The 51,421-nt window shown below is 33.9% G+C and carries 48 protein-coding genes; 21 read left to right on the top strand and 27 right to left on the bottom strand.

Annotated elements, in window-relative coordinates; genetic code table 11:
• Nucleotides 1-573 precede the first annotated feature (573 nt).
• Nucleotides 574-1,365: an enhanced serine sensitivity protein SseB C-terminal domain-containing protein gene (locus tag ACYSNX_RS06880; RefSeq protein WP_461753943.1), complete on the top strand. Its 792-nt coding sequence runs from the start codon at nt 574-576 to the stop codon at nt 1,363-1,365.
• Nucleotides 1,366-1,457: 92 nt separating this feature from the next.
• On the opposite strand, the gene ACYSNX_RS06875 is transcribed toward ACYSNX_RS06880, so the two are convergent.
• From ACYSNX_RS06875 to corA, 5 genes are all read right to left on the bottom strand, one after another.
• Nucleotides 1,458-2,141 carry a phosphoribosylaminoimidazolesuccinocarboxamide synthase gene (locus ACYSNX_RS06875; RefSeq protein ID WP_461753942.1) on the bottom strand — a complete coding sequence of 228 codons (684 nt, stop codon included), beginning with the start codon at nt 2,139-2,141 and terminating at the stop codon, nt 1,458-1,460.
• A gap of 139 nt (nt 2,142-2,280) precedes the next feature.
• Complete coding sequence (locus ACYSNX_RS06870) at nt 2,281-3,528, bottom strand: carboxypeptidase regulatory-like domain-containing protein (protein ID WP_461753941.1); 1,248 nt, start codon at nt 3,526-3,528, stop codon at nt 2,281-2,283.
• Nucleotides 3,529-3,716: 188 nt separating this feature from the next.
• The gene (locus ACYSNX_RS06865; protein WP_461753940.1) at nt 3,717-4,463 is read right to left on the bottom strand and encodes an RDD family protein; all 747 of its coding nucleotides are present in this window, start codon (nt 4,461-4,463) and stop codon (nt 3,717-3,719) included.
• A 239-nt stretch (nt 4,464-4,702) separates the two neighbouring features.
• Entirely contained in the window at nt 4,703-5,227 is a 525-nt protein-coding gene (locus ACYSNX_RS06860) for a tetratricopeptide repeat protein (RefSeq protein WP_461753939.1), read from the bottom strand.
• A gap of 216 nt (nt 5,228-5,443) precedes the next feature.
• A complete protein-coding gene (gene corA / locus ACYSNX_RS06855; protein ID WP_461753938.1) occupies nt 5,444-6,529 on the bottom strand; it encodes a magnesium/cobalt transporter CorA in 1,086 nt (361 codons plus the stop codon).
• Nucleotides 6,530-6,602: 73 nt separating this feature from the next.
• Here corA and hutI point away from each other — a divergent pair, with 73 nt between their 5' ends.
• The 4 genes from hutI to ACYSNX_RS06835 are packed head-to-tail and all read left to right on the top strand — an operon-like array spanning nt 6,603 to nt 10,929.
• Nucleotides 6,603-7,850, top strand: a complete 1,248-nt coding sequence (gene hutI, locus ACYSNX_RS06850) for an imidazolonepropionase (RefSeq protein WP_461753937.1) — start codon at nt 6,603-6,605, stop codon at nt 7,848-7,850.
• 17 nt (nt 7,851-7,867) lie between these two features.
• Nucleotides 7,868-8,905 carry a formimidoylglutamase gene (locus tag ACYSNX_RS06845; RefSeq protein WP_461753936.1) on the top strand — a complete coding sequence of 346 codons (1,038 nt, stop codon included), beginning with the start codon at nt 7,868-7,870 and terminating at the stop codon, nt 8,903-8,905.
• 6 nt (nt 8,906-8,911) lie between these two features.
• Nucleotides 8,912-9,592 carry a response regulator transcription factor gene (locus ACYSNX_RS06840; RefSeq protein WP_461753935.1) on the top strand — a complete coding sequence of 227 codons (681 nt, stop codon included), beginning with the start codon at nt 8,912-8,914 and terminating at the stop codon, nt 9,590-9,592.
• Complete coding sequence (locus ACYSNX_RS06835; RefSeq protein WP_461753934.1) at nt 9,589-10,929, top strand: HAMP domain-containing sensor histidine kinase; 1,341 nt, start codon at nt 9,589-9,591, stop codon at nt 10,927-10,929. Before ACYSNX_RS06840 ends, ACYSNX_RS06835 begins: the two co-directional genes overlap by 4 nt.
• On the opposite strand, the gene aroC is transcribed toward ACYSNX_RS06835, so the two are convergent.
• The 7 genes from aroC to ACYSNX_RS06800 form a co-directional block, all read right to left on the bottom strand.
• On the bottom strand, nt 10,913-11,983 hold the full coding sequence (gene aroC / locus ACYSNX_RS06830; protein WP_461753933.1) for a chorismate synthase: 1,071 nt from the start codon (nt 11,981-11,983) through the stop codon (nt 10,913-10,915). The genes ACYSNX_RS06835 and aroC overlap by 17 nt on opposite strands.
• Nucleotides 11,984-12,276: 293 nt before the next feature.
• Complete coding sequence (locus ACYSNX_RS06825; RefSeq protein ID WP_461753932.1) at nt 12,277-12,678, bottom strand: hypothetical protein; 402 nt, start codon at nt 12,676-12,678, stop codon at nt 12,277-12,279.
• 240 nt (nt 12,679-12,918) lie between these two features.
• On the bottom strand, nt 12,919-14,421 hold the full coding sequence (gene mqo, locus ACYSNX_RS06820) for a malate dehydrogenase (quinone) (protein WP_461753931.1): 1,503 nt from the start codon (nt 14,419-14,421) through the stop codon (nt 12,919-12,921).
• Between the two features lie 88 nt (nt 14,422-14,509).
• Nucleotides 14,510-14,917 (bottom strand): Holliday junction resolvase RuvX, encoded by a 408-nt coding sequence (gene ruvX, locus ACYSNX_RS06815; RefSeq protein WP_461753930.1) that lies wholly within the window; start codon nt 14,915-14,917, stop codon nt 14,510-14,512.
• A gap of 24 nt (nt 14,918-14,941) precedes the next feature.
• Nucleotides 14,942-16,114, bottom strand: a complete 1,173-nt coding sequence (locus ACYSNX_RS06810; RefSeq protein ID WP_461753929.1) for an AIR synthase related protein — start codon at nt 16,112-16,114, stop codon at nt 14,942-14,944.
• Nucleotides 16,115-16,259: 145 nt separating this feature from the next.
• A complete protein-coding gene (locus ACYSNX_RS06805; protein ID WP_461753928.1) occupies nt 16,260-17,387 on the bottom strand; it encodes a cysteine desulfurase family protein in 1,128 nt (375 codons plus the stop codon).
• Between the two features lie 137 nt (nt 17,388-17,524).
• Nucleotides 17,525-19,255, bottom strand: coding sequence for an MFS transporter (locus ACYSNX_RS06800; RefSeq protein WP_461753927.1), 1,731 nt, complete (start codon nt 19,253-19,255; stop codon nt 17,525-17,527).
• A gap of 127 nt (nt 19,256-19,382) precedes the next feature.
• On the opposite strand from ACYSNX_RS06800, the gene ACYSNX_RS06795 reads away from it, so the two are divergent.
• Nucleotides 19,383-20,384, top strand: a complete 1,002-nt coding sequence (locus tag ACYSNX_RS06795) for a hypothetical protein (protein WP_461753926.1) — start codon at nt 19,383-19,385, stop codon at nt 20,382-20,384.
• 207 nt (nt 20,385-20,591) lie between these two features.
• On the opposite strand, the gene ACYSNX_RS06790 is transcribed toward ACYSNX_RS06795, so the two are convergent.
• Nucleotides 20,592-20,996, bottom strand: a complete 405-nt coding sequence (locus ACYSNX_RS06790; protein ID WP_461753925.1) for a hypothetical protein — start codon at nt 20,994-20,996, stop codon at nt 20,592-20,594.
• A 271-nt stretch (nt 20,997-21,267) separates the two neighbouring features.
• Complete coding sequence (gene ggt, locus ACYSNX_RS06785) at nt 21,268-22,944, bottom strand: gamma-glutamyltransferase (RefSeq protein WP_461753924.1); 1,677 nt, start codon at nt 22,942-22,944, stop codon at nt 21,268-21,270.
• 171 nt (nt 22,945-23,115) lie between these two features.
• Here ggt and rlmH point away from each other — a divergent pair, with 171 nt between their 5' ends.
• Nucleotides 23,116-23,589 (top strand): 23S rRNA (pseudouridine(1915)-N(3))-methyltransferase RlmH, encoded by a 474-nt coding sequence (rlmH, locus tag ACYSNX_RS06780; RefSeq protein ID WP_461753923.1) that lies wholly within the window; start codon nt 23,116-23,118, stop codon nt 23,587-23,589.
• Nucleotides 23,590-23,603: 14 nt separating this feature from the next.
• Here the strand turns inward: rlmH and ACYSNX_RS06775 are convergent, their stop codons facing one another.
• Both ACYSNX_RS06775 and folP read right to left on the bottom strand, forming a co-directional pair.
• The gene (locus ACYSNX_RS06775) at nt 23,604-24,212 is read right to left on the bottom strand and encodes a hypothetical protein (protein WP_461753922.1); all 609 of its coding nucleotides are present in this window, start codon (nt 24,210-24,212) and stop codon (nt 23,604-23,606) included.
• Entirely contained in the window at nt 24,209-25,033 is an 825-nt protein-coding gene (gene folP, locus ACYSNX_RS06770) for a dihydropteroate synthase (protein WP_461753921.1), read from the bottom strand. Before folP ends, ACYSNX_RS06775 begins: the two co-directional genes overlap by 4 nt.
• Before the next feature lie 124 nt (nt 25,034-25,157).
• Between folP and ACYSNX_RS06765 the strand changes: the two genes are divergently transcribed.
• The 6 genes from ACYSNX_RS06765 (at nt 25,158) to ACYSNX_RS06740 (ending at nt 29,637) form a co-directional block, all read left to right on the top strand.
• Nucleotides 25,158-25,700, top strand: coding sequence for a DUF1599 domain-containing protein (locus tag ACYSNX_RS06765; RefSeq protein WP_461753920.1), 543 nt, complete (start codon nt 25,158-25,160; stop codon nt 25,698-25,700).
• A gap of 33 nt (nt 25,701-25,733) precedes the next feature.
• Nucleotides 25,734-26,831: a BT_3928 family protein gene (locus ACYSNX_RS06760; protein WP_461753919.1), complete on the top strand. Its 1,098-nt coding sequence runs from the start codon at nt 25,734-25,736 to the stop codon at nt 26,829-26,831.
• A gap of 4 nt (nt 26,832-26,835) precedes the next feature.
• Nucleotides 26,836-27,909, top strand: coding sequence for an ABC transporter permease (locus tag ACYSNX_RS06755; protein ID WP_461753918.1), 1,074 nt, complete (start codon nt 26,836-26,838; stop codon nt 27,907-27,909).
• 14 nt (nt 27,910-27,923) lie between these two features.
• Nucleotides 27,924-28,511: a TlpA family protein disulfide reductase gene (locus ACYSNX_RS06750; protein WP_461753917.1), complete on the top strand. Its 588-nt coding sequence runs from the start codon at nt 27,924-27,926 to the stop codon at nt 28,509-28,511.
• 1 nt (nt 28,512) lies between these two features.
• On the top strand, nt 28,513-29,268 hold the full coding sequence (gene tpiA, locus ACYSNX_RS06745; protein ID WP_461753916.1) for a triose-phosphate isomerase: 756 nt from the start codon (nt 28,513-28,515) through the stop codon (nt 29,266-29,268).
• A gap of 144 nt (nt 29,269-29,412) precedes the next feature.
• Nucleotides 29,413-29,637 (top strand): hypothetical protein, encoded by a 225-nt coding sequence (locus ACYSNX_RS06740; protein WP_461753915.1) that lies wholly within the window; start codon nt 29,413-29,415, stop codon nt 29,635-29,637.
• A 45-nt stretch (nt 29,638-29,682) separates the two neighbouring features.
• On the opposite strand, the gene ACYSNX_RS06735 is transcribed toward ACYSNX_RS06740, so the two are convergent.
• The 7 genes from ACYSNX_RS06735 to pyrR form a co-directional block, all read right to left on the bottom strand.
• Nucleotides 29,683-30,240 (bottom strand): Smr/MutS family protein, encoded by a 558-nt coding sequence (locus ACYSNX_RS06735; protein WP_461753914.1) that lies wholly within the window; start codon nt 30,238-30,240, stop codon nt 29,683-29,685.
• Nucleotides 30,221-30,511 (bottom strand): hypothetical protein, encoded by a 291-nt coding sequence (locus ACYSNX_RS06730; protein ID WP_461753913.1) that lies wholly within the window; start codon nt 30,509-30,511, stop codon nt 30,221-30,223. Before ACYSNX_RS06730 ends, ACYSNX_RS06735 begins: the two co-directional genes overlap by 20 nt.
• Nucleotides 30,512-30,522: 11 nt before the next feature.
• Nucleotides 30,523-31,167, bottom strand: a complete 645-nt coding sequence (gene pdxH, locus ACYSNX_RS06725; protein WP_461753912.1) for a pyridoxamine 5'-phosphate oxidase — start codon at nt 31,165-31,167, stop codon at nt 30,523-30,525.
• Nucleotides 31,168-31,178: 11 nt separating this feature from the next.
• On the bottom strand, nt 31,179-32,087 hold the full coding sequence (locus ACYSNX_RS06720) for a ribonuclease Z (RefSeq protein ID WP_461753911.1): 909 nt from the start codon (nt 32,085-32,087) through the stop codon (nt 31,179-31,181).
• Nucleotides 32,088-32,190: 103 nt separating this feature from the next.
• Complete coding sequence (locus ACYSNX_RS06715) at nt 32,191-32,532, bottom strand: ribonuclease Z (RefSeq protein ID WP_461753910.1); 342 nt, start codon at nt 32,530-32,532, stop codon at nt 32,191-32,193.
• A gap of 41 nt (nt 32,533-32,573) precedes the next feature.
• Nucleotides 32,574-33,500, bottom strand: a complete 927-nt coding sequence (locus ACYSNX_RS06710; protein WP_461753909.1) for an aspartate carbamoyltransferase catalytic subunit — start codon at nt 33,498-33,500, stop codon at nt 32,574-32,576.
• A 22-nt stretch (nt 33,501-33,522) separates the two neighbouring features.
• A complete protein-coding gene (gene pyrR / locus ACYSNX_RS06705) occupies nt 33,523-34,077 on the bottom strand; it encodes a bifunctional pyr operon transcriptional regulator/uracil phosphoribosyltransferase PyrR (RefSeq protein WP_461753908.1) in 555 nt (184 codons plus the stop codon).
• Nucleotides 34,078-34,345: 268 nt separating this feature from the next.
• Between pyrR and ACYSNX_RS06700 the strand changes: the two genes are divergently transcribed.
• Entirely contained in the window at nt 34,346-35,125 is a 780-nt protein-coding gene (locus tag ACYSNX_RS06700; RefSeq protein ID WP_461753907.1) for a hypothetical protein, read from the top strand.
• Nucleotides 35,126-35,256: 131 nt separating this feature from the next.
• Here the strand turns inward: ACYSNX_RS06700 and ACYSNX_RS06695 are convergent, their stop codons facing one another.
• The 3 genes from ACYSNX_RS06695 to ACYSNX_RS06685 all read right to left on the bottom strand — a co-directional run bounded on the left by ACYSNX_RS06695 (nt 35,257) and on the right by ACYSNX_RS06685 (nt 38,909).
• Entirely contained in the window at nt 35,257-37,197 is a 1,941-nt protein-coding gene (locus tag ACYSNX_RS06695) for an OmpA family protein (protein ID WP_461753906.1), read from the bottom strand.
• 116 nt (nt 37,198-37,313) lie between these two features.
• Nucleotides 37,314-37,673 (bottom strand): hypothetical protein, encoded by a 360-nt coding sequence (locus ACYSNX_RS06690; RefSeq protein WP_461753905.1) that lies wholly within the window; start codon nt 37,671-37,673, stop codon nt 37,314-37,316.
• 123 nt (nt 37,674-37,796) lie between these two features.
• Complete coding sequence (locus ACYSNX_RS06685; RefSeq protein WP_461753904.1) at nt 37,797-38,909, bottom strand: porin; 1,113 nt, start codon at nt 38,907-38,909, stop codon at nt 37,797-37,799.
• A 301-nt stretch (nt 38,910-39,210) separates the two neighbouring features.
• Between ACYSNX_RS06685 and ACYSNX_RS06680 the strand changes: the two genes are divergently transcribed.
• The 4 genes from ACYSNX_RS06680 (at nt 39,211) to ACYSNX_RS06665 (ending at nt 47,226) form a co-directional block, all read left to right on the top strand.
• Nucleotides 39,211-39,627, top strand: coding sequence for a hypothetical protein (locus ACYSNX_RS06680; protein ID WP_461753903.1), 417 nt, complete (start codon nt 39,211-39,213; stop codon nt 39,625-39,627).
• 319 nt (nt 39,628-39,946) lie between these two features.
• Nucleotides 39,947-43,795: an efflux RND transporter permease subunit gene (locus tag ACYSNX_RS06675; RefSeq protein WP_461753902.1), complete on the top strand. Its 3,849-nt coding sequence runs from the start codon at nt 39,947-39,949 to the stop codon at nt 43,793-43,795.
• Nucleotides 43,785-45,104, top strand: coding sequence for a TolC family protein (locus ACYSNX_RS06670; protein WP_461753901.1), 1,320 nt, complete (start codon nt 43,785-43,787; stop codon nt 45,102-45,104). Before ACYSNX_RS06675 ends, ACYSNX_RS06670 begins: the two co-directional genes overlap by 11 nt.
• Nucleotides 45,097-47,226: an efflux RND transporter periplasmic adaptor subunit gene (locus ACYSNX_RS06665; protein ID WP_461753900.1), complete on the top strand. Its 2,130-nt coding sequence runs from the start codon at nt 45,097-45,099 to the stop codon at nt 47,224-47,226. The genes ACYSNX_RS06670 and ACYSNX_RS06665 overlap by 8 nt, the downstream gene beginning before the upstream one ends.
• A gap of 76 nt (nt 47,227-47,302) precedes the next feature.
• On the opposite strand, the gene ACYSNX_RS06660 is transcribed toward ACYSNX_RS06665, so the two are convergent.
• On the bottom strand, nt 47,303-48,178 hold the full coding sequence (locus tag ACYSNX_RS06660) for a prephenate dehydratase (protein ID WP_461753899.1): 876 nt from the start codon (nt 48,176-48,178) through the stop codon (nt 47,303-47,305).
• 454 nt (nt 48,179-48,632) lie between these two features.
• Between ACYSNX_RS06660 and ACYSNX_RS06655 the strand changes: the two genes are divergently transcribed.
• The 3 genes from ACYSNX_RS06655 (at nt 48,633) to ACYSNX_RS06645 (ending at nt 51,283) form a co-directional block, all read left to right on the top strand.
• Complete coding sequence (locus ACYSNX_RS06655; RefSeq protein ID WP_461753944.1) at nt 48,633-49,130, top strand: glutathione peroxidase; 498 nt, start codon at nt 48,633-48,635, stop codon at nt 49,128-49,130.
• Nucleotides 49,131-49,213: 83 nt separating this feature from the next.
• The gene (gene menD / locus ACYSNX_RS06650; protein WP_461753898.1) at nt 49,214-50,869 is read left to right on the top strand and encodes a 2-succinyl-5-enolpyruvyl-6-hydroxy-3-cyclohexene-1-carboxylic-acid synthase; all 1,656 of its coding nucleotides are present in this window, start codon (nt 49,214-49,216) and stop codon (nt 50,867-50,869) included.
• Nucleotides 50,870-50,938: 69 nt separating this feature from the next.
• Nucleotides 50,939-51,283: a DUF2853 family protein gene (locus ACYSNX_RS06645; RefSeq protein WP_461753897.1), complete on the top strand. Its 345-nt coding sequence runs from the start codon at nt 50,939-50,941 to the stop codon at nt 51,281-51,283.
• The last annotated feature ends 138 nt before the right edge of the window (nt 51,284-51,421 follow it).

Here is a 51,421-nt window from a genome sequence, read left to right as displayed (position 1 = left end):
TAAATTAAGTTCAGTCCTTCAGTATTACGTAAGACTTCTTGGTATTGCCAAGCTTGTATCCATACCTACTATGACCTCTGCTGACTTCTTACAGCAATTGTTATCCATAGTTCTGTAAAAAAAAAAAACTTTCCTATGTCTGTAAGACCTCCCCAGGTAAGAACAGTAACTTTCCCCTCATATACCTGCTATATTTACCCTAAATATCTCCGTACAACTTTGGACTTTAGTTTGTTATGCAACCTTATCCGATATTATTGGGCCTGATATAGTTTCTGTTCGTCAGGTCAAGGGTTTGCCTAGCGCTTCCTTCAGATTCCACCTCACGATGGACACCCTTGCATTTGGCTAACACTTCCCGTTGTAAAGGCGTGTTCGGGACTTGCACCCTAGAGTTACTGTCCATGCTGGGCACACATAAAATGAAAGGCCAACTACTCTTTAGTTGGCCTTTTCTAAACCCTGATTATCCTGGGTTTTTCAAAGGATATACTTATATTTTTTCTTAGAATAAGTGGCTTTAAACTTAATAATAATTAGTAATTTTGAAATAAAACAAATCCCAATAGAACAATGTCTTTTTATAATAGAAACAAAAATACAAACACGGCAGTTAAATTAAATAAGAACCTTGCTATTTCTAAATTGATTGAACTAAGTGCAGATCAACCAGAATATAGAGCTGTATTTTACAAGCGTCTTTTAAACGATAAGATATTTATCCTTGTAGACAGTAACTACTCCCCTGATGCACAATTCAATCAAGGTATAGATCCCAATATTCCTATTTTAACTTTTGACAATCAGGTTATCCCTATTTTTACCGAACAAGCTAGAATATATGACTCTGGAGCTATCACTAAAGAAGTAGAATATTTACAAGTAGATGCCAGAGCCTTTTTAGAACTATCTATAGGCTCACCAATTATTGTTAATCCTTTCTCTACTTTCTATAAAGAATTAGTACCAAATGAGATAGCGCAGATGTTAAATGGAAGTATTTTCACTCCTAATTCAGCTCCAATTATCAATGTAAAAATGAATGCTATCATTGGTAAGCCATCTAGTGAGCCTAAAGAGCTATTAGAAGACTTAAGCGATATCTTTATGAGTAATCCTTTGGTAGAAGCGGCACATTTAGGTTGGACAACCTCAGAAGAACAATTAATAGAGCCTCATTACATTATTGCTATTGAATCTAATGAGAATTCTGGTGAATTTAAACAGATCGCTAAAGAGGTTTCTGACATTGCACAAAAACATTTAAAAGGTGATCAAGTAATTGATATTATTAAATTACAATTTGGTGGAAACTTCAGTGATTATTTCTACAAGCATTCTACTGCTTTTTATCAAAAGCAATAATCTTGCATGAAAAAATTCTATTATAAAGTAATATATTATAATAATTCATAAAAAAAGGCGCTTCAAGTCGAAGCGCCTTTTTTTATGAATTATTATAAGAAAAATTCTTGTTCTAATTTTAATGGCTCGATATATTGATCGTTTTTGTATACTCTCATATTACCTGCTGATATTTCATCTATTAGAATAATTTCATTGGTAATGCTATCTCTACCAAACTCCAATTTAATATCGTATAATTCTAAAGATTTCTGAGCTAACTCTTCTTTGATTATTAAACAGATTCTTTGAGTAAGATCTTTTAAAATATCGTATTCTTTATTACTTAAGATTCCTAACATATCTAAAGCATCCTTAGAAATAGTTGGATCTTGTCTTTGGTCATCTTTAATAGTTACCTCTACAAAGCTATCTAAAGGTTGCCCTAATTCTACATAAGCCCCGTAGCGTTTGTAAAAACTTCCTACTGCTTTATAGCGACAAATAACCTCTAAACCTTTTCCAAAAGGATTAGCCTCGCGAACCACCATAGAAACATCTTCTAAGTCAGCACTCACAAAATGAGTTGGAATTCCTTTACTAGCGATTAATTCAAAGAAATGTTTAGTCATTGTAAGACCACTTCTTCCCATTCCATCAATAGTAAGACCTACTGTATTAGCTCCTGGATCAAAAACTCCATTTTCCCCTGTTACATCATCCTTAAACTTAAGAAGAACTTGTCCTTTTGAATGCTCATATACATCCTTGGTTTTACCCTTGTATTTTAAAATCATATCTGTTGTGTTGTTATTAAAGCCCAAAAATACTACAAATACCTATAATTAATAATAAAAAATGGTAATTTTATTTTATAAAAAACCCACTCCTGTATTTCAACAAGAATGGGCTAATAAAAGAAACTCAAACATTAAATTAAGCGGATATTTCAAAACTACACTGTCTCAGCATTCTTTGCATAGAAGTATTACTTAGTGGATTTGAAGATAAGTCTTGAATTTTCAGATTAATGCGATTTCTATGAATACCATTAGCAACTAAATAATCATATATTCTTTGTCCTCTTCGTTGATTTAACCAGTATTGGTATTCAAAATTCGGCGAATTTTTATCCACATACACTGTTAAATCTATATTGTATTGGTTATTTTCCAGTAAATGGTTAACAATTTGCATTAACTCGAAATCATGAGTAGAGTTAAAGTAAGAGCTATTAAAATCAAAATAAATAAAATCTACTGCTTTGTTTGCTCTTTTATAATACACCTCATTATCCGTTTGTTTTGCAGACGGCACTAGCTTAGTAGCTGGTATAACTTTTGCATTTGTGTTACTTCCACTATTCTTTGCAGAAGCATCTTGATAACTTTGATTAGATTGCATATCTCTTGAAACAACCTCATTAGATTCCTTCTGTAAACCATGATAGCTTTTTTGATTAACAGTAGCGTTAGTAGTATAGTTACCTTGTGGAGTTTGGATAGTAGTGAAATTATCTTTTTCCTGTATAACGTCTTGTCTTTTGTTTTTAGTAGACATAGTATAACCTACAGATGCATTGGCCCTTGAACTTGATGAATGGCTAACCACCACATTTGGTGATTGGCTTGTAACAGCATTAGTTTTATATACTCCTTGAGGCATTGCTGCAGAAGTATTTGCTGCCTGTACAGCTGGTACATTATAGGGAAAATCATTTTGATGCTTTTGGTTTAAAGCAGCGATTTCTTGAGCTGTTTGTTCTTGTTTTTGTTTTGATATCTCATTACTCTCAAAAGCCTTAGGAGCGATATTTAATCCCTGAGCAGAGCTGCTCACAGAATTAGAATAAGGAGCGCTGTCTCCATTTTGCACTAATCCAAAAATAACCAAAGTACCGTTTGCACCTGAGTTTACATTTACTTCTGCAGTGGTATACCCTTGAGCACTACCAACTACCTTATACACTTCTTGAGCATCTGGTCCTTGATAATAATAATTACCATTGAAGTCAGTATAAACGCTTTGTAACTTTTTACCTGTACGAGAAAAAAGATCGATTTGAGCGTTGTTAAGGGGTTGGTTATTTTGTTTATCAAAGATTCTTCCTTCTATGCGTTGGGCAACAACAAGGTTACAAAACAATACTAGGAGGGCTATCAACAACCAATGTGTTTTTTTCATAATTATTAATTTACACTGTAATATTCTAATTTGTAATAAGATGTAATTTATCATAAAAAAAACAAATACACAACAGATATTAACATTTATTAGTAGATTATACTTTAAATAACCAAGTATAAAATAAAATACCTCAATAGTATACTAGAGTATTTTTCTATCAGCTGTACTGTACAAGGCCATCTAGTCTATTTTTCTACTAAATCCACATTGGCTACTTCCCACTGATTGCTATCCATTTTAATCAGATATACGTATAGCTTATAATTGTGGTCCGTCTTATTTGCAGTTAATACAAATCTAGCTTCACTAATTCCAGCAAAACCTTTAAGTAACCTAAAATCTTCAAGATTACCAGCCTTTAAATAAATTTCTTTATCCTTAGATAACTCTTGTAGGGCAAAGTGAAAAGGTTCACTTTGTTTTAAAGCTTCCACATTTAGAATTCTTCCACAATACAACATCGAAACTATAAGAATACTTAAGGCAATAAATCCTGGCAATGAACTTGAACTAGGAGCTTCTTGAACTACTCTAGTTTGGGTCTTTATTCCGCCAATCTTGGCTTTATTGGGATTAAAACTCCAAAACACAAGTTCTAAAGGCCATACCAAAGTACCTATATTTCGCAGGATCAAATATTTTTTAGCTACTTTACTAGAGGACTCCACATGTACTATATGTAAACCAGTAAGCGCCTTGCCAATACTTCTTCCCAAAAAAATATCTTTAAAAACCAAAAACACAAAAATCAAAAAAGTAGAAGCAAAAAACACTACGATATTTTGTAAGAGAAATTGCACCATGCCCTTATCAGCGTAAGCGATGAAGCAATAAACCAACAAAAGATAAATACAAAAACAGATTAAAAAATCGATTGTAAAAGCCAGTAGGCGCTTCCAAGCATTAACAGTGGTAAAGGTGTAACTTCTCATAATAAGCATTTTCGTTTTATAGTAAAACAGTATAAATGATAAATAATTACTATTCTATAATATGTTTAAAACCAAATATATTCACTATAATGTTAAAGTAATGCAATTACTCTAATAATATTATGCCAATAATAGAAAACTTTTTTTAAAAAAAAAGGACACCATGTAGCATTGATGTCCTTCCTAATGAAAAATAAACATGAACAAATTATTAAAAGCTAACAAATAATAGTTTTTCCTTAGTCCTCATGGGGTTTAGTTTGAGCATATCTTTGAAGTAATTTTTGAACAAAAGAAATCTTGTGCTGTCCAAAAAAACTAGTCCCTATTTGATCTATATCCTCCCACATCTCGAGGTGCTCCATACATAGAAGAATGTTACATGCCAAATATAATTTAGTCATATCGGCAAACCTTGTTACATAATGAGGGCCAATACCAGCCATAGAGAAATGCTCTATTTCAAAAAGCTGCTTATTGTGTAAATATTTTTCTATTAGGGCAATATTTGTTTTTCCACTCTGAGCAGGTAATTGTTTATTTAAAAAGCTTAAACTAGTTTTAAAACACTGTAAAGCCTTGTCGTATTGTTTTAAATAATAGTAGCAAATCCCTGTATTGAATAAATTCTCAATATCATTTCTTTGGGACTCACAAAGAATTAACGCTTCAAAGTAGCGCTTTTGTAAAAGAAGAAGTATAATAAAATCGGATTGGTCTTCTTCTAGATTAGCCACAGCATAGGCCTTATCCTGTATTTTCATAATAATAACATTTTGTTCTTTTAGTAGTCAAGCCTCTTTATTCATACAACAATAGTTAATCTAAAGAGAAGCATTGTCCTAATTTACAAAATAATCTGTTAATTTCAAAAATAAAATATAATTAAATACCACTACAAAAAACAACCTTTCCCACAAAAGAACTCATTAATGCTACTAAAACCTAGCCAATCGCTAGGAGAAATTCATAGTGAAAAACTAAAACCATTTTTTGTATTTAAAGTAATACAACATTCCTAGTAAAAGAATAAACATGCCAAGTAAGGTATAGTAATAACCATTAGAGAATCCTAATTCAGGCATATTTTCAAAGTTCATTCCATAAATACCTGCAATAAAAGTCAGGGGAATAAACACCACAGATACAATGGTCAGAACCTTCATTATTTCGTTCATGCGATTACTCTGAGAGGCAAAATAATAATTGGTAGCACTATCGAGCTTATTTAAACTATACTCTATTTGATCTAGGACCTCACTACACTTATATTGTAAGCGATTAAAAAACACTCCACTCTCTTTACTTATTCCAGATACTTCCTGTCTTTCTAAGGGATAAACTTGAAGATTGTGTAAGACTTCTCTAAAGGGAATACTCGCTCTTTTAATATCTTGTAACTCTTGGGTTAATTCCTCTACTTTTATAAGCACACTTCTATGATAATTACTTTTAGCTTCTAATAAAACAAATTCTACTTTGTCCTCTACTGAGTCAAGAGCTATTAAGTAACTATCCATTAAAACATCTAATAGGGCATACAATAAAAAGCTAGCATCTTTTTTTCGTATTTGTCCTATCTTTTGTCGAATCCTCTCTCTGATAATATCGAAAAAAGAATCTGGCCTTTCTTGAAAACACAATAAAATATCTTTCTTTAAAATGAAACTTATTTGCTCCACATTCAAACTTTGGTCCTCTTTACTAACTGGAACGATTGCCTTTACAGAGAAAAATAACACCTCATCTACCTCCTCTACCCTTGTTCGTCTAGAGAAATTTAATATTTCACTGATTATATAGGATTCTACTTGAAAATACTTTCCTATTTCCTGTAAGAGCTCTATATTATGCAAACCATGTAAATCAAACCATTTAACCTGCTGTTGATCATTATGTTGTAAAGCATTCTTTATATCATTGAAATCAGTAGTGGTATATTCCTTATATTGTTGTTGATCAAATAAAAACAGCTGCATCGATATAGGGGTCTTAGCAAAAGCACCATTATACTCCAATTGATTTGGTTGAAGTTTCCTATTTTTCTTATATTTAATCCGTTTCACATTTGTAAATTTGTTTAAATATAATTTTTTTTTGTAAATTTTACTAATAACCTAGTACTACTACCAGCTACATATGACTATACTAATTAAAAATATTAAAGAACTTCTTCAAGTTAGACCCGAAAATGTTGAAATTTTAAAGGGGAAACAAATGAACAAATTACCAATTTTACAAGATGCTTACCTGATTATAAAAGATGAAATCATAGAGGATTTTGGACCTATGCAAGAGCTAGATCCTATCTTAGAGTTTGATCAAATAATAGATGCCGATCAAAAAAGTGTATTACCTACTTGGATAGATAGCCACACACATCTAGTTTACGCGGGTAATAGAGAATTAGAGTTTGTAGATAGAATAAATGGCCTTTCTTATGACGAGATCTTTCAACGAGGAGGAGGAATTTTAAATTCTGCAAAAAAACTACAGCAAACGAGCTTTGAGGAGCTTTATGAGCAATCCGCTAAGCGTTTAGAGCAAATTATTTCTCAGGGAACCGGGGCTGTAGAAATAAAATCAGGTTATGGTTTAACCCTTGAGAGTGAATTAAAAATGCTTAGGGTAATAAAACAATTAAAACAGAATTACCCAATTGAAATAAAAAGTACGTTTTTAGGAGCACATGCTTTCCCTTTAGAATATAAAGATAATCAACAAGCTTATGTGGATCTTATTACTCAAGAGATGATTCCTGCTGTTGCAAAGGAAAATCTAGCAGATTTTGTGGATGCCTTTTTAGAAACAGGCTACTTCAATAACCAACAGACTAAGCAAATTATGCAGCAAGCCAAAAAATATGGTTTAAAATCTAAAATCCATGTAAATCAATTTACCTCCATTGGTGGTATTAAGACATGTGTGGAAAATAACGCCTTATCGGTAGATCACTTAGAGGTATTGACCAAGGAGGATATAGAAATACTAAAAACAGGAAATACCATGCCTGTGGCACTTCCTACTTGCTCCTATTTTATTTCTATCCCTTATACACCTGCTAGAGAAATAATAGAAAATGGGCTACCTCTGGCTATAGCTTCCGATTATAATCCAGGTACAACTCCATCGGGTAATATGAATTTTGTAGTAGCAACTGCTTGTATTAAAATGAGAATGACTCCAGAACAAGCCATTAATGCAGCTACTATAAATGCTGCTTATGCTATGGATGTATCGAAAGATTACGGAAGTATTACAAAGGGCAAAAAAGCAAGCTTGATTATCACAAAACCTTTAAATTCCTTTTATGAATTACCTTATGCTTTTGCAAGCAATAACATTGACACGGTAATCTTAAAAGGTAAAATACAAAACTATAGTTAACGTTTTAAAACAACACAATGAGCGCACAAAGTAAACTTAAAGTCTTAACGCAAACAGATTTATTCCAATACACCAATTATAGAAATGGAGAAATTAAATTTGGTGAACGTGTTTTTGTTGCACAAAACAAAGATAACTGGCAGCAAGAATTCAAGGAAAATCCTTGTAAGTACATTATTGTTGGTATTCCAGAAGACATTGGAATTAAAGCGAACTTTGGAAGAACAGGTAGTAAAGGGGCTTGGCAAAGCTTTCTGAAAACATTTTTAAACCTACAGCACAACCGCTTTTGTAAAGGAACATGGGTGGGAATATTAGGTTGTTTTGATTTTACTACTCTTTTAGAAAAAGCACAAAACCTAGATCCTAATAACAAAGAACAGCGTAAAGATTTATTCGCATTAGTACAATTAATTGACAAGGAAGTATCTCATATTATAGCCAAGATTGTAGGTATGGGTAAAATTCCTATTATAATTGGGGGCGGCCACAATAATTCCTATGGCAATATAAAAGGCACCGCGCTAGCCAAGGGAAAAGCAATTAATGTAATTAATTTTGATGCACATACAGATTTTAGACCTTTAGAAGGACGTCATAGTGGAAATGGTTTTTCTTATGCCTTTGAAGAAGGTTTTTTAAAGAAATATTTTATTTGGGGATTACATGAGAATTACACCTCTAAATCTATCTTTTCTCAGATCAAACAACACCAAGACAGAATAAAATACAACACCTATGAGCAAATAGCCATTCGCAAAGAAAAAAACTTCGCAACTGAAATAATTGAGGCTCAGAACCATATCGAAAAGGATTTCTACGGTTTAGAAATAGACATGGACTCCTTTCCTATGGTGGCAAGTAGCGCTATAACCCCAACAGGCTTTAGTATTGAGCAAGCTAGAGAATTTATCCATCATTTTTCACAAAGCAAAAACGTAGCTTACCTGCACCTTTGTGAGGGAGCTCCAGATTTAGACACACCCCAAAATCAACATTTAGTAGGTAAACTAATGGGGTATTTGGTAACTGATTTTATTAAAGCAAATTATTAGACAAGAGTGAATATATTACTGATAGAAGATGATAAACGCATTAGTGAGTTTATATGCAAGGGCTTAATGGAAAACAATTTTCAAGTAGAATTAGCTCCTAATGGACAAATTGCCAGGGAGTTAATTTTAAAACAGCCCTGGGACATTATACTAATGGATATAATGCTTCCAGATATAGACGGTATTGAGCTTACAAAACTAATACGTTTTAAAAAAATATATACTCCAATACTTATTATAAGCGCCTTAAGTGACACAAGTGACAAAATAGTAGCCTTAGATAGTGGAGCGGATGATTACATCACAAAACCATTTCACTTTAATGAATTACTCTCTCGTATTAACGCTCTAAGTAGAAGAACCAAGTTTAATTATTTAAATCAGGATACTTTCTACCAATGTGGAAGTTTGAAAATAGATCATCAAAAACACCAAGCCTTTCAAGAGGAAGTGCTATTGGACTTGTCTCCTACAGAATATAAATTGCTTTTATTTTTAATGGAAAACAAAAATAAAGTACTTACAAGAACCCAAATTTTACAAACCGTATGGTCTATCTCCTATGATACCAATACCAATGTAGTAGATGTGTATATTTCCTATCTAAGAAACAAACTATCTGCTGAGAATAAGAAACTAATCCATACTGTCAAAGGCAGAGGATATATGCTAGAGGATTTATCATGAACCTAAGAAAACGATTAACCATTTACTCCACCACTATTTTTGGTGTAGTATTCTTTATATGTGCTTTGTTAATTTTAGTGGCTTTTTATAGATCCTCTACCAATATTATTTACAAAGAACTTAAAAACGATGCTTTACTAACAGCCTTTTATTATTTAGAAAAAGATGAACTTCCTTTGAAGGAACATTGGTTAATTAGTAAAGAATTTGAACAAAATATAAAGAGAAATAAAATCGTTATCTACAATAGCAAAGACGCTATTGCTTATGGAAACACAGTAGCTGACCAAAATATTACTCCAAAAATTCTGGAGAGTATTCGTCAAAAAAAATCCTTAGACTTTAAGATTGAAAACAATTTTTACCAAGGAATTTTCTACCCAGATAACCAAGGAGACTTTGTAGTTATCACCACTGCAACTACCACTACTTTTAATGGTCAAATAAACAGCTTACTTCTTATCTTATTGTTTGTTTTTTTAACGGGACTTTTAGCCATTTACTTTGTGAGTATATACATTAGCAATGTAGCGTATAGGCCTTTAAAGCAAATCGTTAAAAAAGTGAATCAAATTAGTTATACTAATTTAGATACTCCTATTGAGGTCCCTAATTCAAAAGATGAATTAGCAAGCTTAATCAGCTCTTATAATGGCCTACTGAATCGGGTAGCCCAAAGTATCAGTAATCAAAAGAACTTCATCAATTATGCCTCTCATGAGTTTAAATCTCCGCTAACAGCCATTAGCGGGAATTTAGAGGTATTTGCCCAGCGTCCTAGAACACAACAGGAATACCAGCAAATGGCAAAAAATGTATTAGATAGTGTATATAAAATAGAAAATATTCTAAATAATCTTTTACTTCTTAGTTCCTTAGAAGTTCGAGAATATACTAAAATCCCAGTAAGGGTGGATGAAATACTTTGGAAGGTACACCACTCTATTGCTAGTAAAACAAAGGCTATAATCTTAGTGGAAATTTTAGTGGAAGACTTTAGTGACTTAAAGCTAATGGCCAATGAAACCTTACTTGAGCTTGCTTTATTTAATTTAGTGGATAATGCTGTAAAATACGGTCAAGACAAGCCCGTAGGACTACGCCTTTTTAAACAAGGAGATCGACTTTGTTTGAAAATAACTGATAAAGGAAAAGGGATTTCAGAGGCTGAAATCCCTTTAATTACAAATATATTTTATCGTAGTACTCAAAACAGTCACCTTCCAGGAAGTGGTATAGGACTTACCCTTACTTGTGCTATTTTAGAACTACATAACATCGACTTTTCCCTAGAATCCACTTTGGATAAGGGCACCGAGATTACATTACTTTTTTAAAGCCAAATTGTTCTATATACATATCTAAAAGTACTATAGCACACATAGCCTCTACAATTGGAACTGCTCTTGGTAAAACACAAGCATCATGCCTGCCTTTACCTTGTACAATAACAGCATTACCTTTGGTATCAATACTATTTTGATCTTTCATCAAAGTTGCAGTTGGTTTAAAGGCAACATTAAAATAAATATCCATACCATTGCTTATACCACCTACAATACCACCTGCATTATTACTCGAGGTTTTACCTCCAGGTAATATTGGATCATTATGCTGACTTCCCTTTAAGTGAGTGGCTGCAAAACCAAGTCCAAACTCTACTCCTTTTACAGCGTTAATACTAAGCATTGCTTTGGCTAGTTCCGCATCTAAGCGATCAAATACTGGTTCTCCTAAACCAATAGGAACATTCTGTACCACACACATAATTGTACCACCAATAGAATCACCGTCCTTTTTAATTACTTTAATTAACTCCTCCATTTCTTGAGCCTTTTGTGGACAAGCACAACGAACTGGATTATTTTCAATGGTAGAAAAATCCAATTCTTCATATGGTTTTTCTACCTTTATATCTCCTACGCTATTTACCATAGCTGTAATACGAATATCTCTTAAAACCTGTTTGGCGATAGCCCCAGCGACAACACGAGAAGCAGTTTCCCTAGCTGAGCTACGCCCTCCTCCTCTATGGTCTCTATGGCCATACTTTTGATCATATACATAATCGGCATGACTTGGACGATATATATCTTTGATATGATCGTAATCCTTACTCTTTGAGTTAGTATTTTCAATAATAAAACCAATAGGGGTACCTGTAGTTTTCCCGTCAAAGATTCCAGATAAAAATCGAACTTTATCTTCTTCCTTACGCTGGGTTACAATTTTACTTTGCCCTGGTTTTCTTCTATCCATCTCTTGTTGGATAGCTTCTAAATCCAAGACAACTCCACTAGGACAACCATCGATAATTCCACCAATAGCCTCTCCGTGAGATTCTCCAAATGTTGTAACTCTAAAGCGATTTCCAAATGTATTGCCTGCCATAAATGTTGTATTTACTACAAGTTTAGCAATTTTTTGAGACTTTAGATAGCATAAATAACAAATTAAAATTGCTAATTACTTAACTAACTCATTATTAGAGGTCAAAAGACAAGAATAAAAACACAACTTTACTTTGGCTCTTAATAAAAACCTAATTCTTATATAATAAAAGCCTATAGGCCTTGACTTATACCGTTATTTGTCCTGCTAAATGAAACTTACAATAAACAAAAAAGGCTAGCAATCCTATTGTAAATTTTGGATTACTAGCCTTTTTTAGGTTCTACAACCTACTATTGCTGGTCGTTTAAATCTTGGTTTATTTGTTTGTCAATAAATTGATCGGATTTTTGTTTTAACTGATCTACTTTGGTTTTTACTTGATCCTGTACAATATCACTTGTATCGTGTAATTGTTGCTTAGCTTGATCTGCTAATAAAGCCGCTCTATCTAATGCCTCTTGACTTGCGCTAGTAGCTTGATCTTTTAACTCACTAGCTACTTGCTGTCCTTGTGCAGCCTTCTCTTGCAGAGTTTCCCCTAAATTCGATGCAGCTTCTTTTGTTTTCTCCCACAAATCTGATGCAGTATCTTTTGCCTTATCTGCTAAGTCAGATACAGCTTGTTGGGTTTGATCGATAGCTTGGTTTACTTTATTTGTTAAATCTTGGTCTGTTGATTTTTGATCACTCATGGTAATATTTACTTTAGCTTGTTAATAGTATACACAAGTTACAACTATTTAAAACAAAAGCAAGAACATACTTACTCTATTATAAAAATAATTATTCTTTTCTAGATAAAATAACACAACACTCCCTTAAAATAATAAAACGATTGTATTTATGAGTAATATAAATACAAACAGCCACCCAATCTTAGATTTTCTAAAAAGGATGGCTGTTTGCATTTAGTCACTAAAATAGGTAGTAACTTATTTGTTGTTAGGGTATAGATTCAATACCACAGAGGTATTTTGTCTAACCTTTTGTACTAACTCTGGGTCTTCATTGAGTTTCTTTCCAAAAGAAGGAATCATCTCAGTAAATTTTTCTTGCCACTCTTCAGAGGCAAATTCCGCTGGAAAACACTTCTTAAGTAATTTAATCATAATAGAAGTAGAAGTAGATGCTCCAGGAGATGCACCCAATAGAGCTGCAATTGATCCGTCTTGAGAATTAACTACTTCTGTACCAAATTGCAATATACCCTTTCCTGTTTTTGGATCTTTTTTAATCACTTGAACTCTTTGTCCAGCTTGCTCTAGAGTCCAATCTTTAGCATCTGCATCAGGGAAGTAATCTTTTAAAGCATTTAAACGAGCATCTTTACTTTGGAGTACCTGTCCAATTAGGTACTTAGTTAAATCTATGTTGCGTAAACCAGCCCCAATCATTGGACCAATATTATTAAGTTCTAAAGATTTAAATAAATCCAGGTAGGATCCATATTTCAAAAACTTAGTGGAAAAACCTGCATATGGTCCAAACAATAAAGATTGTTTTCCATCGATAAAACGAGTATCTAAGTGGGGAACACTCATTGGAGGAGCTCCTACAGATGCTTGTCCATAGACTTTGGCCATATGTTTATTTACAATTTCCGGATTCCTACAAACTAGCCATTGTCCACCTACTGGGAAGCCACCAAATCCTTTACTTTCTGGAATATTCGCTTTTTGCAAAAGCAAAATAGCTCCACCACCTGCGCCTACAAAGACAAATTTTGCATCCACTTGTCTTTTTTGTCCAGTCTTACTACATGATGATACTACTGTCCATTTATCCTTATTGCGTTTAATATCCTTAACCTGTGTAGAGAAATGAATATTAAAATTCTCTTGCGCATTCAAATAAGAAAACATTTGAGTAGTTAGCTCTCCAAAGTTTACATCTGTACCAAGTGGCATAAAAGTGGCAGCATATGGCTGACTCTCCACTCTATTTTGCATTAAAAGTGGTGCCCACTCTTTAATCTTTTTACTGTCTTTTGTAAATTCCATGCCATGGAATAAAGGATATTTCAAAAGTTCTTGGTAACGTTTGTCTAAAAAATCTACATTTTTATCTCCCCATACAAAGCTCATGTGAGGAACAGAGTGAATAAATGAACCTGGTTCTTTCAATGCTCCTTTTTCTACTAAATAAGCCCAAAACTGTCGAGATACCTCAAATTGTTCTACAATATTAATTGCTTTACTAGCATCAATTCTCCCACTTGCCTTTTGGGGTGTGTAGTTTAGCTCGCAAAAAGCAGAATGTCCTGTTCCTGCGTTATTCATAGCATCAGAACTCTCTATTGCAGCTTGTTCTAAACGCTCGATTACTTGTATTTTTAAATTTGGATTTAGTTCTTTTAGTAGTACACCTAGTGTGGCACTCATTATACCAGCACCTACTAAAACAACATCTGCCTCTATTTTTTGTATGGTTGACATTTTATGTGGTTTATTTTTCTACAAAATTAGTTTATTCTTTGTTTGGTAATAGGTAATGTTTTATTAAAAAAACAGTAAATTAAGTAATTTATTTGTTCATATAATCCTGCAAAATAATAGTTGCAGCGATCTGATCAATTAAAGCTTTATTCTGTCTTTGTTTTTTCTTCAGACCCCCATCGATCATCGTTTGGAAAGCCATTTTGGAGGTAAATCGTTCATCCATGCGTTCAATGGGCATACCTGGGAAAGTCTTGGTAAGCTTTTCAACAAAACTATTGATGAGTACACTAATAGTTGATGGCTCGTCATTAAGGCGTTTAGGATCCCCTATAATTATTTTCTCTACTTGCTCTTTGGCTAAATAGTCTTTTAAAAAAGCCATTAATTCCTCAGTGGCTACAGTAGTTAAGCCCGAAGCGATAATCTGCATTGGATCACTAACGGCAATCCCTGTTCTTTTTTGACCGTAATCAATAGCTAACAATCTAGACATCAATAGTTTTGTATTATATTTTTATTAGTAGGTAAAAGTTCCGTAAGTAGAAGAGATAGTTAATTTCTTAGTATCTGACTCCTCTACACGTCCTACAATTTGAGCCTTTACGTTGAAAGATTCAGAAATGGCAATAATATCTTGGGCTACCTCAGGTTTTACGTATAATTCCATACGGTGTCCACAGTTAAATACCTGGTACATTTCTCTCCAATTTGTATTACTTTGCTCTTGGATTAATTTAAATAATGGTGGGATTTCAAACATATTATCCTTAATCACATGCACATTATCCACAAAGTGTAAAATCTTAGTTTGAGCTCCACCACTACAGTGAATCATACCGTGAATTTGCTCTGCTGTATATTTATCCAAAATTGCTTTAATAATTGGAGCATATGTTCTTGTTGGAGAAAGAACTAATTGTCCTGCGTCAATTGGTGAATCTTCTACTTTATCAGTTAGCTGTACTTTTCCAGAGTATACTAGTTCTTGCGGAACAGCACTGTCATAACTCTCTGGGTATTTTGTAGCTAAACTATGATCAAATACATCATGTCTTGCAGAAGTAAGTCCGTTACTTCCCATTCCACCATTGTATTTAGTCTCATAAGAAGCTTGTCCAAAAGATTCTAATCCAACTATTACATCTCCAGGAGCAATATTAGCATTGTCAATTACATCGCTTCTTTTCATACGAGCAGTAACGGTAGAATCTACAATAATTGTTCTAACAATATCACCTACATCGGCTGTTTCTCCTCCAGTAGAATGTATAGTAACCCCGAATTTTTCCAATTCTTGGATTAGCTCCTCTGTTCCATTAATAATGGCAGAGATAACCTCAGCAGGAACTAGATTCTTATTACGTCCAATAGTACTGGATAATAAAATATTATCAGTTGCACCTACACATAATAAGTCATCAATATTCATAATTAAGGCATCTTGAGCAATACCCTTCCAAACAGAAAGATCTCCTGTTTCTTTCCAGTACATATAAGCCAAAGAGGATTTAGTTCCTGCTCCATCGGCATGCATAATTAAACAGTACTCTGGGTCATTGGTTAAGTGATCAGGAATGATCTTACAAAATGCTTTAGGAAATAATCCTTTATCAATGTTTTTAATAGCGTTGTGAACGTCTTCTTTCTCCGCAGAAACCCCGCGAAGCGCGTATCTATTATTCGTATTCATAAAAAGTGTGTTGTTTGCGCAAATTTAATGCTAATGTTTGGCTTAAACAATGAATTTACCCAATAGATTTAGGATTAATTCTTTTATCATTTATTTAGTAATAAAAATAAAAAAATCTACTATTTACATAGTAGATTTTGGTTATTTATATTGTTTGTAGTACAGAAATTAAAACATCTATATCTTGTTTTGTGTTTTCGTGAGAAAAAGATAGTCTCAAGCTAGGTTTTTTCAAATCCTCTTCACATAAGAATTGGCTTAAAACGTGAGATGGCTTCTGACTTCCACTCTGACAGGCACTACCTCTAGACACGGCAATACCTTTCATATCTAATTGAAAAAGCATCATAGCTGCCTTTTCTTGAGAAAGTGGTAAAAGGACATTTACAATATTGTAAAACCCTTTATTATCTCCGTTGAATTTCACCTCTGGATAAACTTCACTTAATTTCTCTTTACAGTATTTTTTTAAGGAAGAAATATGTTCTCTTTCTTTATCTAAAAGATCGTAAGCCATTTCTAAGGCTTTTGCCATTCCAACTACTTGGTGTACTCCTTCAGTTCCTGCTCTTAAACCTTTTTCTTGTTCTCCTCCAAAAATTACTGGACGTAAAACGTTGTTTTTACGAATAAAAGCAAAACCAATGCCTTTTGGTCCGTGGAATTTATGAGCACTAGCTACGATAAAGTCAATTGGCAACTGTTCCAAATTGATTTCTGTTTTACCAACCGATTGTACAGTATCACAATGAAAAAGACAATTATAGTCTTTGCACAAATGTGCTACCTTGTGTAAATCTAATTCTGTACCTACTTCATTGTTAACATGCATAAGACTGATTAAAGTCTTTTTATCTGTGCCACTTATTAATTGCTCTAAGTGATTGTAGTCAATTTGGCTATCCTCTAAAATATTCACGAATTCCACTTCAATTCCATAAGCCTTTTTTAATTGGGCTATGGTATTTAAAACAGCGTGATGCTCTAATTGACTTGTAATAATACGCTCTACTTTTAAATCTCGAACTGCACTAGTTAAAATCCAGTTATTTGCCTCTGTTCCACATGAAGTGAAAATAATCTCGGAAGAGGATACATTAAATGCTTTAGCTATGGATTTTCTAGCATTTTCCATTAAAGCCTTAGCATGACGACCAATTGCATAAGTAGAAGAAGGATTTCCATAATCATTTCTCAAAACCTTTACCATTTCTTCTATAACCTCTGGTCTAACAGAAGTAGTTGCTGCATTGTCTAAATATATATGTTCCATTGTATTGTAAAATTTTATTTTTATTTTTTATAATTTTGGTTAGTTATATCTTTATAGTTGAGGGATTGCAAATGTAACAAATCTTAAAATTAATACAAGTTTTTTACCCTTACATAAATCATTTTCATTAATAACACTTAATTGATTTCATCGATACGTATATTTTGTGATTTTAAAACTCTTTTGGCTAATAAACCAAAAAACAATAGATACACAAAACATAACAAACTAATGACATAGGAGTTATGAATACCAATTATATCGGCTACCTTCCCTTGTATAGGAGGGATAATTCCCCCACCTAAAATCATCATAATTAAAAAAGACGAACCCTGAGCGGTATATTTACCTAATCCCATAATAGCTATATTAAAGATAGCTGGCCATAAAATACTACATGCTAATCCACCTGCTAAAAAGGCATAAATAGCCAGAGTACCACTACTAAGTAAACCTACAATCATAGCCGCGCAGCCCATAAAACTAAATAAGATCATGGTTCTAGCACTTTTATTATTGGCATAAAAACTAAAGGCAATTTGAATTACAATACAAATACTATAATAGTATAAGCCCTGCATGTCATTACCAGCTAATTCATTGGCTAAAAGAATGACAAAATAAGCCACAAAAGGCACTAAAATCAAACAAAATATACGCCAAAAAGGTTTCAAATTAAAAATACTTACCGCACCGGCCCATCTTCCTATCATCAAACTTCCCCAGTACATAGAAATATAAGGTCCAATTTGAGAGGATTGTAATGCGCCGAATTCAGGCAACTTAAGTAATTCTCCTAGATTACTTCCTATGGCAACTTCTACTCCAACATAACAAAAAATGGCAAACATCCCCAAGAGTAATTGAGGGTATTGCATAGCTCCCCATCCTTTAGTACTTTTTTGACTTTCTTTATAAGCATAAAAAATGCACCCAGCTATAACTAACAAGGCCAAAAACAAAAACATAATACGCTGGTTCTCTAAAGGAGCCTGTAAAACATGTAAACTATCTTGTAAAACGCTTAAAGTAGAGCTATCCACAGTAGTACTGCTTTGGATTAACTCATTTATTTGCTTTTCTAAAGCCATAGAGGCATAATGTTCCTTGGTAGTATAGGTATAAAACACATAAGAAAACACTCCTAAAAGCAATAAACTCATCGCTATAAGTAAGATTAAGGCTTTTTTGGCTGGTTCCATCACTGCTTTACTAGTTCCTTTTGGAATACTTTTAGAAAAATAAAACAGCATGGCAGCAATTAAAAAAAGTGCTCCTATCCCCACATATAATAAGGACATACTATCCAAAGAAAGGTGTTTAATATCTTGATCACTTATGTTTTTAGTAGTTCCAAAAAGCCCATAAGCCATAAGTAAAGGACCTATTGTGCCTCCTAAAGAATTTATTCCTCCAGCTAAACTTACCCTTGAAGTCCCTGTCTTAGGGTCTCCTAAGGAAATAGCTAAGGGATTTGCGGCGATTTGTTGTAAGGAAAATCCAAGTGCTACGATAAAAAGCCCTATTAGAAGTGCTAAATAGATACTAACACTCACTGCCCATACCATAGCTACTGCTCCAAGGACAGAGAATAGCAGTCCATATACAATAGAGTTTTTGTATCCCCACTTACTTACCAAGTCTACCTTAGTTATAGAGCTATATAAAAACATACCTAATGCTCCAGTATAATAAGCGGTATAAAAAGAGAAGTCAATCAGCTGGCTTTGAAACTGATCTAAAGAGAAATAATCTTTACAAAAGGGAATAAAAATACTATTACCCGCGGCGAAAAAGCCCCAAAAGAAAAAGACAACTACCAAAGTATAAAGCCCTGAGTAATTGGTTTTAATAGCTTGCTTATGCATATAAAAGAATTAACAATAAAGTTGGATCATAGGGTAAAGATAATTAAATAAGCTTTTATACAAGGATAAATGCGTTTATATACAAAGAAAAAACTATTTTTGTGTCTTTCGAATAAAGACAATCAAAATGAAAAAAATTTTTACGGCTATCCCGCTTCTTGCAGCTCTTTTGTTAAGTTCATGTGATGATGGAGATTTAGTCTATAATGACATTGATTTCTCTGCAAAGAACGTAGTAGATAAGTGCCCTAATCCAGGTGCGGAAAAAATTTTCTATAAAATACAAGATCAAGAGAGTTTAATACTTTTAGTTGATGTTGAAAACTTAATGAAAGACCCTACATTAAGTAAGGTACAAGTTACCATTGATGGACAGCAGACTTCTTTGGAATACCGCAAATATGCCGATAAAATTGCAGCCGATAATATCTGTAAGATTCCAAGCCCAGCTTTCCCAAATGTTATAAAGAGCATTATGGCCTCACCAGGTGGTTCTGTAGATATTAGCAGAAATATTACCATGAATTATGATAGTGCGGATAAAGATGCTAAAGTAAACCTTACGTATCAATATGTATTTTATTTACAAAACATCAATTTCAATGATGGTCAAACCAATATAAAGTACGATAAAATGTTCTTTGGTACTAACAATTACCAAAGTAGAATTTTAGACTTTTCTTTTACCAATAAAGATCAAAGACCAGTTTTTGCAAATTATTCTTGCCAAGATCAATTCTTTGCTTTAAACAATAAAGAAGCTCTTTTAATGGATTTAACTAGAGAAGACCTACCTTTAGATGCTACCTCTAGTCCACTTATACTTAAAATTGACGATCAAAGAAAACTAAGTTTTAAACAATACCAAAGAACTGGTATTAGCTTAAACCAAGTATGTGAAAACCCTGGAGATATTCCCGGAGATTCTACTGCTACTATTAATACTTTAGTAGAACTGTGGAAAGCTAGTGGTGGAGAAATTCATATTAGCGCCTCTTGGACACAACCCATTGAAGGTGAAAGACAGTTAAAATACCAAATTTCTCTTGTCAATATAGTTTTCAACAAAGACCAATATGAGAAATATTCCTTTGTAAAACCTATCATCGAATTAGGAGAGTTTTACTAAAAAATAAAGGGCGTGTTTTTAAAGAAGTATACTTTCTTGCAAGCCAAAGAAAAAGCATGAAAAAAATAACGCTTATAAAGAGTATTAATACTCTTTATAAGCGTTATTTTTTTTTGATTCAGCAGACATTAGGCTAATAAACAAAAAAAAAGCTCCTATGCCTTATTCATAACAGCAATAGCGATTCGTCTTTTGTTCTAAATAGACTTAAAAATCAAATCTAATTAAAGCGCCAATACTTATTGCCATTTTAGTACCTTCTGAATTAACCGTCTTAGTGTTTAGGTAATGCTCATAGCCCATACCAATGAATAGTTCATAATTCATATGTTTATTAAAGTTGCGTTTGACCCCAAAGGTTGGGATAATCGAGATCTTTTCTATATCTCTGTGTTTATAGTCCGATATGATAGCCCAGTTTGGAGTATAGGACATATTTAAAGATACACAGTTAGAGGAGTTATATTTTGTATTTAGATTGTCATATCTTCTTTTATTTAGATTATAATTCCATTTAGAACTTATCTGTACTTTACTAGAAACATAAAAATCTGAATTATCAACTCCTGCTAATAAAGCTACACTTGATTGAAAGGAAAAACTACAAGACAAAGCAAACTCATTATATACTCGAGCTTCAAATATTGCTATTTGTCCCCCAAAAAAGGATTTTTCTTTATTTTGAGACAGACCAATAAATGGTACTAATAAATAAACAAATTAAAAACAGTTCTTTACGCATAATTTAATTCTTTTCAAAATAGTACAAACTCCCAGTACTACTATACATTATAAGATAATATATTCCATGGCCTTAGGTAGAATAAAATTTATGGCCCCTACCAAAAGGAAGGGGCCATAAACTTTACAATTTATTGTTTTTCTAATATCCTGAAACAGTATCATCCCCTCTTGGGTCCGCTCCTCCTTGGTAAGTTTTGTTTGGGTTTACAAGAATTCCTTCTACTCTACCATAATTTTTTCTAGGTGATAACTTATAACCTTTGTCCTCTAATTGCTGCCTTACTTTTTGTGAAATAGCATTTTGCTCCACATCGATTTGATCAGGCAACCACTGATGATGGAAACGAGGTGCACTAACAGCTTGTTGCATATTCATCCCAAAATCCACAACATTTAAAATAGTTTGGAAAACAGAAGTTATAATAGTGGATCCCCCAGGGGTACCAACTACCATGTATAACTGGCCTTCTTTCTCAATAATAGTTGGAGACATTGAACTAAGCATTCTCTTACCAGGCTCAATAGCATTTGCTTTACCGCCAACTAAGCCATACATATTAGGAACTCCAGGTTTAATGGAAAAGTCATCCATTTCATTGTTTAAAATAAAACCTGCACCACCTACAACTACATGAGATCCATAAGATCCATTTAAAGTAGTAGTAGCCGATATAGCATTACCCCATTTATCCACTATACAATAATGGGTTGTTTCTTCACTTTCAAATCCTGGAAAAACACCTGGATTAACCTCTGAACTTGGAGTAGCTTTGGATAAATCCACGTTTGCCATTCTACTTTTAATATAAAGAGGATCTAATAATTCTTGTACTGGTATTTTAACAAAGTCAGGATCTCCCAAATATTGGGCTCTATCGGCATAGACTCTTCTTTCTGCCTCTACCATCACTTGAACGGTATTTAAGCTCTGGAAGCCCCACTTAGAAAGAGGGTACTGTTGTACTGCTTGAAACAAAGAAAGTAAAGCAATTCCACCACTACTTGGAGGCGGCATAGAAATAATTTTATAATCCTTATACCATCCAGTTACAGGCTCTCGCCAAATAGCTTGGTAGTTTTCTAGATCTTCTTTGGTAATCATCCCATTACCTCTTTGCATTTCCTGCACGATTAAATCGGCTGTTTGGCCTTTATAAAAACCGTCCCTACCATTTTGTTGTATAAGCTTTAGAGTCTTAGCTAAATCCTCTTGCACTAAAATATCTTGATTTTGCCAAGTTTTATTCTGACTAAACACATTACTTTGACTGCTATATTTTTCAAAATCTTTTGCATGCTTAGTTAATTCCCCTGCTTGCTGTTCTGTAATTGCAAATCCATTTTGAGCCAAATCCACAGCTGGTTGAACTACATCCTTCCAGGGTAAAGATCCATAGCGTTTATGTAGCTCTTCCATCCCTGCAACTGTCCCAGGAACTCCTACCGATAAACTTCCATTTATACTCAATTCCGTTAATGCATTACCATCTGCACCCCAATACATATTTTCTCTGGCTTGCATTGGCGCTTTTTCTCTATAATCTAAACTTTGTACTTGACCATCAGAAGAACGGTAAATGATAAAACCACCACCACCGATGTTACCGGCATTGGGATAAACCACTGCAAGAGCTAATTCTACTGCTACAGCTGCATCAGCTGCATTACCTCCCTTTTTTAGAATATCAACTCCTACTTTACTTGCTAGAGGATGGGCCGCAACAACAAGCCCGTTTTTAAACTCTAATGGTTTTTGAGCAAAAGTGTGTAAAACTCCCGCGCAAACCATAATTGCTGCAATAACTAATTTATTCATGTATGTTTTTTATTAAGGTCAGCAATATATAAAAAATTTAAGTATATTTTTTGTTAACCTTAACGAAATAAAACTTAAAAGACCAAGTAAATCGGGAAAAAACCAATTACAATTTTATTTTAAAAATTTGTCTCAAGCCTAGTAAACTTCTATTTTTGCAAAAAAACACCCATGAATATAAAGTTAATAGCTGTAGGTAAGACAGATAATAAATCTCTACTTGTGTTGATGGAAGATTATATTAAGCGATTAAACTTTTATATTAAGTTTGAGCTAGAAATAATCCCAGACATAAAAAATGCTAAAAATTTATCCCAGGATCAGCAAAAACAAAAAGAAGGAGAACTTATTCTTTCTAAAATAACTCCAAGTGATTATTTAGTTTTATTGGATGAAAACGGTAAAGAATTTACCAGTGTAGGCTTCTCTGAAGAACTTCAGAAAAGAATGAATGCGGGAATAAAAACCTTGGTTTTTGTCATTGGTGGTCCTTATGGTTTTTCCCAAGAGTTGTACCAAGCAAGTAAAGGGAAAATATCTTTTTCAAAAATGACATTTTCCCATCAAATGATTCGTTTATTTGTTATTGAGCAGATCTATAGAGGCTTTACTATCTTAAAGAATGAACCCTACCACCATCAATAATTTGGCCATAAGGCTTAATATACTAAATCTACAGGGTTGAACTGACCCTGTTTTTGCTGTTGATTCAAAAGAATTCTAGTTTGTAAATAGGTTTCAAAATCCAAGTCTTTAGCAAAGCCTAATTGTAATGAGTCGCTTTGTGGTAAATGATCTAACCAATCTGCGTAGCCAAAACTATAACCTTGGATTAATACTGTATCCTTATTTTTTACAAAGACTAAATTCTCTAAAGACGAAGGTCCTTCAAAGCCAAAGTCAACCTCTTTACTTGGTAAAAAAGCCAACCTTTTATTTAAAGTATCCACATAGCTATAAAACACCTCTAGTTGATCACTATGCATATTGCTTTTCTCATCGTATTTCCTTTGTTTAATATTCATTACCTCCTGGGCTACCTCCAAAAGATTCAAATCTCTTTGCACCGATACAATATAATTGGTATTCGCAATACGATTATCTTGATTTACAATCATTTTCCCCTCTTGATCCATTTCAAAATATACAGGTGAATGATTCTCTACAAATTCCGTATTAGTATAGCTAGCTCTGGTTAATTCCAGTTGTTTTCTATTACAACTACTAAGTAAAACCAAACTTAAAAGTAAAAAACTTATTTTTTTCATCTCGTTAAAGCGTTATAGATTTTTTTGGTTTCCACTGCTTGTAAAACATCGTGTACCCTTAAAATAGACACCCCCTTTTGCAAGGCAATAGTATTTAGTACGGTTGTTCCATTTAAAGCAAATTCCGCAGTGGTTTCCAATAATTTATATATCATGGACTTTCTAGAAATACCAACCAAAATAGGCAAATCTAAAGCATGTAACAGCTCCATATATTGCATTAATTCATAATTTTGTTCCAAGGTCTTTGCGAATCCAAAACCTGGATCGATAATAATATCGTTTATCCCTTTTTCTCTAGCTAGAGCCACTTGCTTGGAAAAGTAAGTAATCACTTCTTTTGTGATATTTTGGTACTCAGCCAAGGACTGCATAGTTTGGGGATTTCCCTTCATATGCATCAAGATATAAGGTACTTGCAATTGGCCTACTATCTCTAACATGGTAGGGTCTAATTTCCCCCCTGAAATATCATTAACCATACAAGCTCCAGCTAAAATACTTTGCCTAGCTACTTCCCCTCTAAAGGTATCTATGGAGATTTTTACCTGTGGAAATTCTTTTACCAATAATTCTACAACTGGAATAATTCTAGCTAATTCTTGGTCTTGAGCTACAAAATCTGCACTTGGTTTGCTAGAATAAGCTCCAAGGTCTAAAAAATCTGCCCCCTGCTCTAGCATTAACTCCCCTTGGGCTAAAAAGTCCTTGTCGGATTTGTATTTTCCACCATCAAAAAAAGAATTGGGAGTAATATTTAAAATTCCCATTATTTTTGGATCACATAAATCAATTAATTCTCCCTTACAATTTATTGTCATTGTGTGTTATACGTTAGTTTTTTTGTACATTTATCTAATAAAGCAATTTCAAAAACTATTTTAGCCTTTCAAAGGGCTAGTTTTATTAGTATTTTTGAAAAAATATAAGACAAATATAATTCAAATGAACACTACTTCTACCCAATATGATCAAGTAATTGCACTTTGTAGAGATTTATACTTACGCAAAATGAAAGATTATGGTTGCGCTTGGCGCGTTTTACGCCTTAGCTCTTTAACGGATCAAATTTATATAAAAGCTCAACGCATACGAAGCATACAAGAGAACGAAGTGCAAAAGATACAAGAAAATCAGGAATCTGAATTCATCGGTATTATCAACTACTGTATAATGGCTTTGATTAACCTGGATTTACCTCAAGTTAAACAACCTGATTTAACTGTAGAACAAGCCACTAATTTGTATGATCAAAAGGTAAAACTTACCAAAGAGTTAATGGAAGACAAAAACCATGATTACGGAGAGGCTTGGAGGGATTTAAGGGTTAGTTCTCTAACGGACTTAATCATACAAAAACTTCTAAGAGTAAAACAAATAGAAGATAACAAAGGTAAAACAATCGCCTCTGAAGGGGTTGATGCCAATTACCAAGATATGATTAACTATGCTGTATTTGCTATGATACACTTAGAGAATAAAAACTAAACAATCCTATTTATACCTTAAGCCTTTAATGAAATGAAAATCATTGCAAAACTATCCCAATTTTTTGTTGGAATCCTATTTATAATCTCTGGTTTAATTAAATTAAACGACCCTGTTGGTTTTTCTTTTAAACTGGAAGAGTATTTCTCTGCTGGTGTGCTAGATTTACCATCACTCTATCCGTATGCCTTAGATATTGCACTAATTGTAGTAATTGCTGAAGTACTATTAGGGGTAGCACTGCTTATTGGCTTTATGCGTAAGCTTACCCTTTGGCTACTTTTAGCCATGATTGTATTCTTTAGCTTTTTAACTTTTTACTCGGCCTATTTTAATAAAGTAACTGACTGTGGATGTTTCGGAGATGCCATTAGCCTTACTCCATGGCAAAGTTTCACTAAAGACATCGTTTTACTAATTTTAATCCTTTTTGTGTTTTTCAATGAAAAAGTAGTAAGCAAACTATTTACAGCTAAGAAGCGTTTTCTAATTATGTTAGTTAGTTTACTTGGGTGTGGCTTTATGGGATATTGGGTATTAAACCATTTGCCTTTGAAAGACTTTAGAGTATACAAAGTAGGTACGGATATTCTAGAGAATATGGAAGTACCAGAAGATGCACCCCTAAGCAAATTTGAGATGACCTTCTACTATTTAGTAGATGGAAAAGAAACTGCCTTTAGCGATAAAGAACTTAGTCAAATTCCAAGTGGAGCAACTTTTATTAGAAGAACCGACAAACTAATCCAACAAGGATACATACCACCAATCCATGATTTTACAATGGATAAGGATGGTTTTGATTATACTTATGATATGATGCAAGAGCAGAAGCTTGCTTTAATTATCACTTACGATTTGCAAAGAGCAGAAAAGCAAGGTATGCAAAAAATGAAAGACTTTGCTAATAAAGCTATCGTCAATGGTTATAAAGTAATTGGACTGACGGCTTCAGATAGTGAGCTATCTGACCAAAACATTGAATTATATGATTTGCCTTTTGAATATTATACGTGTGATGGAACAACTTTAAAAACAATTGAACGTTCTAACCCAAGTATCGTCCTTTTAGAAAAAGGAGTCATTACTCAAAAAAGTCATTACAATGATATAGACCAATTAAACTTATAGTATTTTGATTGGTTACTTTCTAAAAAAATTAGGCTATGGTATCGCTACTTTATTTGGAGTAGTAAGTGTGGTGTTTTTTTTATTTCATATCCTACCAGGTGATCCAGCTAGGATGATGTTAGATCAAAATGAATCTGCCCAGCAAATAGCCTTAATTAATAAGAAATTTGGCTTTGATAAAAGTCTAGAAAAACAATACGCTCTTTATCTTAACGACCTATCCTTTATCTCCTTACATAGTACTAACCCAGAGGATTACTCCTATGACAAGGGGCAATACAAAGGCTTTACTTTTTTTAAATATAAAGACCACCAGGTGCTTATTAAATTACCTTATTTAAGAGAGAGTTTTCAAAAAAGGGATAAAAAAGTAAGTGAAATACTATGGGAAACATTACCCAATACTGTGCTGCTTGCCTTTATAGCCATTAGTATAGCCCTAGTAGTAGGAATGCTTCTTGGGATTATAAGTTTTGTATGGGTAAACACTTGGATTGACAAGGCTATATCCCTTATAAGTACCTTTGGAATGAGTATACCCTCGTTTTTTAGCGCCATATTATTTGCTTGGATTTTTGGTTACTTATTACACGATTATACCAATCTTCCCATGAGCGGTAGCCTTTACGAAGTAGATGACTTTGGACAAGGGGAATACATGGCTTTAAAGAATTGTATCTTACCAAGTATAGTTCTTGGGATTAGACCATTAGCCGTGGTGTGCCAGCTTATGAGAAGTTCTCTTTTAGAGGTATTTAACCAAGACTATATTACAACAGCTAAGGCAAAAGGCTTACCTCTTTGGGCAATTATTAGATCCCATGGTTTAAAAAACGCCTTAAATCCAGTAGTTACTGCTTTATCAGGCTGGTTTGCTTCTATGTTAGCTGGAGCAGTTTTCGTGGAGTATATATTTGGTTGGAATGGATTAGGGAAACAAATTGTCGAGGCATTAAACACCTTAGACTTGCCCGTTATTATGGGAGCCGTATTACTAATAGCAACTAGTTTTATACTAGTAACTATTTTGGTAGATTTGATCTACGCTTATTTAGATCCACGAATTAAATTGAATTAATAATAAATAATCATATGAAAAAAGTATTCTTTTCTCTAGCTCTTGTAGCTCTAAGCTTTACCGCTTGTAAAGAAAAAGCAGAACAAGTAGAAACCCAGACATTTCAGGAGTCTTCTACCCTAGATATAGGGAAAGATACCCAAGAGACACCTAAAGAAGATCCCACGGCATTTTCTGCTGAGGTTTTAAATACTGCCTTCCAAACTATGGATGGACATACAGTAACTCTTAAAGATATTTTAGATAAAGCTAAGGGTAAACCGGCTTTAATTGATATTTGGGCTTCATGGTGTCCCGATTGTATTACAGCTATCGATGGAGCAAACCAAATTAAACAACAATTCCCTTCTACCACTTATATCTACCTATCTTTAGATAAGACAGTAGAAAAATGGCAAGAGGCCGTGGAGAAATACCAATTAAAAGGAGAACATTACTTCTTACTTGACCCTAAAGGAATGAGAGGAGAATTTGGAGCGGCAATTGATTTAAATTGGATTCCACGTTATATTGTAATAGATAAAGCTTCTAACATTGCTTTATATAACGCAACAGAGAAGAATTTTGAGCAAATCAAAGAAATTTTAACGAAATTAAACTAATATGAGAAAGTCAATCGTTGCTGGAAACTGGAAAATGCATAAAACCTATCCAGAAACAAAAAAGTTTTTAGATGAATTAGTACCAATGCTACCTTCAAGTGATAAAGTTGAAGTAATTGTAGCACCATCTTTTACCAACTTACAATGTGCAACCACTTTATTAGAAGGTAAACAAGTAAAGGTTTCTGCTCAAAATATGCACCAAGCAGAAGGTGGAGCATTTACAGGAGAAATTTCTGCACAGATGCTAACAAGTGTTGGAGTAAAAACCGTTATTCTAGGACATTCTGAAAGAAGAATTTACTTCCATGAAACTAGCGCTGATTTACGTGCTAAAGTGGATACAGCTTTAAGACATGGAATGAAAGTGATTTTCTGTATTGGTGAAGAATTAAAACACAGAGAAGCAAAACAACACTTCAATGTGATTTTCGCTCAATTAACAGATGGTTTATTCCATTTATCTGCCTCTGAATTTGAGCATATCATCGTAGCTTATGAACCTGTTTGGGCAATTGGTACAGGCCAAACAGCAACTAATGAGCAAGCACAAGAAATGCACAAATTTATTCGCGAAGAAATCGAGCGTAAATACGATAAAAAAGTAGCCCAAGCTACTCGCATATTATATGGTGGAAGCGTTAAGGCTTCTAATGCTAAAGAAATTTTCGCTCAACCAGATGTAGACGGTGGTCTAGTTGGTGGAGCAGCATTAATTGCAGAGGATTTCGCTAAAATAGTAGAAGCAGCTATTTAAGCAAACCTATTAAAACCAATAAAAGCAGTAAGGAATATTTCTTGCTGCTTTTTTTGGCTTAAAATTCTCCCATTATATTCTTGGTATAATTTTTTAAGCTAATCCCAATGTATGTTGTATCTTTGAGCCATAAATTTGTTTATAATGTCTAAAGAAACCAAAAAAGGTATCTATCAAGGAATAATTGAAAAAGATGCCCAAGGAAATTACTTTTGCGGACCATATTTATTGGATTATCAATATGTAGAAAGTACCTTTCAACTAGGAGATAAAGTAAGTATTAAAACCCTTATTGCAAATCCTAGCGCTAAAAGTAGAGAACAATATCCTAAAAAGTCAATGAAATTTTTCTTGGCACAAGAGGACTAAATAAAAAAGGTTTGTATGGCATTTTACCATACAAACCTTTTCTATTTATCTTACATTTTGCTTAATGTAGATTTGAGTGGCACCTAGGCCATATTTTTGGTAATTAGCATCCTCAGCTACCACTTCGGGATAACGCGAAAACAAATACTCTAATTCGGTTTTTAAAACCCCTTCTCCTACTCCGTGGATAAATACAATGCGTGGGATTCGATTAGCTATAGCCCATTCCAATTGTCCCCTAGCGGTATCTAATTGTAAGATTAGCATATCGTATTTTTCCATGCGAGCATGATTTTTGGTTAGCTTCTCAATATGCAGGTCAGCCTCCATAATAAAATCTTTATTCTTTGAGCGTTTTTCTTTGACAAAACTGCGTTTTACAGGACCTACCTTTTGCTCCTGAGAGGCAGCAATAGATCCCCTAGTACTAGCTTTTTCGATAATTTTATCCTCCTGGTTTTCTACCTTTAGCAGCTCCTTAGGTTGGTAAAATAATAAAAATCCCTCTGGGGTTTCTATAGTAACTTTATCTGCTTCTATCTTTTGAACTACCCCTTGTTGATCTTCATCTAAAACAAGTACTTTATCTCCTTTTTTTAGCATGATCTTCTGTTTTTTGTGGTTCTTCTTCCTGGGCGTTATCCATAAGGTTTTCTTTAATACCTGCATCGAATTCACGTTCGGCTGGATTTTGCATTTGCGCATTGGAATTAGTAGGAGTTTTGCTCATAAGTCTAGCCATTAGACCAAAAAACAACACCACAGCTACTACCTGCACCCATATTTGAGCATTGCCATTTGCTTGTTGGGTTAAAGCCCAAATCATAAAAACAATAGCAATAACAACATATATAATTTTAACTATTTTATTCATCTTAGCATTTTTTAAGGAGCTAAACGCTCAACAATCCAATCTAGCTTATCTTCACTTAGGCGATAACGCAATCTATCGTGCAGTCTATTTGGTCTACCTTGCCAGAATTCTATAGAAATAGGTTCTACACAAAATCCACCCCAAAAATCAGGCCTTTTAATATCCTGAGGATTCTCTTGTTCTAGCTGCTTTAGCCTATCTTCCAATACCTTATAACTCTCTATGACCTGGCTTTGATTAGAAGCGATAGCCCCTAGTTTAGATCCATGTGGACGAGAGTCAAAGTAATTATCACTTTGGCTTGCACTTACCTTTTTTGCTAAACCTTTGATAATGACCTGTCTTTCCATACCTGGCCAAAAAAACGATAAACAAACGTGAGGGTTGGCCAATATTGCTTTGGATTTTTCCGATTCGTAATTGGTATAAAACACAAAGCCATTTTCATCATAGCTTTTTAAAAGTACTACTCTTGTTTTTGGAAATCCATCTAATCCAATGCTACTTACATGCATAGCATTAACTTCTCTTTCCAAATGGCTTTGCTCCACTTCTACAAACCATTTTCTAAATTGCATCAAAGCATCTTTATGAGCTAGACTTTCACTTAGAATATCCTTATCATAAACTTGTCTATAATTGCTTAAATCTTTCATGGGCAATAAAATTATAGATTAAAAATAGCGCCATCATCCCCATTCAAAATTTTTCCGTCAAAAACCGTTTCGGCTTGCTTTTTAAATAAAGTGATGTCGGAATAACGAGTAGAGTAATGACCTAAAACTAATGTTTTACATCCTGCTAATTTTGCAATAGCGGCTGCTTCTTTGGCCGTGCTATGCTTGGTATGTTCCGTATAATGAGATTCAGAATCCAAAAAAGTACTCTCATGATACAATACATCTACTCCTTTTATAATAGGAACAATACTCTCTGAGTATTTTGTATCCGAACAAAAAGCATAACTCTGCCCTTTTTCAGGATCATAGGTTAATTCCTTATTCGAGATAACTTCTCCAGAATCTAGGGTAATATCAGATCCATCTTTTATTTTCTGGTAATAACACTTTTCTATGCCGTAGTCCATAATAGCACCTAAGCGCAATTTTCTTTCTTGCTTGCTTTCTTCAAATAAAAACCCATTGGTATAAACCCTATGATCTAAAGGAATAGTAGTTACTTTTACTTTATCATCTTGATAAATAACCTCGGACTCCTTACTAGTGAGTTCGTGAAAAAACAGTTTATAACTTGTAAAAGAATTCGATAAGCGCAATTGCAATAGGATTACTTCCTTAATCCCCTTAGGACCATACACATGAAGGTCATTTTGGCGATTTAATAAAGAAAAAGTAGAGATAAGTCCTATTAGACCAAAGAAGTGGTCTCCGTGTAAATGGGAAATGAAAATACGATTAATACGCTGAAATTTTATCTTACGACGCCTCAATTGTACTTGGGTACCTTCTCCTGCATCGATAAGGAACATCTCATTGGCAATTTCTAAAACCTGAGAAGTGGGATTAGTAATAGACCTAGGTGTAGCCGCATAACAGCCTAATATGGTAAGCTTCAATTTATTAGTTTTTTTGTAATTACACTTGTAATGTACAAAAAAGACCCTAAGATAACAAAAAGAAAAAGGCTTAATTTCTTAAGCCTTTTTTGGTATAATTATTTTAAAATCCTAATTCTCTTTGGATCTCATCCATATCAATAATATCTCCAGCCTCTAATAAAGTAGGCACTACAACTAACTCCTGGTCAAAGTCATTAAAATCCACATCTGGAATAACAATAACAAAAGATTTTTTAGCAGTATTGACATGCTCTAGAGCTAATTGCTCAAATAACAACAAATCGGATTCTACAATATCATTGGCATGATTAGTCAAGTCCACAATAATATTCTTGTGGGCTAAACTAACTTTATATTGATCTTTGATCTTTTGAATAAAATCGGCAATATCCGCCTGATTATTAACAAGAATTGCGCTGTGTCCTTTCTCCTTAATTTTCATACTATACCTTTTTAAATGCCTTTTTATGGGCTGAACTTTAATTATTTTATTTTAGAGGCTAATAAATAGGTAACAGCCATTCGAATAGCAACCCCATTTTCAACCTGATCTAAAATAACAGCTTGATCACTATCAGCAACCTCAGAGGTAATCTCTACCCCACGATTAATTGGTCCTGGGTGCATTACCATTATTTTCTTATCTAAAGAATCTAAAATTTCTTTAGTTAATCCATATTGTTGAGAATACTCTCTAGTGGATGGAAAATAACTATAATCCAAACGTTCGTTCTGTACCCTTAACATATTTGCAGCATCACACCAATTTAGTGCCTTGCGTAAATCCGATTCTACTTTTACTCCTAGCTCAGCAATATACCTTGGAATCAACGTTTTTGGTCCACATACCATTACCTGTGCTCCTTGTTTTTGCAAAGCAAAAATATTAGATAATGCCACCCTAGAGTGTAGAATATCCCCTACAATAACTACTTTTTTACCTGCCACATCCCCTAATTGCTCTCTAATAGAATAACTATCTAGTAAAGCTTGAGTTGGGTGCTCATGGGCACCATCTCCTGCGTTTATGATACTTGCGTTAACATTTTTGGATAAAAAATACGCCGCTCCAGGATTACTATGGCGCATAACAACCATATCCACCTTCATGGCCAAAATATTATTCACCGTATCAATTAAGGTTTCTCCTTTTTTCACAGAACTTTGGGCTGCTGAAAAGCTTATTACATCGGCAGACAATCTTTTTTGTGCTAACTCAAAAGATAATTTTGTTCGTGTGGAGTTCTCAAAGAAGATATTGGCAATGGTAATATCTCTTAAAGAAGGTACTTTTTTAATCGGGCGATTGATAACTTCCTTGAAATGATCTGCTGTTTCAAAAATTAGATTAATATCGTTTTCATTGATATACTTTATACCTAAAAGATGATTTACACTTAGTTCCTTCATTCTTGATTTGGATTTCCTATTTTTAAATATTTTGGTTTTCTTGTGAGGCTAAAAACACACAGTCCTCTTTGCCTTGCTCTGACCATTGCACCCTTACCGATTCATTATTGATGGCATCTACTTGACGACCTCTATAGTCAGGCTGTATAGGTAAATTCCTAGAAAATCTACGGTCAATTAATACTAAAAGTTCAATTTCTTTAGGACGTCCAAAAGATTGAATAGCAGTTAATGCTGCGCGAATGCTGCGCCCTGTAAAAAGAACGTCATCAATAAAGACAACATTTTTATCTTCTACAAGAAAATCGATTTGTGTTTTATTGGCTTCAAGAGGTTTTTGATTTCTTCTAAAATCATCTCTAAAAAATGTAATATCTAAAAAACCTAAAGCAATAGAAGGAATATGGTATTCATTTTCTAAAATATGCTTAATACGCTCAGCTAAGAATCGGCCACGTGGCTGAATACCAATAAGAAGTGTTTCAGAAAAATCAAGGTGATTTTCCACTAACTGACATGCCAAACGATGAAGAATAATGTCAATCTCTTTTGAAGTAAGTAATACTTTTGGATTCATATAAAAAAGAGTTGTGTTTGGGTGGTAAAATTACAATTAAATATTGTTCTGTACTAATTTAAGCCCAAACAAAATGTAAATTTTATATTTGCCAAAGTACTAAGGCCCTATTTAAAGATAGCCTTTACAACTAACCTACTAATTGATAACTCAATAGCCCTTGTCTGATCTTGAACCCTATTATAAATTTCACGTCTCACTTAAAAGAAAGCCAATAATTATAGGTACCTTTACCCCACAACTACTTTAAAAGTTTAATTTATTTCTTATGATGCATAAAAGCTACCTTCTAATTTTTGTATTATTCTCTAGCCTTTTAACCTTCGCTCAAAATGGGATCGATCCTGACTTGTCTTACTTTTTTAACCTTCAAAAAGAATCCACTAAACAAGGAGTGTATTTTAAGCTATCTCCCAAGGATCAAACCATAGAAGGTAATACATCTACTACCTTTTTTAAGGTACCTTTTAAAACCCTAAAAAAGCAAAATAACCTACTACAAATCAGTACAGGAAAAATAGATTTCCAAGTATTTAAAAACAGTTCATTATCTCGAAAAAACAAAAAAGCACTAAGAAGTTTGTTTAACCAACAAAACCTAGTCTTTACCACCATAGACACTACTACTTTCCTATATAAAAATAAAGTAAGTCAAAAATCTATAGCTCTAGATAAAGTCAAACAACAAGGACTGTATAGCTATATCATCAAACACCAATGGAAAGTAATACAAATCCACCAAGAAAACCTGGGGTTATCTAATCAAATGGTAGAACTATTCTTTGACCCAAACCAAAACTTAGTTAGTGTTAAGGATAAAGAAAATCACTTTTTTCTAAGGTATTATTTTGATTTTCCTACCAACACTGTTCACTTTTCAAAAATAGAAAACCACTCGGATTCTTTGCTTTCACCAAAGAGCAAGCTTCTACAAAGCACCTTGGAGATTTTAAATCACCAAAGCTATCTTTTCGATGTAGCAGATCAAACCCTTAATCTGTATAAAGATGATGCGATTATTTTAATGTTAGCAAAATTCACTTACTAAAATAGCTACAATATCTTTTCAAAACCATATTATATTTAAATAAGTATTTAAGAAAACAAAAGCCCCAAAATCAACTAAACCTATATTGATTTTGGGGCTTTTTATATATTTTCTATGTAGAAGTAGTTGAATTATCGACTAAGAATAATAAACTCACTTCGTCTATTAATTGCATCTTCAAGTTCACTACACGGATCACAATCTACTTTTGTTCGGCTAGAACCATACCCTTTGTATTCTAATCTATCTGGTGAAACACCCTGAGAAATCAGATACTCTACAGTAGCTTTAGCTCTTTGTTCGGATAAGGCTAAGTTATACTCGGCTTTACCTTTACTATCAGTATGAGAGTCAACCTGTATACGCATAGTTGGATAACGCTTCATTACCTGTACTAATTTATTTAGCTCTGGTTTACTTTGCTCGGTAATTTCCTTTTGATCGAAAGCAAAATTAATATCAGCAAGTTCAATATGACTATCCTGTATTACCAAATCCTCTAAAGGCACAAGTTCCACTACTATTTGAATTTTTTCTTGTTCTCTTTGAAGTTTAACCACCTGTTTTTCATTTAAAAAATCTTCATGGGATACCTCTAGGTCAAAATCAGTCAAACAATTCAAAGGTAAAGAAACACTTCCTTTTCTTCCAGTAAAAATGGCTGGAAGAGGCTGTCTAACATCATTGGTAAACTGCACTTTAGCTCCGCTTATATGGTGCCCATGGGTTTTATTTTTCACCACTATCTCCACATCCACAGCACATACCTGTTTCACCTTATAAATATCAGTCCTACCAATGCGGTTAGTAGAGACAAAGCCTATATGCTTTTGAGGATAAAAACTAAAGGCATAATCATCCCTAGGAGTATTTAATGGCGCCCCTAGATTAACCGGCTTTTGTGTAGGGTTTTTCAGATCGTAACTATATACATCTAATCCTCCATAACCTCCCCATCTATCGGAAGCAAAATAAAGTATATTGTCTTCACTAATAAAAGGAAAATCATTTTTAGTCCCTGAATTCACTATAGGTCCCAAGTTTTCTGGTTCTCCATACTCCAAACCATCTTCTAAAATTTCAACTCTCCAAATATCCAATTCTCCAAAACTACCTGGCATATTAGAGGCAAAGTATAAATAGGTAGAATCCGGAGTAATAGCAGGATTTTGATAGGTATATTCCCCTTTGGTAAAGGGAAGTTTTTTAATCTTTCTAAACTTGGTTTTCTTTAAAGTGGCTGTAAAGAGATTATTGATTTGATCTCTTTTTTTAACCACCGGTATTTTTCTAAATTTCCTATACCTAAAGCTCTCAGAGGTAAAAATAACCGTATTAGGTAATACCCCTTGGGTTAGTGTACCATCATTAAATCGTTTATTGATTTTTCCTTTTAAACGAGTAGCAATAAAAATCGGCTCATCGGCTTGTTTATACTGAGCCATATACAAATCAAAGTTTGGCTCTCTTTTCAAAGGAGTACGCACCTCAAAGAGTTTTCGAGGAATTTTCTTTTCGTGTTTTGTACGATTAGATACAAAGTAAAGGGTGTCATTTTTATTTAAAAAAGCTCCATAATCTTGGGTTTGTCTATCATTGAAACCAATTTCACTGAACATAAACCTTTGCTTTAGCTTATACAAATCGTAATAAGCATCTGGATTTTGCAAAAAGTCTCTACTTCTGGAGTCCGTTGGAACCATAGCCGAGAAATCATCCATCATGTCTCTAGCTACCTCGTACCTACCGGTTTTCTGTAAGATTTTGGCGTATTTATAATAAATCTCTGGCGATACAGAAGGATCCTTATAAATGGCCTTTCCATAGTATTTAGAGGCTTCGATATCTCTTGTTAAACGATCATAACAATCGGCTAATTGTAAATAAATATAGTTATCGGTACGAATACCCCTTTCTAATCGCTTATACTCCTTAGCTGCTTTATCATATTCTCCTTTTTTATAATATTTATCGGCTAGCTTTAAACTGGGCTTCCCCTTAGCTTCTAGACTCAAAGACAGAAACATGGCTAAACAAACAAAAAGGATACTTCTAAAAGAAATAGTGTGCATTGGCTTATTTTTAATTTTACTTGTTCTATATCTAACGCAAAAACAAAAGATAAGTTGTAAAGATAAAACTAATTATTTACCTGCCTTGTTTACTTTAGCCTAACAAAAGGCCTAAACTACCTACCAAAAGGAGCAATGAATATCAATTGATCTTCCTTTAATAATAGAACTTCATCACCTGCATTAATAAATTCGTACACATCATCTTTAAAACTTCCATATTCTTGGCTATCGATATAAGGTAGTATTACAAATTTTTGGTCCACCGCTATTTCTACCCAATTATTAATTGGATCAAATCTCAGTTGTAGAACATTACCATCTATATCCGTAAAATTGCAATTTCGTGTCTTTGGGCTGTCCACTAAAATAGGTGCTAAATCACTAGCTACTTGCTTATTATTTTCTATAGATTTTTTACAACCAAAGACAGCTAACATACTTAACATTCCAAAAAACATTACCATTTTTCCCATTCTCTTTATTTACTAACACCTAGACTAAATTCTAAGAGCCTCTTTAAATTTGTTCAAAATTAGATAATATTTTAGAAGCTAAAGGTATGAAGCCTAGGGTCCAAAGAAAGTTTTACAATTCTACTAAAATAAAGGGACCATCCATCTTAGCCCTATAGCAATTAAATGTTGGTCTTTATTGTTTAAGACTTTATCTTTAAAATGGTATTGATAAAAATTATACCCCCCAAATAGTCGGAAGTCTTTTAGAGTAGGATCTGAAAAAGGATAGTATTCTACCACCGCAGATACCCCACTATAGCTATAGGAAGTATCTACTTGTAAATCCTTGCGATAGTTATACATCAATTTTATATAAGGCACTACTTTGTTTAAGCGATATTTAAAGCTAAGCATAGTAACATTATCTCTCACATAATAAGTACTAAGTTTATGATCCCCTAGCATGTCATCCAATTGCTTATCGGCCAAATTACTTGCTCCATAAATCCAATCTAGCTCCATCATAAAATTATTAATAGTTAAACGATTTCCTAAGGTAACCCAAGAATAGAATTTATTGGCATCATGCTGAAATAAACCATATCCATATCTTGTTTTTAAATGCTCTTTAAAAAGTAAACCTTCCCAAAGAAATAAACCTGCATAAGCCTTATCTTTATGAGCCTGAGATACATACTGTTTACCCGGGGAAATAAACTGAAGTTTAAAGAGCTGATTATCAAATTCATAGCTCACACTAAAACCTGGAGCAAATAATTCAGCATTGCTAATAATATTGGAAAACATATATAAATCAGCGCTATTATAGGAAAGCTCCGTGGAACCCCAGGCTGTAAACAGCTTACCCATACTTACACTCCAATGGGAGTTTATTTTATAATCCAAAAAAGCAAATTCTAAGGCTTTTGAACCATCTGGTTCGTTTAAGCGATAACGAAGAGCATAAGAAAGCTTATCTTTATATTCTCCTTGTACAAAAACGCGGGATTGCACTACTTTAAACTGGCTTTGTTCTAATTCTGAGCCGTTAAATTTTGTAGCATTCTCGTATTTTGAATCTAAAAACACCCGAATGAGTTTGGACTGCTGCTTATTTGGAATCCCCAATTCTTTTTTAATTGCCCCATAAATGGTTGGACTACCCAGGCTATCTTGTTCTACGGATATATTAGTTTGTCCATAAGAGGTAAAATGGATCAAAAAAGGTAAAAAAAACAATACTTTATTCTTCATAATTACATAAGTGAAAAACTAAAATATTGCAAATTACCCTACCTCACAACCTATTTATACATAAAATATCGAAAAATACGCTAATAACATAATTATCAAGCTTTTCTAATATCTAGGTATTAACTTTTCCTTCACCTTTAAACTATGTATTTATAACTTACTTCTATTAGGTGGTAAAAAACACCCTAAAATGTTAAAGATTCTAAAAGTTTTTCTTTTACTTATTAAGAGGAGTTTTTATTTAGCAAATTAATACTATCTTTGTTTTTATCGTTTTATTAAACCCTATACAAGGTTATTTGTGAAAAGAATTCTACCCATATTGCTTTGCTTACTATCTGTTATCACAGTAGCAGCGCCAGCTATGGAGTGGAGTACACAAAAGCAAGTAGAGTTATTTTGTAGTTCACAAAACACCTCTATGACTTGTTGTCCAAGTACTGCAGAAACTTCCTCTATGGAAGCTTTATGTTGTCAGAGTATGAGCTCAGCTAGAGTTTCCTCCACGACAATGGACAGAGTTATAACCCATAATTTAAATGTTCCTACTCAAAGAAAGGCAGAATATTTAATCAAAAGTAAGTGGTTTAATTCCAATTATTTACTCGATACATCTAGCGTAATCACGCTTGTTAATACACCTAGTGCACAAGGTAAAAACGGCTATAAGTTCTATACTATAGACCGCTTAGATTACCTATGTGTGTATAGAATATGATTTCTACTTTATAATGGAACTACTACTTTTAACTAGAAGATACTCCCCTTTTTGAGTAACCTCTAGTAAAAGTAACCTACCTCTTGCTTTAGTTCCATGTTGGCAGACTACTCTTTAAAAATCTGCCTTTTAAACTCTATTGTTTTTTTACTGGTGTTTATTTGTAAAGCAATTCTTTAGAACCTTGTTTTTACAGTTACTTTTAAGAGAATTGTCTTGGGGATTCTCAGGCATTTCACCTATCTTAAACTTTACATTTTCACCTATAGAAAAACCGTAGATATGAAAAATCATATTCAATTTTTTAAATGTAAACAACATGCTTAATAAAGTCATTAAGTACTTTTTGAACAATAGGGTAATTACCTTATTGATATTAGCTATAGTCCTAGTTTGGGGGCTTATCACTGCTCCATTTAATTGGCACGGCGGTATTCTACCAAGTGACCCAGTAGCTGTAGATGCCATACCTGATATTGGAGATAACCAACAAATTGTTGCCACAGAGTGGATGGGAAGATCTCCTAAAGATATTCAAGAACAAATTACTTATCCACTAACCACATCTTTACTTGGTATTCCAGGAGTTAAGACTATCCGTAGTAGCTCCATGTTTGGAATGTCTTTTATTTATATCATTTTTGAAGAAGATGTGGAGTTTTACTGGAGTAGATCGAGAATTTTAGAGAAGTTAAATTCTCTACCTCCTGGGACTCTACCAAAGGATGTAACTCCTTCTTTAGGGCCAGATGCCACAGCTCTTGGACAAATCTACTGGTATACTTTAGAGGGTAGAGATCCTCAAACTGGTGAACCAACTCCAGGATGGGATCCAGATGAGCTACGTACCATTCAAGATTTCCAAGTGAAATATGCCCTAGCCTCTGCTCAAGGAGTAGCCGAGGTGGCTTCCATTGGAGGATATATCAAAGAATACCAAATTGAAGTTAATCCCGATGCCTTAAAGGCCTACAACATTTCTATTATAGATGTAATGACTGCCATTGAAAAAACTAATTTGGATATTGGGGCAGAAACCATCGAGATAAATAAAGTGGAGTACTTAGTAAGAGGGCTCGGGTATATAAAAAATATTGAAGATATCGAACAAGCAGTAGTCACACTAATTAACGATAAACCAATTAAAATTAAAGATATTGCCTTTGTAAATCTTGGACCAGCAACCCGTCGCGGTGGTCTAGATAAAGAAGGTATTGATGCAGTTGGAGGAGTTGTAGTGGCTAGATATGGATCAAACCCAATGCAGGTGATCGATAATGTTAAACAAAAAATCGAACTTCTTCAAAACGGTTTACCACAAAAAACGCTTTCCGATGGAACTATTTCCAAAGTTACAGTTGTCCCTTTCTATGATCGTTCGGGCTTAATCCAAGAGACCATTGGTACCTTAGAAACAGCACTAGCCCATGAGATTCTTATATGTATTATTGTAGTTATTGTACTTGTATTTAACCTAAGGGCTTCTATTGTTATCTCAAGTATACTTCCAATTGGAGTATTGGCTACCTTCATTATCATGAAATACATGGGTATTGAGGCCAATATAGTTGCTCTATCAGGTATTGCTATTGCCATTGGTGTAATGGTTGATGTAGGAGTAGTCTTTGTGGAGAGTATCTTGCGCCATATGGACCAAGCCAAAGAAGAAGGTGTAGTCTTAAAAGGGAAAAAATTCGTTGATCTAATCGCTAGTTCTGTTTCAGAAGTTTCTGGAGCATTAACAACTGCTATGCTAACAACTATTATTTCCTTTTTACCAGTATTTGCTATGCAGGCTCAAGAAGGAAAACTTTTTAGGCCTTTAGCTTACACCAAAACCTTTGCTTTATTATCGGCTTTATTCTTAGGATTAATCATCCTACCTACTTTAGCTTATTATATTTATTCTATTCGTTTAAATACCAAAAAATTAAGAAACTTAGCCAACTATGCCCTTATAGTTCTTGGGGTATTTTTAGCTATTTACACAGGACAATTTATTAGCCTTGTAATTACTTTAGCTGGTATAAATAACTTAATAACACCTAGATATTATAGTGAAAAAATAGTTAACTACATCAATGTAGCCTTAACCCTATTTATCACTACTTATTACTTAACGATTCATTGGCTGCCTTTAGGGACAGAGCAAAGCATGGGTCTGAACTTCTTTTTTGTAGTAATGGCAATTGGACTTATTCTTGGATTGTTATGGCTACTTGTTATTTACTACGAAGCTATTTTACGCTGGGCATTAAACAATAGATGGAAGTTTATGTCCATTCCAATTTTCACCGTTATTTTCGGAGTGCTTATTTGGATTGGTTTTGAAAAAACATTCCAACCTATATCCTCTACCCTACAAGTGGTTGGATATAAAGAAGTAAAACAAAGTGCCTTATGGCAAAAAGGTATGGAAAGCTTCCCGGGTATCGGTCAAGAATTCATGCCTGCTTTAAACGAAGGTTCTTTTTTACTAATGCCTACAACTATGCCGCATACAGGTGTAGAGCAAAACTTGGATTTAATAGCAGCTTTAGACAAGCGTATTACCAATATTCCTGAAGTAGAACTTACAGTTGGAAAATGGGGAAGAGTTAACTCGGCCTTAGACCCTGCTCCTACTCAAATGTTCGAAAACACCATTAATTACAGAAGTGAATATATCCTAGATGTAAATGGACATAGAGAGCGATTTTTAGTAAACAAACATGGAGAGTTCGCTTTAATTGATGGCTCTTATTACAATCCAAAAGAAAACTTTAGAATTGTAGATAGAGATAGTTTGATTTTAGATAAAAACGGTAAGTTTTTAAGACAGTGGCGTCCTCATATTAAAAATGCCCAAGATATTTGGCAGGAGATCATTAATGTATCTCATATTCCAGGGGTTACCTCTGCTCCAAAATTACAGCCAATTGAAGCCAGGTTGGTAATGCTTAGTACAGGAATGAGAGCCCCGATGGGACTGAAAATTTCTGGACCAGATTTACAAAGTATTGAAAAGGGAGGTAAAATTTTAGAAAGCGCTTTAAAACAAGCTCCTTCTATTATGGCTTCAACGGTATTTTATGACAGATCGGTAGGAGCGCCTTATATTGAAATGCACCTTAATAGAGCCAACATGGCCAGATACGGAGTAATGGTAGCTGATTTACAACAAATCATTGAATCGGCTATAGGTGGAATGGCCATTACCACTACGGTAGAAGACAGAGAAAGATTCCCTGTTAGAGTTCGATACCCTAGAGAATTACGTGATTCTCCAGAGGCATTAGCTAATTTATTAATTCCTACACCATTAGGAGCTCAGGTTCCACTTGGAGATTTAGTAGATATCACTTATGCCAAAGGGGCTCAAATGATCCAAAGTGAAGATACTTTCTTAATTGGATACATCATCTTTGACAAGGTAGAAAATTTAAGTGAAGTAGAGGTAGTAGAATCTGCTAGAGCATTTTTACAAGACAAAATCGATCAAGGAGAAATTGTACTTCCCAAAGGAGTTAGTTATGATTTTGCTGGAAATTACGAACAACAAGAAAGAGCTTCGGCTCGTTTACTTTTTGTAATTCCACTGAGTTTATTGGCTATTCTACTTATTTTATATTTCCAATTTAGAACAATCACCGCCTCACTTATCCATTTCTCTGGAGTATTTGTAGCCTTTGCTGGTGGTTTTATACTATTGTGGTTATATGGACAACCTTGGTTCATGAATTTCCATGTAGGAGAGGTTAACATGAGGGATTTATTCCAAATGCACTCTATTAATTTAAGTATTGCCGTTTGGGTAGGGTTTATTGCCTTATTTGGACTTGCTACCAATGATGGTGTTTTAATGGGAACTTATATTCACGACACCTTTGAAGAAAGAGATCCAAAAACCAATAAAGAAATTCGCGAGGCAGTAGTATATGCTGGTTTAAAACGAGTTCGTCCGGCTGCTATGACCACAGCTACGGCATTAATTGCCTTATTACCCGTTCTTACCAGTACAGGAAAAGGAGCAGAAATCATGGTACCTATGGCTATCCCTACCTTTGGAGGTATGTTAATTCAGTCTATGACTATGTTTGTTGTACCTGTATTCCAATGTATGTGGAGAGAATGGGCCATTAAAAACGAAAATAAAAAAAATGCTAAAATCGCTCAAAATGAAAACTAATCTAGCCTTATCCAATATAAAATTCTTACTGCTATTTGTTGCTTTGCCTTTTGTAGGTTTTAGTCAAAATAATGATTTACAACAGCCGCAATTACAAAGTTATTTAGAGTATGCTATAGATAATAATCCAAATCTAAAAGCACAACGATTAACTTTTTTAGCTATTCAAGAACAAATCCAAGAAGCTGGAGAATTTGATGACCCAGAACTTTCTATGGGCTTTTTAACCAAACCTATGGATATTGTAGGGGGTAAAAACATTGGAGATATAACCCTTATGCAAATGCTTCCTTGGTTTGGCTCAAAAAAAGCAGCTAAAACCCAAGCTTACCACACTTCTTTGGTGCAATACCAACAATATCTTCTTGCTAGACAAGAGCTGGTTTTACAGGTGAAAAAACAGTGGTTTTTACTAGCGCAAACAAAACAAGAAATTGTCATAGCACAGGAAAATAAAAAACTACTTAAACAACTAGAGGATTTAGCGATTGCTAAATTCTCTACACCAAACCAAAGTGGTAGTTCAGGCTCAATGTCTGACGTACTGAAAATTGGACTGGATATCTTAGAGCTTCAAAACAATATAGACATCCTTGAAAACAACCTAAAGCGAGAGATTGCTAGTTTTAATTCTTTACTTAACAGAGAGTTAGATACCCAAGTGGACTTACCTTCTAAGGTAGAGCAAAGTGAATTCTTATGGGATAAAGAACAAGTTTTTGAGCTAATGCACAATAATCACCCTGCTTTACAATTATTAAAAGAGCAGCAACTAGCCTATAAAGCACAAGGAGTGTTAAATAAAAAGATGAGCTACCCTATGATAGGTGTTGGAGTGCAGTATATGATAATTGGCAAAACCTCTGATCAAATGCTTGCCATGGGATCCATGAATGGAAAGGACATGATTATGCCAATGCTTAGCGTGAGTTTACCTGTGTTTAGAAAAAAATATAAATCACAGCAAAAACAATCCCAACTATATAGACAAAGTGCTATAGAGCAACAGCAAAATACGGTAAATACACTAGAAAATAAGTATTACACCCTTAGTACACAAATGCAAGATGCTTTAAACACTATTTCACTATATCAAAAACAACTACAATTAGCCCAAAGTACTTACAACTTAGTACTAACGGAGTTTTCAGGTGGGAAAAGCAATTTAACCAATGTGATCGAAATCCAGCGATTATTAATGGACTATCAATTAAAACAGTCCCAATCCATTACAGATTTCAACACTATCGTGGCTTCCATAGAAAGCTTAATTGGCAATAACGTTACAAATACTTTAGATCATGAGTAAGATTAAAAATATACTAAAAAACAACACAGTTAAGTACAGTGTACTTCTATTAGCAGGACTTTTACTAGGCTATATGATTTTTGGTTCCACTAGCCATAGCCATGAATTAAGCCAAGAAACACAACAAGAAAGTGTAGTATGGACTTGTTCGATGCACCCACAAATAAAAATGGACAAGCCAGGAAAATGTCCTTTATGTGCAATGGATTTAACTCCAATGGCTACAAATGGAGATTCTGATCAAGATTTAGATCCAAATGCTATTGTAATGAGCAAATCCGCAGTTGCTTTAGCCAATATACAAACCACTGTTGTAAGTAGTAAAGATCCTGTAAAGGACATTGAATTATATGGTAGCATACAAGTAGACGAAACCCAGCAAAATAGCCAAAGCTCTCATGTTGCTGGAAGAATTGAAAAGCTATATGTAAATTTCACTGGAGAAAAAGTAAACAAAGGACAATTATTAGCCTCTGTATACTCACCTGAATTATATGCTGCACAGCAAGAATTATTAGAGGCTATAAAACTGCAAGATTTTCAGCCATTACTTTTACAAGCTGCAAAGGAAAAGTTGAGCTTTTACAAAATGTCTAATGCACAAATTCAAAACATTATTGATACTAAAAAAGCATCTGCAATTGTAAATATTTATGCCAACACCCAAGGAACAGTAGTAAGTAAGAATGTACAGCAAGGAGATTATATCTCTAGTGGAACTATTTTATATGATATTGCTAATTTATCTAAAGTTTGGGCTGTATTTGATGCCTATGAACAAGATCTGCCTTTTTTAAAGGTAAAAGACAAAGTTAGTTTTACTCTACAGAGTTTCCCTGGAGAAAAAATGCAAGGGACTATTTCTTTCATCAATCCTTTATTGGATCCAAGTAGTAGAACTGCCAAGGTAAGAGTGGAAGTGGAAAACAAAGATTTAAACCTACTTCCGGCTATGTATGCAACAGTAACTATACAAGCAGCTTTATCCCAATACAACAATCAAATTGTAATCCCTAAATCAGCTGTTTTATGGACCGGAAAAAGATCTATTGTCTATACTAAAGTACAAGGTACCTCCTCTCCTACTTTTATGTTACAAGAAGTGGTATTAGGTCCGAATTTAGGACAGAGTTATGTAATTTTAGAAGGGTTAATGGATGGACAAGAAATTGTAACCAATGGGGTATTTATCATTGATGCTAGTGCTCAATTAGAAGGAAAGCCTAGTATGATGAATTTAGAGGACCCAATTGATCCCAAATTATTAGAAAAGAGTCTTACTCAAACTTTACATGTAAGTGGAAATTGTGAAATGTGTCAAAAGAGAATCCAAGATGCTGCCCTACAATTACCAGGAGTATTAAAAGCAGACTGGATAGCTGATAATCAAGAATTAACAGTAATATTCATCCCAGAGCAAACTTCCCTTAAGCAAATTTCAAAGGCAATAGCTACAGTAGGTCACGACACTGCTTTAGACAAAGCAACAGATAGCATCTATCAAGACTTACCAGGATGTTGTTTATATGAAAGAAACACTACGGATAAAAAGCCAAGCCAAACAAAACAGAACCATCATTTAACTACTTTAGTTGTAGAGGGGAATTGTGGCATGTGTAAAAAACGTATAGAAGCTGCAGCTATGTCTGTTGCTGGAGTAAATCAAGCTACATGGAATGTAGATAACAAAACCCTAAGTTTGGACATAGATAAAGCAAAAGCATCCTTAGAGAAAGTTTCTTTAAGTATTGCAAAAGCTGGTCATGACACCGCTTTAAACAAAGCACAGGACAAGACCTATGATTCCCTACCTGGTTGTTGTCAATACCAAAGAATACAAGACACACCTAAGGCAAAAAGCAACCTTACTTTAGAGGTAAAAGGAAATTGTGGAATGTGTAAAAAACGTATAGAAGCTGCTGCATCAGCATTAACAGGGGTTAACTCTGCTATTTGGAATGTAGACACTAAGCTTTTAGATTTAGATATAGATCCATCTAAAACAGATCTTGCTAAGGTTTCTAAAACGATAGCATTAGCTGGGCATGATACAGCTTTTGATAAAGCATCTGAGCAAACCTATGAAAACCTTCATGGTTGTTGTCAATACCAAAGAGATTAAACAAATCTCTTTAATAGATAAAAAAAAGCATTAGAATAATTTTCTAATGCTTTTTTTTTAATCCTCTAGCAATTAATTAGAAGGTTAAATTTGGTTCAAGAACATTCTCTACTGGCTTTTGTATCACCAATTTATCCTCTTTATACTCCCCTATTATGCTTAAATGCTGTGTAACTTGTTTTACTTTTTCCAATGCTTGATAATACAAATCATAATTCTTATTTACCAATACCACATTAACGTGGAAAGAATATTGAAATACACTTCCTGAAATAGGAACCGACTGAATTTTAGTAAGGTTTAATTCGTGTTCTGCTAATATTTCCAGTACTTTACTTAAACGACCTTTTTGGTGATCGGTAAAAAAGTACAAAGTAGCCTTATCAAAATCATCTACGTGAACAGGCTCTGTGGAAATCAAGAAAAAACGCGTAAAATTATCATACACATCGTGAATGTTTTCTTGCAAAATTTGTAAATCATACATCTTAGCAGCTAATGCCGAACCAATACCCGCTACACCATGCATTTGGTTTAACTGAATATTTTTTGCACATGTGGCTGTATCATCCATAGCTAATTTTCTCCAGTGCTCGTGATTTTCTAAGAAATCCCCACATTGCAATAATGCCATTGGGTGAGTACGTACCTCCTCAATTTGATCTAATGTTTGACCCTTTAAAGCCAATAAATGATGGCGAATAGGAAGGGCTATCTCTCCTCCTACATAAAGTTTCTTTTTAGTCATCAAGGAATAGTTAGGTAAAATAGATCCTGCTATAGAGTTTTCCATTGCCATCATTCCATAATCCACTTTTTTATCCACTACTTGTTTAACTAGAGAATTAAAAGTTGGACTATCAACAATGTCAACTGGTTGTTCTTTAAAAAAGCGCTCCACCGCCTCGTGATGGAAAGAGCCTTTGATTCCTTGAATAATTACGGACTTCATAATTTTTTTGGTTTGGTAAATAAATAACTATCAAAGTTAAAATTTTCTTTCATTATTAACTCACAAAGCCTTTAAAATAATTGATCGAAATGCGTTTTCATCAACAATACAAGTGCATTAACCTATTTGATAATGTTTTTACTACTTATATCGAAAACCACTAACAATTTGACAATTCAATACGTAATTTATTTTATTAATAAAAATCACAATGTTCGCCCTTTATAATTATTCATCTACAAAATAACCAATAGCCTGCTTCTTATTAGACAATAGCTTAACAAAATATAAACCTCCGACTTATGGCTTTTTTCTATTTAGATTCGTAACTTTATAGCGTAACTACCAAAAGAAAACAATTATGAAAAAAATAATCTTAGCCTTAGCAGTATTTATTTCCTCTTACGCTATGGCATATACTAGCACAGCTACGCACTCTAATACAACTTTAACTATGGAAAACACACAAGACCCTACAAGTATATATCAGTTCACAGTAACAGATATTTACGGAGAACCATTTGATTTAGCCAGCCTAAAAGGTAAAAAAGTAATGATTGTCAATACAGCTTCTCAGTGTGGTTTAACCCCACAATTTGAACAATTAGAAAGCTTATACAAAGAGTACAAAGACAAAGACTTTATTATTATAGGTTTCCCTGCCAATAATTTTGCAGACCAAGAACCAGGAAGTAACCAAGAAATTGCAGCATTTTGCCAATCCAATTATGGGGTGAGTTTCCCTATGATGAGTAAAATATCTGTCAAAGGAGATGACACAGCTCCTTTATACCAATTCTTAACTCAAAAACAACTTAACAAATTAGAGGATAGTGAAGTACAATGGAATTTCCAAAAATACTTAATCGGACCTGATGGGCATTTAGAAAAAGTAATTGGACCTAGAACACTTCCAACAGATCAAGAAATTAAAGACTGGATTAAAAGTTAATTACTTTTAGAGCCCAAAAATTATCGTTTTTAAATCAAAATACCTGAGTTTGTTTGTATCTTTGGGTCTTATTCTATGTTTATATGATTTATCCAGAAATAAAATTAGCCCAAAGTATACTGCAAATCTGTAAGCAAAAAAAAATCAAGCATATTATCTTATCCCCAGGTTCACGAAATGCGCCACTAACTATTGGCTTTGCTAGTGATTCTTACTTTACTTGTTATAGTATTGCCGATGAAAGATGTGCTGGTTTTTTTGCTATGGGTATAGCCCAGCAAACTCAATTCCCAACTGCTTTAGTGTGTACCTCGGGTTCTGCTGTGCTTAACTATTATCCAAGTATAGCGGAGGCTTATTATAGCCAGATTCCCCTTATTGTGATCTCTGCCGATAGACCTGGTGATAAACTAGATATTGGAGATGGTCAGACCATTCGACAAAAAGATGTTTTCAACAATCACATTTTATATAATGCCAACTTAAGCCAACAAGCAAGCCAAGAAAATGACATTTTAATAAACAATGCCATAAATAGTGCTATTGCTCAAAAAGGCCCTGTGCATATTAATGCTCCCTTTGAAGAGCCTTTATACCAAACTACCACAGAGTTAAGTGTAGATCCAACCTTTGTGGACATGGTACATATTGACCCGCAAATCACCAATTATCCCCTTTTTGGAGAGAAATGGCAAAATGCAAAGAAAAAACTTCTTGTTATAGGTTGTAATGCCCCTGGAGTCTTAAGCCAGCAAATTATAGCATCCTTAGGACAAGACCCAAGTGTTTTAGTATTGTGTCAAACAACCTCTAATTTGCATCACCCAAACTTTATTAGCAATATAGATCGGTTTTTACAGCATTTAACCCCAGAAGAAATCCAGGAGTTTTCTTGTGATATTTTAGTTACTTTTGGAGGAATGCTTATTAGCAAAAACATCAAAAAATTACTAAGAGAATTAAGTCCAAAACAACATTGGCATGTAGATTTATTACGCCATTATGATACTTTTGGAGCATTAAGCGATATAGTGGTAGATACTCCTGAACGCTTTTTCTCTAATTTAACCCAATTATACCCTACAAATACCCAGAGCTCTTACCAGGAATTTGCTTTGAAAATAAACCGTGAGAAGCAAAAAAAGCAAGAGCAATACCTTGATACTATTCCATGGTCAGATATGAAAGCTTTTCAAGGAATCATGCAAGCTTTACCAAATGATATAGAATTACAACTGAGTAACTCTTCAGTGATTCGATATAGCCAAATTTTCCCAAACTCTCCACAAGTAGTAGTTTTTGCAAACCGAGGCACTAGTGGTATAGACGGTAGTACTTCTACGGCTATTGGAGCAAGTGTAGTACAGGAAAAGCCTGTTGTTTTAATTAGTGGCGATGTTAGTTTCTTTTATGACAGTAACGCTCTTTGGAATAATTATATTCCAAAGAATTTTAAAATAATTGTTTTAAACAATCAAGGTGGTGGGATTTTCAGATTTCTACCAGGACATCAGAACACTCCTTTGTTTAATACTTTTTTCGAAACCACTCACCAATTAAATGCTGAGCATTTAGCTAAAATGTATGGTTTCAACTATTTTTCAGCAAAGGATTCTACTCAATTAAAAGCTAGCTTACAAGATTTATTCAGCCATAATGAGCAACCTGGGATATTAGAAATCACTACTCCTACTTTAATAAATGATACGGTATTAAAGCAATATTACCAAAATATGTGATTTAAGAAATAAGGGCTATTTAAGATCTTTTTTTTTCGTAAATTGTACCTTAACTAAAACTATAACCGTATGAACAAAAGAGCAGAATTAATTCAAAAGTACGCAGAGGATTTAAAGCAAAAATGCGGAGTAACTCCAGATATGGATTTATTAGAAAAAGTAACCATTGGTTGTGGACCTTCTATTTACAATAAGGACTCTAGTACAGTAGCTAGTAGCTCTGAATCAGAACTACTTACAGTGAAGAATAATTTTTTAATTAAAAAACTAGGTTTAAGCGAAAAAGACGCTCTAGATCAAGGTATTGACAAAGTAATGGAACAATATGGTAAATCCAACCGTACAAAATATAGAGCGGTAGTATATTACCTACTGACACTTCACTTTAAGAAAGAAGCTGTTTACGCAAAATAATATAACTCAAGAAATCGAGTAGGAGGCTGAAGATTATTTCTTCAGCCGACCTCTCACACCACCTGGCATACGGATCCGTACCAAGGCGGTTCTTAACTTTACGATACTTTTAAGTAGATGTCATGTATAGAAGTATAG

The sequence above is a fragment of the Myroides sp. LJL115 genome, from assembly GCF_054871665.1.
This window is presented reverse-complemented; position numbering and strand designations above follow the sequence as displayed.

Coding starts and splice junctions, on each gene's coding strand:
- ACYSNX_RS06880 (WP_461753943.1), top strand. CDS start 574: ATGTCTTTTTATAATAGAAACAAAAATACAAACACGGCAGTTAAATTA.
- ACYSNX_RS06875 (WP_461753942.1), bottom strand. CDS start 2,141: ATGATTTTAAAATACAAGGGTAAAACCAAGGATGTATATGAGCATTCA.
- ACYSNX_RS06870 (WP_461753941.1), bottom strand. CDS start 3,528: ATGAAAAAAACACATTGGTTGTTGATAGCCCTCCTAGTATTGTTTTGT.
- ACYSNX_RS06865 (WP_461753940.1), bottom strand. CDS start 4,463: ATGAGAAGTTACACCTTTACCACTGTTAATGCTTGGAAGCGCCTACTG.
- ACYSNX_RS06860 (WP_461753939.1), bottom strand. CDS start 5,227: ATGAAAATACAGGATAAGGCCTATGCTGTGGCTAATCTAGAAGAAGAC.
- hutI (WP_461753937.1), top strand. CDS start 6,603: ATGACTATACTAATTAAAAATATTAAAGAACTTCTTCAAGTTAGACCC.
- ACYSNX_RS06845 (WP_461753936.1), top strand. CDS start 7,868: ATGAGCGCACAAAGTAAACTTAAAGTCTTAACGCAAACAGATTTATTC.
- ACYSNX_RS06835 (WP_461753934.1), top strand. CDS start 9,589: ATGAACCTAAGAAAACGATTAACCATTTACTCCACCACTATTTTTGGT.
- aroC (WP_461753933.1), bottom strand. CDS start 11,983: ATGGCAGGCAATACATTTGGAAATCGCTTTAGAGTTACAACATTTGGA.
- ACYSNX_RS06825 (WP_461753932.1), bottom strand. CDS start 12,678: ATGAGTGATCAAAAATCAACAGACCAAGATTTAACAAATAAAGTAAAC.
- mqo (WP_461753931.1), bottom strand. CDS start 14,421: ATGTCAACCATACAAAAAATAGAGGCAGATGTTGTTTTAGTAGGTGCT.
- ruvX (WP_461753930.1), bottom strand. CDS start 14,917: ATGTCTAGATTGTTAGCTATTGATTACGGTCAAAAAAGAACAGGGATT.
- ACYSNX_RS06810 (WP_461753929.1), bottom strand. CDS start 16,114: ATGAATACGAATAATAGATACGCGCTTCGCGGGGTTTCTGCGGAGAAA.
- ACYSNX_RS06805 (WP_461753928.1), bottom strand. CDS start 17,387: ATGGAACATATATATTTAGACAATGCAGCAACTACTTCTGTTAGACCA.
- ACYSNX_RS06800 (WP_461753927.1), bottom strand. CDS start 19,255: ATGCATAAGCAAGCTATTAAAACCAATTACTCAGGGCTTTATACTTTG.
- ACYSNX_RS06795 (WP_461753926.1), top strand. CDS start 19,383: ATGAAAAAAATTTTTACGGCTATCCCGCTTCTTGCAGCTCTTTTGTTA.
- ggt (WP_461753924.1), bottom strand. CDS start 22,944: ATGAATAAATTAGTTATTGCAGCAATTATGGTTTGCGCGGGAGTTTTA.
- rlmH (WP_461753923.1), top strand. CDS start 23,116: ATGAATATAAAGTTAATAGCTGTAGGTAAGACAGATAATAAATCTCTA.
- ACYSNX_RS06775 (WP_461753922.1), bottom strand. CDS start 24,212: ATGAAAAAAATAAGTTTTTTACTTTTAAGTTTGGTTTTACTTAGTAGT.
- folP (WP_461753921.1), bottom strand. CDS start 25,033: ATGACAATAAATTGTAAGGGAGAATTAATTGATTTATGTGATCCAAAA.
- ACYSNX_RS06765 (WP_461753920.1), top strand. CDS start 25,158: ATGAACACTACTTCTACCCAATATGATCAAGTAATTGCACTTTGTAGA.
- ACYSNX_RS06760 (WP_461753919.1), top strand. CDS start 25,734: ATGAAAATCATTGCAAAACTATCCCAATTTTTTGTTGGAATCCTATTT.
- ACYSNX_RS06750 (WP_461753917.1), top strand. CDS start 27,924: ATGAAAAAAGTATTCTTTTCTCTAGCTCTTGTAGCTCTAAGCTTTACC.
- tpiA (WP_461753916.1), top strand. CDS start 28,513: ATGAGAAAGTCAATCGTTGCTGGAAACTGGAAAATGCATAAAACCTAT.
- ACYSNX_RS06740 (WP_461753915.1), top strand. CDS start 29,413: ATGTCTAAAGAAACCAAAAAAGGTATCTATCAAGGAATAATTGAAAAA.
- ACYSNX_RS06735 (WP_461753914.1), bottom strand. CDS start 30,240: ATGCTAAAAAAAGGAGATAAAGTACTTGTTTTAGATGAAGATCAACAA.
- ACYSNX_RS06730 (WP_461753913.1), bottom strand. CDS start 30,511: ATGAATAAAATAGTTAAAATTATATATGTTGTTATTGCTATTGTTTTT.
- pdxH (WP_461753912.1), bottom strand. CDS start 31,167: ATGAAAGATTTAAGCAATTATAGACAAGTTTATGATAAGGATATTCTA.
- ACYSNX_RS06715 (WP_461753910.1), bottom strand. CDS start 32,532: ATGAAAATTAAGGAGAAAGGACACAGCGCAATTCTTGTTAATAATCAG.
- ACYSNX_RS06710 (WP_461753909.1), bottom strand. CDS start 33,500: ATGAAGGAACTAAGTGTAAATCATCTTTTAGGTATAAAGTATATCAAT.
- pyrR (WP_461753908.1), bottom strand. CDS start 34,077: ATGAATCCAAAAGTATTACTTACTTCAAAAGAGATTGACATTATTCTT.
- ACYSNX_RS06700 (WP_461753907.1), top strand. CDS start 34,346: ATGATGCATAAAAGCTACCTTCTAATTTTTGTATTATTCTCTAGCCTT.
- ACYSNX_RS06695 (WP_461753906.1), bottom strand. CDS start 37,197: ATGCACACTATTTCTTTTAGAAGTATCCTTTTTGTTTGTTTAGCCATG.
- ACYSNX_RS06690 (WP_461753905.1), bottom strand. CDS start 37,673: ATGGGAAAAATGGTAATGTTTTTTGGAATGTTAAGTATGTTAGCTGTC.
- ACYSNX_RS06685 (WP_461753904.1), bottom strand. CDS start 38,909: ATGAAGAATAAAGTATTGTTTTTTTTACCTTTTTTGATCCATTTTACC.
- ACYSNX_RS06675 (WP_461753902.1), top strand. CDS start 39,947: ATGCTTAATAAAGTCATTAAGTACTTTTTGAACAATAGGGTAATTACC.
- ACYSNX_RS06670 (WP_461753901.1), top strand. CDS start 43,785: ATGAAAACTAATCTAGCCTTATCCAATATAAAATTCTTACTGCTATTT.
- ACYSNX_RS06665 (WP_461753900.1), top strand. CDS start 45,097: ATGAGTAAGATTAAAAATATACTAAAAAACAACACAGTTAAGTACAGT.
- ACYSNX_RS06660 (WP_461753899.1), bottom strand. CDS start 48,178: ATGAAGTCCGTAATTATTCAAGGAATCAAAGGCTCTTTCCATCACGAG.
- ACYSNX_RS06655 (WP_461753944.1), top strand. CDS start 48,633: ATGGAAAACACACAAGACCCTACAAGTATATATCAGTTCACAGTAACA.
- menD (WP_461753898.1), top strand. CDS start 49,214: ATGATTTATCCAGAAATAAAATTAGCCCAAAGTATACTGCAAATCTGT.
- ACYSNX_RS06645 (WP_461753897.1), top strand. CDS start 50,939: ATGAACAAAAGAGCAGAATTAATTCAAAAGTACGCAGAGGATTTAAAG.